Source organism: Gilliamella sp. wkB292 (assembly GCF_001690235.1).
GTDB lineage: Bacteria > Pseudomonadota > Gammaproteobacteria > Enterobacterales > Orbaceae > Gilliamella > Gilliamella apicola_F.
The window spans coordinates 1-42,134 of sequence record NZ_LZGO01000033.1; the positions used below are offsets into that span (position 1 = coordinate 1).

The 42,134-nt window shown below is 34.3% G+C and carries 35 protein-coding genes; 23 read left to right on the plus strand and 12 right to left on the minus strand.

Features of this window, described 5'->3' with window-relative positions:
* Positions 1 to 135: 135 nt before the first annotated feature.
* Positions 136 to 393: a hypothetical protein gene (locus A9G09_RS03655; protein ID WP_065633563.1), complete on the minus strand. Its 258-nt coding sequence runs from the start codon at positions 391 to 393 to the stop codon at positions 136 to 138.
* Between A9G09_RS03655 and A9G09_RS03660 the strand changes: the two genes are divergently transcribed.
* Positions 392 to 1,612: a hypothetical protein gene (locus tag A9G09_RS03660; protein WP_065633564.1), complete on the plus strand. Its 1,221-nt coding sequence runs from the start codon at positions 392 to 394 to the stop codon at positions 1,610 to 1,612. The two genes, A9G09_RS03655 and A9G09_RS03660, sit on opposite strands and share 2 nt — an antisense overlap.
* A gap of 546 nt (positions 1,613 to 2,158) precedes the next feature.
* Here the strand turns inward: A9G09_RS03660 and A9G09_RS03665 are convergent.
* Positions 2,159 to 3,040, minus strand: a complete 882-nt coding sequence (locus A9G09_RS03665; RefSeq protein ID WP_065633565.1) for a LysR family transcriptional regulator — start codon at positions 3,038 to 3,040, stop codon at positions 2,159 to 2,161.
* Between the two features lie 204 nt (positions 3,041 to 3,244).
* Between A9G09_RS03665 and A9G09_RS03670 the strand changes: the two genes are divergently transcribed.
* The 7 genes from A9G09_RS03670 (at position 3,245) to A9G09_RS03700 (ending at position 11,307) form a co-directional block, all read left to right on the plus strand.
* On the plus strand, positions 3,245 to 4,207 hold the full coding sequence (locus A9G09_RS03670; protein ID WP_065633566.1) for an aldo/keto reductase: 963 nt from the start codon (positions 3,245 to 3,247) through the stop codon (positions 4,205 to 4,207).
* An 86-nt stretch (positions 4,208 to 4,293) separates the two neighbouring features.
* Positions 4,294 to 4,998, plus strand: coding sequence for a hypothetical protein (locus A9G09_RS03675; RefSeq protein ID WP_065633567.1), 705 nt, complete (start codon positions 4,294 to 4,296; stop codon positions 4,996 to 4,998).
* A gap of 201 nt (positions 4,999 to 5,199) precedes the next feature.
* Positions 5,200 to 6,027, plus strand: a complete 828-nt coding sequence (locus A9G09_RS03680; RefSeq protein ID WP_081297467.1) for a MetQ/NlpA family ABC transporter substrate-binding protein — start codon at positions 5,200 to 5,202, stop codon at positions 6,025 to 6,027.
* Positions 6,028 to 6,251: 224 nt separating this feature from the next.
* Entirely contained in the window at positions 6,252 to 7,187 is a 936-nt protein-coding gene (locus A9G09_RS03685) for a hypothetical protein (RefSeq protein ID WP_065633568.1), read from the plus strand.
* A 910-nt stretch (positions 7,188 to 8,097) separates the two neighbouring features.
* Complete coding sequence (locus A9G09_RS03690) at positions 8,098 to 9,024, plus strand: hypothetical protein (RefSeq protein WP_065633569.1); 927 nt, start codon at positions 8,098 to 8,100, stop codon at positions 9,022 to 9,024.
* 280 nt (positions 9,025 to 9,304) lie between these two features.
* Positions 9,305 to 10,204 carry an endonuclease/exonuclease/phosphatase family protein gene (locus A9G09_RS03695; RefSeq protein WP_081297468.1) on the plus strand — a complete coding sequence of 300 codons (900 nt, stop codon included), beginning with the start codon at positions 9,305 to 9,307 and terminating at the stop codon, positions 10,202 to 10,204.
* Positions 10,205 to 10,401: 197 nt separating this feature from the next.
* On the plus strand, positions 10,402 to 11,307 hold the full coding sequence (locus A9G09_RS03700; protein WP_065633570.1) for an endonuclease/exonuclease/phosphatase family protein: 906 nt from the start codon (positions 10,402 to 10,404) through the stop codon (positions 11,305 to 11,307).
* A 22-nt stretch (positions 11,308 to 11,329) separates the two neighbouring features.
* On the opposite strand, the gene A9G09_RS03705 is transcribed toward A9G09_RS03700, so the two are convergent.
* On the minus strand, positions 11,330 to 12,292 hold the full coding sequence (locus tag A9G09_RS03705) for an arsenic resistance protein (RefSeq protein ID WP_065633571.1): 963 nt from the start codon (positions 12,290 to 12,292) through the stop codon (positions 11,330 to 11,332).
* Between the two features lie 510 nt (positions 12,293 to 12,802).
* On the opposite strand from A9G09_RS03705, the gene A9G09_RS03710 reads away from it, so the two are divergent.
* The 4 genes from A9G09_RS03710 (at position 12,803) to A9G09_RS03725 (ending at position 19,635) form a co-directional block, all read left to right on the plus strand.
* The gene (locus A9G09_RS03710; protein ID WP_065633572.1) at positions 12,803 to 14,716 is read left to right on the plus strand and encodes an enterotoxin; all 1,914 of its coding nucleotides are present in this window, start codon (positions 12,803 to 12,805) and stop codon (positions 14,714 to 14,716) included.
* A gap of 511 nt (positions 14,717 to 15,227) precedes the next feature.
* Positions 15,228 to 16,316 (plus strand): RNA ligase RtcB family protein, encoded by a 1,089-nt coding sequence (locus tag A9G09_RS03715; protein ID WP_065633573.1) that lies wholly within the window; start codon positions 15,228 to 15,230, stop codon positions 16,314 to 16,316.
* Positions 16,316 to 16,930: a peptide chain release factor H gene (prfH, locus tag A9G09_RS03720; RefSeq protein WP_065633574.1), complete on the plus strand. Its 615-nt coding sequence runs from the start codon at positions 16,316 to 16,318 to the stop codon at positions 16,928 to 16,930. Before A9G09_RS03715 ends, prfH begins: the two co-directional genes overlap by 1 nt.
* Before the next feature lie 356 nt (positions 16,931 to 17,286).
* Positions 17,287 to 19,635 carry a TonB-dependent hemoglobin/transferrin/lactoferrin family receptor gene (locus A9G09_RS03725; protein ID WP_065633575.1) on the plus strand — a complete coding sequence of 783 codons (2,349 nt, stop codon included), beginning with the start codon at positions 17,287 to 17,289 and terminating at the stop codon, positions 19,633 to 19,635.
* A gap of 66 nt (positions 19,636 to 19,701) precedes the next feature.
* Here A9G09_RS03725 and A9G09_RS03730 read toward each other — a convergent pair whose 3' ends face one another.
* Entirely contained in the window at positions 19,702 to 20,445 is a 744-nt protein-coding gene (locus A9G09_RS03730; protein ID WP_065633576.1) for an SDR family NAD(P)-dependent oxidoreductase, read from the minus strand.
* A 478-nt stretch (positions 20,446 to 20,923) separates the two neighbouring features.
* The gene (locus A9G09_RS03735; RefSeq protein WP_141671517.1) at positions 20,924 to 21,376 is read right to left on the minus strand and encodes a hypothetical protein; all 453 of its coding nucleotides are present in this window, start codon (positions 21,374 to 21,376) and stop codon (positions 20,924 to 20,926) included.
* Positions 21,377 to 21,610: 234 nt separating this feature from the next.
* Between A9G09_RS03735 and rhlE the strand changes: the two genes are divergently transcribed.
* Both rhlE and A9G09_RS03745 read left to right on the plus strand, forming a co-directional pair.
* On the plus strand, positions 21,611 to 22,915 hold the full coding sequence (gene rhlE, locus A9G09_RS03740; protein WP_081297469.1) for an ATP-dependent RNA helicase RhlE: 1,305 nt from the start codon (positions 21,611 to 21,613) through the stop codon (positions 22,913 to 22,915).
* Positions 22,916 to 22,941: 26 nt separating this feature from the next.
* Positions 22,942 to 23,283 carry a YggL family protein gene (locus A9G09_RS03745; RefSeq protein ID WP_065633578.1) on the plus strand — a complete coding sequence of 114 codons (342 nt, stop codon included), beginning with the start codon at positions 22,942 to 22,944 and terminating at the stop codon, positions 23,281 to 23,283.
* 67 nt (positions 23,284 to 23,350) lie between these two features.
* Here A9G09_RS03745 and A9G09_RS03750 read toward each other — a convergent pair whose 3' ends face one another.
* Positions 23,351 to 24,943 (minus strand): ABC-F family ATPase, encoded by a 1,593-nt coding sequence (locus A9G09_RS03750; RefSeq protein ID WP_065633593.1) that lies wholly within the window; start codon positions 24,941 to 24,943, stop codon positions 23,351 to 23,353.
* 248 nt (positions 24,944 to 25,191) lie between these two features.
* Here A9G09_RS03750 and A9G09_RS03755 point away from each other — a divergent pair, with 248 nt between their 5' ends.
* The gene (locus A9G09_RS03755; RefSeq protein ID WP_065633579.1) at positions 25,192 to 26,049 is read left to right on the plus strand and encodes a carboxylate/amino acid/amine transporter; all 858 of its coding nucleotides are present in this window, start codon (positions 25,192 to 25,194) and stop codon (positions 26,047 to 26,049) included.
* Between the two features lie 5 nt (positions 26,050 to 26,054).
* Here A9G09_RS03755 and A9G09_RS03760 read toward each other — a convergent pair whose 3' ends face one another.
* On the minus strand, positions 26,055 to 27,008 hold the full coding sequence (locus A9G09_RS03760; protein WP_065633580.1) for an AEC family transporter: 954 nt from the start codon (positions 27,006 to 27,008) through the stop codon (positions 26,055 to 26,057).
* Between the two features lie 19 nt (positions 27,009 to 27,027).
* Positions 27,028 to 27,798 carry a peroxide stress protein YaaA gene (gene yaaA, locus A9G09_RS03765; RefSeq protein ID WP_065633581.1) on the minus strand — a complete coding sequence of 257 codons (771 nt, stop codon included), beginning with the start codon at positions 27,796 to 27,798 and terminating at the stop codon, positions 27,028 to 27,030.
* A 75-nt stretch (positions 27,799 to 27,873) separates the two neighbouring features.
* On the opposite strand from yaaA, the gene A9G09_RS03770 reads away from it, so the two are divergent.
* The 3 genes from A9G09_RS03770 (at position 27,874) to rnz (ending at position 29,674) form a co-directional block, all read left to right on the plus strand.
* Complete coding sequence (locus tag A9G09_RS03770; RefSeq protein ID WP_065633582.1) at positions 27,874 to 28,101, plus strand: YccJ family protein; 228 nt, start codon at positions 27,874 to 27,876, stop codon at positions 28,099 to 28,101.
* 97 nt (positions 28,102 to 28,198) lie between these two features.
* On the plus strand, positions 28,199 to 28,561 hold the full coding sequence (locus tag A9G09_RS03775) for a hypothetical protein (protein ID WP_081297470.1): 363 nt from the start codon (positions 28,199 to 28,201) through the stop codon (positions 28,559 to 28,561).
* 195 nt (positions 28,562 to 28,756) lie between these two features.
* Positions 28,757 to 29,674, plus strand: coding sequence for a ribonuclease Z (rnz, locus tag A9G09_RS03780; RefSeq protein ID WP_065633583.1), 918 nt, complete (start codon positions 28,757 to 28,759; stop codon positions 29,672 to 29,674).
* A 252-nt stretch (positions 29,675 to 29,926) separates the two neighbouring features.
* On the opposite strand, the gene A9G09_RS03785 is transcribed toward rnz, so the two are convergent.
* A complete protein-coding gene (locus A9G09_RS03785) occupies positions 29,927 to 30,487 on the minus strand; it encodes an NAD(P)H-dependent oxidoreductase (protein ID WP_065633584.1) in 561 nt (186 codons plus the stop codon).
* Positions 30,488 to 30,594: 107 nt separating this feature from the next.
* On the opposite strand from A9G09_RS03785, the gene A9G09_RS03790 reads away from it, so the two are divergent.
* On the plus strand, positions 30,595 to 30,942 hold the full coding sequence (locus A9G09_RS03790; protein WP_065633585.1) for a helix-turn-helix domain-containing protein: 348 nt from the start codon (positions 30,595 to 30,597) through the stop codon (positions 30,940 to 30,942).
* A 45-nt stretch (positions 30,943 to 30,987) separates the two neighbouring features.
* Here the strand turns inward: A9G09_RS03790 and argE are convergent, their stop codons facing one another.
* Positions 30,988 to 32,151: an acetylornithine deacetylase gene (gene argE / locus A9G09_RS03795; RefSeq protein WP_255307652.1), complete on the minus strand. Its 1,164-nt coding sequence runs from the start codon at positions 32,149 to 32,151 to the stop codon at positions 30,988 to 30,990.
* Between the two features lie 534 nt (positions 32,152 to 32,685).
* On the opposite strand from argE, the gene A9G09_RS03800 reads away from it, so the two are divergent.
* The 4 genes from A9G09_RS03800 (at position 32,686) to A9G09_RS03815 (ending at position 39,581) form a co-directional block, all read left to right on the plus strand.
* Entirely contained in the window at positions 32,686 to 33,759 is a 1,074-nt protein-coding gene (locus A9G09_RS03800; protein WP_065633587.1) for an HlyD family secretion protein, read from the plus strand.
* A 13-nt stretch (positions 33,760 to 33,772) separates the two neighbouring features.
* Positions 33,773 to 36,571: a ribosome-associated ATPase/putative transporter RbbA gene (rbbA, locus tag A9G09_RS03805; RefSeq protein WP_141671518.1), complete on the plus strand. Its 2,799-nt coding sequence runs from the start codon at positions 33,773 to 33,775 to the stop codon at positions 36,569 to 36,571.
* Positions 36,572 to 36,576: 5 nt separating this feature from the next.
* Positions 36,577 to 37,707 (plus strand): ABC transporter permease, encoded by a 1,131-nt coding sequence (locus A9G09_RS03810; protein WP_065633588.1) that lies wholly within the window; start codon positions 36,577 to 36,579, stop codon positions 37,705 to 37,707.
* Positions 37,708 to 37,979: 272 nt separating this feature from the next.
* On the plus strand, positions 37,980 to 39,581 hold the full coding sequence (locus tag A9G09_RS03815) for a hypothetical protein (RefSeq protein ID WP_065633589.1): 1,602 nt from the start codon (positions 37,980 to 37,982) through the stop codon (positions 39,579 to 39,581).
* 548 nt (positions 39,582 to 40,129) lie between these two features.
* Here the strand turns inward: A9G09_RS03815 and A9G09_RS03820 are convergent.
* Both A9G09_RS03820 and A9G09_RS03825 read right to left on the minus strand, forming a co-directional pair.
* Positions 40,130 to 41,446, minus strand: a complete 1,317-nt coding sequence (locus tag A9G09_RS03820) for a Y-family DNA polymerase (RefSeq protein WP_218056818.1) — start codon at positions 41,444 to 41,446, stop codon at positions 40,130 to 40,132.
* The gene (locus tag A9G09_RS03825) at positions 41,392 to 41,841 is read right to left on the minus strand and encodes a LexA family transcriptional regulator (RefSeq protein WP_218056819.1); all 450 of its coding nucleotides are present in this window, start codon (positions 41,839 to 41,841) and stop codon (positions 41,392 to 41,394) included. Before A9G09_RS03825 ends, A9G09_RS03820 begins: the two co-directional genes overlap by 55 nt.
* Positions 41,842 to 42,134 lie beyond the last annotated feature (293 nt).

The window sequence follows — 42,134 nt, forward strand, 5'->3', positions numbered from 1 at the left end:
AAAGAATTATACTTTTCAACAAATGGATTTAGATATTTTTATAAATAATGGAAGGTAAAAAAACTTAAATAAAACAATAACAACTGACGGATGAAATGTTATGCAGTATTATTATGGCTACAGGCATTATCAGATCTATGTTTTAAGTTCCAAATTCTTTTCAGTATTATTTTTATCTTGTTTATTTTCTTTAATATCACGTTTGTTTTTTAAGCTTTTTTTTGTAATTGTATTGATATTATTGTTTTGCTCATTTAATGTAAAGGCACTTTCGGCTGTTACTATTAAAATCATTGAAGGTAGTGAACCGTATTTAACCTTTGATAAAGGTAAAACCAAAGTTACAGATGCTAATATTTTGTCTGTTATTACCTTTTCTGACGGTACTACCATGAGTTCAACAACCAATACTTCATCTTCTGAAAATCCTATAGCCTTACCCAAGGAAGGTGAAACCATTAAAGACATTACTATGATGATTCCCATCATCAATAGGCCTATAAACTTAAAAACTATAATTGGACCTCCTTATAGTTATTGGGGCGATGATGATGGTGATGGGCAAGGTACCGACGGTATTTCTGCTACAGGAAACATAAGTGTTAATGTTACTGATAAAAATGGTAGTATTGTCAATGCTGATACGGCGTTAGATATTTGTAAAGCACCTTACCTTATTGATTTTGATACAAGTGGTGTTTGGAGCTTATCTACCAAATATGGAATTCCTAGCATAGCCATGTTATACATGCGTCCTGTCAAATATTATATTAAGCCTAATTCTGCTCCGGCAGTTTGTATGTTAGTACCTAGTTTATTTGCGTCACCGGCTAATACCGAGGTATGGCGGTGGTCAAAAGGATTTTATGCTCAATCTCGAGATCCGGCAACTTATGAACGCAATTTCCCAACTACAGGGGGAAATAATTTGTTTTTCGATTTAGAAATTTCTGGTATTGATGAAAGTGAGTTAACTTGGCCTCCAGTGACACATGAAGGAATCACGGCCACTGTGACCCGATCTGAGCATAATGAACTTTGGCTAAATCCTACGCCCAAAGTTGTGACGCGAGTAACCTTAACGGGCCCGGCTGCAACGACTACACAACAAAGCTCTAATTCACCAGGAGCAATATACCGACCACAATTGCCACAGACATTCGAACTCGTTGGATATGATCGTAATAACAAACCGGTGATAAAATATGGTTTTATATTAAAACAGTGGTTTATTGCACGTGGTAAAAAACTATCGAATATGGCAAATAATCAAGCTTGGTGTAATAGCACTGGTTATCGCGTGCCTCTCGTTAAAGATTTGACCAATGCCATTCCAGACCCAAATAGTCCTGCAGAGAATCAAGGATTTGTAGGTGCCAAACCTGAATCACACGGAAACTATTTTGAACGTCAAATTGGTGCTGGGTTTATGTCCGAATGGGGGGTTCTTGATTTTTACAATGATGCAGTATTTTCAGGCGCGATGTTAATTACCAGTGAATTTAGTGATGCATCTGGAGTGTGGCCGTGGATAGTCAATATGGCAGGTGGAGGCGTTTACCCAAAAAGAAGCCAAGATCCTATCTTTACTGTTATTTGCGCTTACCCATAGTGAGGTGAACTAACCGTTAGCGATAATACTATATTTAAATCAATAAGCTATCAAAACATCATGTCTTTTATTAAAGACAGACAAATCAAATTATGGGCTTTTGCCGTTATGAACGACAAAAGCTTTTTTTATATGAGAATGACGACATCAAATAATTGTGAAAAATGTGTTTTTTTCAAAAAGCGTTATTGGAATAGAGATAGGTTAACTTATGTTAAAAAAGCATATTTTATGCGATGTTATCGTCAACTTACCAGCAAGTAAAATAGCAACTTTATGTTCTCAAGTTTTGAGTTTTTTTTTAAATCATGTTAGTTGTGTATAGGTAGCTTAGACAAGCTTTTTAACTGAATTTATCTGTTTAAATTTTTCATTTAAATTCCATAATGGTGTAGATAAATTGATTTAGTTGATCGTTAATCGATTGCAATAAAATTGAAGTTAAGCGCGATTATATTTAATAACACAGAAATTTTTATTTTGTGTGATAGCGGTTATACACAGTTTTAAGGCATGTATTAATTTATTGAGCACCTAAAAATTTCATTAAAATTTTAATGCATCTAACACTAATTTAAATACTTGAGAATGTCCTTTGCGACTAGGATAATAAATATAAAATGGTTCATAAGTGATAGCAAAATCCTCCAATAATTCTATTAAATTGCCTTTGGCTAGATCGTCTTCTACCGTTGGTCTTCCTATCCATGTGATGCCTAATCCATCTAAAACCACTTGTTTACGTAAATTACTATTGCTTGATAATTGAGAAGAAGGTTGGTATTTAATAATATTGCCATTGTCATTGAATTCCCAAGCTAATTCTGTCGCATGTTGAGCAGAAATTTTCTTACCGATTAATTGGTGCTCATCAAGATCTTTAATTTGCTTAGGTAGAGGCCTGCTTTTCAGATAATCAGGACTGGCAACGACAGCCATCGTTAATGGCGCAGAGATTTTCACTGCAATCATATCATTAGCAATATCATTACCCAAACGGCATCCCATATCAAAACCTTGTTTAACTATATCTATCCAATTATTGTCTGCTTCAATTTCGATCTTGATTTGAGGATAACGGGGTAAAAATTGACGCAGTTTAGGATAAATAATACTCTCAACAGCTAAATGTGGTGCATTAATTCTAATGGTTCCAGACGGCGTGCTTAGAAAATCTGATAATGCACTAACTTGCTGATTTAACGATTGAAATAGTGGGGCTATTTGCTTATATAACTGCTCGCCAGCTTCGGTTAATGACATACTTCGTGTGGTTCGATTAAACAAACGTAGATTTAGCTTGGTCTCTAAGTTGCTCATACTATGGCTTAAAGCTGAAGACGAAATACCTAATGCCTTTCCTGCTTTTACAAAACTAGAAGCTTGTGCGACGACAACAAAATAGTGCAGTTCGTTAAAATTATACATAAGCACAACTGTGATTAATGAATTTATTTCATCATACTATAAATGAATACCATATTTATCTCAATAAAACCTGTGCCTAAAATAAATCATCGACATTAACTTATTTGCGTTAATTTATATTCGAAAGTTATTTATCGTGGCGTGAATATTAATGTTATTAAACATCAATGTATTTAAAACTAATGTGGAGCAAGAGGGGCTTTTATGGATTATATAAAACTTGGCAATTCGGATATTAGCGTATCACGTTTTTGTTTAGGCTGTATGAGTTTTGGCGATCCTGCCAGTAAAATGCATGCATGGACACTTAATCCAACAGAGAGTGAGTCAATTATTAAGCATGCCTTAGATTTGGGGATTAACTTTATTGATACTGCAAATATTTATTCAGCGGGTACCAGTGAGGAGTACGTTGGGCGAGCAATTAAAAATAACATAGCTCGAGATAAAGTCATCCTCGCAACAAAAGTCTATTTTAATCCAGGTAACTTATCTAAAAATGCGATAGAAACAGAAATTAATGGATCATTAAAACGGCTTGGCACCGATTATGTTGATTTATATATCATACATCGCTTTGACTATAACACCCCTATAGAAGAAACAATGGAGGCATTACATAATTTAGTAAAAGCAGGTAAAGTTAGAGCATTAGGGGCTTCAGCTATGTATGGTTATCAGTTTTTCAATATGCAACTTGCCGCTGAGCAAAATGGCTGGACTAAATTTGTTTCAATGCAAAACCATTATAATTTACTTTATCGTGAAGATGAGCGGGAATTAATTCCAATTTGTAAACAATTTAATGTTTCATTAACGCCATATAGTCCTTTAGCGGCAGGCCGACTTGCTCGCTTACAATGGCATACTGATACCTTACGTAGCCAAACCGACAAAACTGCAGTTGATAAATATGATAGTACAGAAAAAACAGATATGGGCATTGTCGAGCGAGTATCTGAAATCGCTGAAAAATATCATGCCTCAATGACTCAAATAGCGTTGGCATGGCAATTTGCTAAGGGCATTACCGCTCCAATTATTGGTGCGACTCAAACAAAATATTTAGACGATGCGGTTGGCGCATTACAAGTATCATTAAGCCAAGACGACATTAATTATTTACAAGCGCTTTATATTCCTCATCGTATTGTTGGTGCACTTTAAAAGCAAACTAAGCAAAACAAGTTGTTATAGTTTAAAAATATCACTTATTATAGACTGATATATTTTCAAAACTTGTTTTGCTAACAATGTTAAACGATCAAAATCACAATTTAAGACAGACTCTACTCGCTATTGAATCTCATCGCAAATGGCAGTGTTATGCCGAATATTGTAAGTTACGTGAACAGGGATTGCGAAAGCAAGCTTTTTCTGCACTTGATATTTTTTTAGCCGATAGCCTGAAATGGTGTTTTGATGAGCAAAAGGAGTTTGTAGCCTTTGTATTCAATCTTTGTGAGGATGATCTTGAGCTTCAACTTATTTATCTCTCCTATCCGCTGATGAGCAAATTGATAAAACCGACGCTTGATAAGTGGTGTAAGCAAGAAAAAGTGAATAGCCAGCCTTTTCGTTGGTATGGAAAATTCTTTTGTGACAGTTCTTATATCTATCAAGCGCTTCAAATGGATCCACGTGATGACAAAGCAAGAAAATGGATTATCACTAACTTGCTAGAAAAAATTGACTTTTCAACGCATCATTTACCTGACTATTATATTGGTGATCCTTTATTGGCAATTGGGTGGGGAAAGGAAGTACAGCAACATATCAATTTATTAATTGACAAAAAAGCCCAACCTTTTTGGCAAAAAGAGTTAGAACAATCACTTATACTTGTTAATAATTATATTCAGTGGCAGGCAAGCCATCATCCTGATTTTGAACAATGGGGTAAAGAAAATAAATTACAAGTCGATTCAAACGATGAAACTTATTATTATCAACAATAGTTAAGCAATGCTCAGAAAGCAACGAGGATTAGTTGATTTTAGTTTATCATCATTAACCAAACTTAATATAACTAGTTTGAATATAGTTATAATTTTTTTGTATTATCGCTATTTAAAATAGCTGCCTATAATGTGATAAGTAAAATAATAAATATTGATTGCAATTAGTTAATTTAACTAGTTAAAAAAAGAGGAGTGATAATGAAAAAACTTTTTAATATATTAGCAATAATAGTGACGGGGTTTATTTTATTTGGTTGTGAACAAAAGTCTGAAACGAATGCTAATAATTTAGAAAAAAAAGAGATTGTCGTCGGTTTACCGCCAAGTATGCATAATATTTTAATGGAAAGGGTGGTCAAGCCTGAATTAGAAAAAAAAGGTTATACGGTCAAGTTAGTCAATTTTAGTTCATTACGAGATTCCAATACAGCTTTAGTTGAAGGTAGTATCGATATGAATGCTGCTCAGCATCAAGCTTATTTAGATGTTTATAATAAAGAAACGAATAACGACTTAGTCTCTTTAGTGCACATACCTTCTATTTCAGCAGCGCTATTTTCACAAACTCATCGATCTTTAGACGATATTGCTCAAGGACAAACTATCGCTATACCAAATGATCCTTCGAATACCGCTAGAGCATTGTTATTACTGCAATCTTTGGGTTGGATAAAATTAAAACCTCAAGCGCAATCGGGCACTGTCAGTGTTAATGATATTGCTGAAAATAAATATAACTTAAAATTTAAAACATTATTATCCGAAATTATTCCTCGAACGCTTAGCGAAGTTGATTATGCGATTATGCCCGGCGGTGTTGCTTGGTTAAGTAAAGTGCCTGCTGATAATGTGTTATTACAAGAAAAACTGTCACCTAATTTAGAGTTAATGGTGGTTGTTAAAAAAGAAAATTTAAATACTCAGTGGGCTAAAGATGTGAAACAACTTTATCAATCTGATGAACTTAAAACGTTTATTAATGAAGATCCTGATGCTAAAGGTCGATTTATTTGGCCACAACAATAGTAGACAATTGTCATTAGGTGACCCAATATCCTAATTAATTGATTAGGATATTTTTGTCGTTATTGTAAACTATGATTGGTTATCTTATGTAGATAAATAATCAATATAAAATGTTTTCTCATGAATATTAATTAAAAGATTTTAAATCTATTAATTTAATTGGAATTATTGACTTTATTTTGATAAAGTTACTGTTCATTCAATAGACATGAAATTTGCAAATAATGGAAAAAATTAAATATATTTTAGTATTTTTTTGTAGCATTGCTTTAGCGGGATGTTTTGAAAAAACTACCTTAGATCGTTTGATCGATAATCCAACAGCCAGCGACATTAAATTAATAATTGATGGTAAAGAATTAACTATTCCTGCTAAGTCAGAAGTTAATTATAGTTTCGAGTATGGTAAACATACGATGACTTATAATAATGATTCAATCAATTTTATTATAAAGCCCGCTAAATTCGGCGGAACTACAATTATTAATCCTACCCAAAGTAACTATATTTTACATACTAATGTTTACGTTACCTCGGCTATGAAAGAGAGCGAATCTGATAAAGTTATTGAAAAACAAATTAATAATATTCCCATCATTATTAATGGGGAAGTTACCGAAATACCGCTTACCGCAAAACTAATTAATGATGTATTTATTGATCAACAGGATTATGATTGGGATTATGGACTTGATCAGGATTTACCTGAAGAAATAACGCGAGAAATGTCAAAAAATTATGCTTACTCAGAGACACTTACAAAACTTTATCGTGAAAGTGAATATATCAAACTTTTAAAACAAGATGATATTGAAGAAGAAATCAGTTTTCCCTATCAACCTAAAAAATTTAGTGAAATTAGTTCTACTCATTTTTTCCCAACAGTTGATCTTGATGCAATAAAATGTGAGCCAGGTCGAGAATATATTAAAAGTCTCTACGATCAATGGCAGCATCTTTTTACCCTTAAAGGGGGGGATTTTGTAAGTAAATATAATAAGTTAATGGACGATAGTGATTTTGATAAGCAAAAACAATTAGAAAATATTTGTAACAACCAGATTGATCCTAATCGTACCTATAATATAGCTATTACGAATTATAATTATAATATCCTCAGAGATTCTAGAGATTTTAACTTTTTTCTTATTAAACAATAATATTATCTAATTGCTTAGTTTAAGATAAGCTTTATCTAAGCTATTTAATACATAAGCATAAAATTATTTTTAATAGTTTTATGCTTTAATTTTTGGGCTTTCTTCTATTTTCTTAACACATGGTTTTTATAAATTCTAATGTTATGACATAAAGTATAATTTTTTTACTTTATCACCATAACAACCATTTCAGTTAGGCTATAAATTAAAACATACACTGTGCAGGCAACAAGACACGTCAAATGCTGATTTACATACAGATAATGTCGCAAAGATATTTTCAATGCTAGGTATAAATATTTAACCTAAAACCTCACACATCCTCTAAAATAGTTGGTAATTTGCTGGTTGATTTTGCCGGCAATGTTACAAAAACAGCAAAAGAATTTTATAAAAGAACTCATCCATTTGTCTATTTGGGCAATCTTCCTTGTCAACTTCGAGATGAAAAAGAGCAATTACTTTAAAATGGTTCATATTCTTCTAGACATACCTCATATAGTTGGACGCTTGCGTCTGTTTTGGTGCAATTACCTTCGGATCAGGCGACAGTTATAATCAAACATGGTTATGAATTTGGATAAAGTGGGGGGATTTATGGGGCTCATTGGCAAAGTGATGTGACAGGAGAGCGGATAGCAGGTGCTGTTGAATATTTTTTTACAAACGCTTTCTAAATTTCAAGCGGATTTAAAATAAGCAACAGCAGTAGTCAATTATCAATATAGTTTATTAGGATAGCTTTAGATAATTTTGTTCATATTGTCAGCCAAACTTCAGCTAGCGATGTTAGGTAACTATATGTATAACATGGGTTAATTATTGTTTTATTGATAAAAATAGATATCGTTTTTTGCATAGGATATGATAAAGTATATGCTCGATTTAAATATTAATAGAAAAGAATGTGATGAAAAAAATACAATATACGTTATTACTTACTTGTAGTTTGGGATTGGTTGGTTGTTTTGACTCTAATCCTCTTGAATCAGGCTCAGTAGACCGTTGGATAGACAATCCAACTGCTAATGAAATAAAAGTGTCTATAGATGGTAAAGAGTTAATCATACCGGCTAAATCTGGTATAAATTATACATTTGACTATGGAAAACACAGTTTATCTTATAATAATCAGACACTTAACTTCATGGCTAAACCTGCAATAGTATCTAATTCAGGATTTATTAATCCAACACAGAGTAATTATATTTTGTTAACGACTTACTATACGAACAACCAACAAGTCTACGAAAAAATGATTGCTTCAAAACTTAAGAATGTTCCTATCATTATTAACGGTGAACAGACTGAGATTGAATTACCAATAAATGTGGTTAATGACGTATTTATTGAAAGAAATAAAACGCCTTGGGATTATTCTATTGATGAAGCATTACCTGACTCGGTTACTGTAAAAGGTGAAAACCAATATCAATCTCAACGACGTAAACTCTACCGCGAAGATGAGTTTTTGAAAACGTTAGATATCCCAGAAAATGAGAAGGTCAGTTTTCCTTATCAGCCTAAGAATTTTGCAGATTTACCAAAAGTTGTGATGCCAACCATTTCGTTAGATGCGATTACATGTAAAAAAGGGCGCGAGTTTGTTGACACACAAGTAAAAGATTGGAATAAGTTTTTCAATTCAACAGGGAAAGAGTTAGCCAACGTTTATAATCAATTAACTTCAAGTGAAACATTCCAAACTAAACATGCAATCCTAAGTGAATGTTCAACTAATGGTGAAGATAAAAATAGAACTTACGCAACAGAAATTGATAAGATAGATGAAACAGTCAAACCACAAGAACAAGTTAATCTATTTATCACACAATAATAATGTCTTTAGTCTAGTGTAAAAATTAGATAATACGTTACTTAATTCTGATTAATAAGACATAGAATCGATTCTATCAATTTTATGTCTTACATCTCCTCAATCAAACTCTTATCACTTCGTTAGTTAAATATAATAATTGATTTGCCATATGACAAAGTCAAGTAACATTATACTCGTTGAAATTATTGAGCTATATCACATAAATTACATAAAAATCTTGGCGGGCTCAAGATTCAGGATAATATCTATCCATGTATAAAAAAACAAGGAATCGGTTATGAATAAACCTAAATTAAAATTAGCTGCAATTATTGGCAGTATTATTTTAAGTACATCGACTGCTTTTGCCTCGCTTGAGGATGTGAAGAATTTAAAAATTATTAGCTACAATGTCTATAATGGGATGAAATTAGACGAAAGCGAAAGTAAACAAAAATTTATTGATTGGGCAAAAGCACAAGATGCTGACATTATTGCTTGGCAAGAGATGAATTTTTTTACGCGTGAAAAGCTTGAAAAATTTGCAGCAAGTTATGGGCATAAATATGCTGTACTTTTGAAAGAAAAACCAGATGATGCCGCTTTTTTCCCCGTTGCAATCACCTCAAAATATCCTATAGTTAATGTCAATAAAGTCGTTGATAATATGTGGCATGGGGCTTTATATGCCGATATTGGCAATTATCATTTTGTTATTACTCACATGAATCCATTTTGGACGGCAAAAAGAATCGATGAAATAAACTTAATTATTGATTCAATTAAGTATAGTCGTGATCCCAATGGCAAATGGATTATTGCTGGTGATTTGAACTCTTTTTCACCTGCTGATAAACAAACCTACGATAAAAGTAATCTGTTAAATGATATTAAAGAAAAGCAGAAACAAAGACCAATATTAGAAAATCTTGTTAATGGACAATTAAGTTATACCGTGCAACAAAACTTATTGGATGCAGGTTTTATTGATGCCTTGAAAATTAAAAATAAACAATTTATCGCAACAGCGCCAACGAAAGTATTTTATGATCAAGCTTCAACGCCACTACGTTATGATTATATCTATATTTCTCCTCCCCTCAAAAAGGATGTTATTGACGTTAAAGTGCTAAAAGATGATTTTACAGATAAATATTCTGATCATTACCCAGTGCAAATGATAATTAAAAATAAATAGTTTTAACCAAGAACGGTAAAGCCATGCATAAGCCGCATGGCTTATCGTGTTATTTTTATATGAACGTTTTTTTATTGATTAACACTAAAATTGTGATTGCGATCGCAATGTATCAATTTAAATTTAATTAATATCAGCTATAACGTCAAATAATCAATATGAATGAATATAACTAAAAAAAGCAGTAGGATAAAGATATGAAAAAAATTTTTTTTGTACTCAGTTTGCTGGGATTGTTTTCGCTGTCTTCAAGTGCACTTGCTACAGATGATTTAGTGGTTTCTCAATATCAAAGTTCACCGAATAAAGTGTATGCCGATAATGCTCAACCGCAGATTACTGTTGCTAATTTTAATATTGCAGGAGGACTTAGACATCACAAGGTCGATTTAGATTTGGTTGCTAAAGCAATTAAAGCGATGGATGCTGATATTGTCACACTTGAAGAGGTTGATCAAAATACTACCCGTAGTGGAGGTGTAGATCAAGCTAAAATCATCGCTGAAAAAACAGGAATGCACTATCTATTTGGTAAAGCTACCGATATGAAAGGTGGCAATTATGGTAATGCGATACTTTCGAAATATCCTATTGAAACAAGCAAAACCTTTTTGTTACCGTCTGGCTCTTTTGAACAAAGAGCATTGATGTTAAGTAAAATTAATGTTCCTGGCTTTGATTCGCCTATTTATGTATTTAATACCCATTTTGATTGGCATGAAGAAGATGAAGTAAGAATGGCACAAGCAAGGTTTATTAATAGCATTGTGTTTGATGATTTAGATTTAGATACTGAATTTCCTAATTTGGCTTCTGGTATTATGTTGTTACTCGGTGATTTTAATTCAGTCAAAAATGATAAAGTGATAAAAGAGCTTGAAAAATACTGGACGTTGGTTAAAAAAGATTATGTAGATACTCGCACTTGGCCAGCAGGAAATCCGGGATTAGATTTAGATCATATCTTTACCAGTCGCAATCAAATATGGAAAGTTGAACAATTAACGATTCCTAATGATGGTAACGAATGGAATGGTATTAAATGGCCATTAGTCAGTGACCATATTCCCGTTATTGCTAAATTAAAATTAATTGAACAATAACCTGTGGGCAATATGCCCACTTTTACTTCGATGATCTACCTAATTTAGCAATCAAATAAATATAGACTAGCTCACTGAATAATTCGACTAGTGTTTGGGTGACAATTACTGCCGGTAAAATTGGCATGATGTCTGCAATAGCCATTGCTATTGGCAATATTACTAACGCATTGCGTGTACCAGCACTAAAGGCGATAGCTCGACTTTCTGCGATGGAGACACGAAATAAACGACCAACAAACCACCCAATTAAAGGCGCAAAAATAGCAAATAGTAGATAAAATGGAATAACTGATGTGATTTGTGACAAATTCCCTTTAAGCTGAGGTAAAACCGCTATAATTACAATAAATAAGGCTAAAGCGGTGGTGGGGACCGGTAGTATATTCAATAGATTGACTGTTTTTGTCATAATTTGACTTCGACTAGCACATATCTGGATTATTACAGCAATGGTAAGTGGAAGTAAAATTAGCCATACAAAAGCATGAATAAATGGTGTAGGTTCAATGAGTCCTTTAACCTGTTCACCAATAAATATATTTAGATAAAAAGGTAACAAAAACAGCTGAAGCAATAACAGTAATGGTGTCGCCATTAACAGTGATCGGGCATCAGCATGACCAATATGTGCAAAAGTGACAACGTAATCAATGCAGGGGGCTAACAATACAAATAAGATACCAAGCTTAATCAAAGGCTCATTGGGTATAAAAATAGACAATATCCCTACAAATAGTGGTATAACAACAAAATTGGCAATGACTAAAGCAACAATAAATCGCTTATAAAGCAAAAATTTTGTTATATCGGCAATTGGAACTTGTAGAAAAGTCACAAATAGCATGACCCCTAAAGCAGGAGTAATGGCTGTCGCAAAAACTGAGGTTCCATTTATACAAAAAACAACAATCATTGCGATAAAAACCGCTAAAAAATAAATAGCTATTTGTTGTTGCTCTAATTTTTGTTTGAGGTTTTGCATATTAACCAAATACTTTTATCAATTCAAAATTACCCTTTAGCATACTGTTGATCTTTAATTAAATAAATGGGATTTTATTAGCAAATAAAATATTTATTATTTTTCGAAAAACCGATCTTAATTAGAAAATAATGATCATCCTACTTGAACAAGTTACGTTTGATAAAATCAGTTTATTGATCTGCTTAACAAAACTTAATTATTAGAAATGTGAGCTTTATCACATCGTATAATAAAAGAAATGCAAAGTTAATTGGTACAAAATACTTTCGTTAAAATTATCAATTTTGTTTTTAACCATAAGTTAAATCGAATTAAATTAGATAAAATCACTATTTATTAACGCCAATCTGTTATTTCGTTTTGAACCAAACAAAAGTCATTTATACCAAATTTTAATAACCAATAAACTGCAATAAAGATCACAATTTATGGTTATTTTACTGCCTATACTGATATTAATACTTCGGTTAATTTTTTTCCGAATTTTATATTCATCAGGAGGTAGTAATGAAAAAATATGTCAAAAATTGGATCACAGTCGGATTACTCACTGCATTTTGCCTGCCTATTGGTTCGGTATGGGCTAAAGAGTATCAATTAACGGGGAAAAATACACAAATCACGCTATCTGATAGTGATAATAATAAAAATGTCACATCTTTTAATATTACTAACCCTATAACCCATGATTCAATCAATGTTAATACACTATTTGAGATCACTTTGAATTCCGGACAAAAATTGACCGATAAAGATTTCCAATTAGATAATTTGCAACAAAAAGACAATCAAATTTATATAAATTTCAGTGGTCATGATATTGCGATTCAGACCCTATTGATTCTCAACGACGATAAACATTTTGCCAGTTATGAGTTGCAAATCACCCCTAAAAAACAAGCACTTTCAATGTCAGCCGTTTCTTTAATGCCATTCCATTCACAAGCACCATTTGTTTATGGTTCTGTTGTGAGTTCACCTATTATCAGTGATACCTTTTTTATCATTCCCGAAAATCCATTAACCAATACGGTTGCCTATGAAGGCGGTGTTTTGCAAAAAATTCCGCAAGCGATCCCGTTACAAGTTAATCATACCTTAAGTTATAAAACCTATATTGGTACTTATGAAAATGGGCAATTAAGACGTAATGTAAATGAATTTATTAATCACGTTCGAGAACGACCATATAGCCCATATTTGCATTATAACTCTTGGCTAGATATCGGTTTTTTTAATCCTTATACCGAAAAAGAAGCTTTACAACGCATTGATCAATATGGTGAGCAATTGGTTGAAAAACGTAAAGTCAAACTTGATGGTTATCTGTTTGATGATGGATGGGATAATTTACAAGGGAACTGGGGATTTAGTAATAATTTTCCTAATGAATTTAATAAATTAAAAACTGCATCTGAAAAATATGGTGCGGCACTTGGTATTTGGTTGTCACCTTGGGGAGGATACAATAAACCACGTGATACTCGTGTTGCCAATGCGTTAAAACTGGGTTATGAGACAATGGATGGTAAACTGGCTTTATCTGGTCCTAAATATTATGCTAATTTCCATAAACGGATTTTAGAATTAATAAAAAATCAAAATATTACGATGTTTAAACTTGATGGAACAGGCAATGCGGATAAAGTGATTGCTGGTAGCCAATTTACTAGTGATTTTGATGCGGCAATCCATCTAATTGAAGATATGCGTAAAGCGAGTGATCATTTATATATTAATTTAACAACCGGAACACAGGCTACGCCATCATGGTTATTTTATGCCGACTCCATCTGGCGAGGAGGCGATGATGTCAATTATTATGGGCCGGGCAGTAAAGTTCAACAGTGGTTAACGTATCGTGATGCAGAAACTTATCGATCAGTTGTACTTAAAGGTCCATTGTTCCCATTAAATTCTTTAATGCTGCATGGCATTGTGTATGCTAAACAAGCAAAAAATTTGCAACAAGAAACCGAAAATGACTTTGCCGATCAAGTTTGGAGTTATTTTGCAACAGGAACGCAATTACAAGAAATGTATATCACCCCTGAACTTATGACAACAAACAATTGGGATACGCTAGCGTCTGCAGCAAATTGGGCAAGAGACAATCAAAAAGTATTATTTGATACTCACTGGATCGGTAAAGATCCTACAAAATTAGGGGTATATGGTTGGGCTGGATGGACGCAAGATAAATCCATTATTACTTTACGTAATCCGTCAGATAAACAACAAGTGTATTATCTTGATTTACAGAATGATTTAGAGTTACCAGCAAAGGCAAACTCGAATTTTACCATTCACATTGATTACAATAGTCAATCACATGCACCAAAACCAGCTGTTATTGATAAAACTGCGATGATCACCCTTGAACCATTCGAAACCGTTGTGATGTCTTTAACGCCTCAATAGCAATAATATGCCTTGTATACGACTTACAAGGCATTGAAAAGTGTTTTAAAACAAACGTGTTAATTGATGATGTTTTAACTCTGATTTAGAGCCTATAGTTAAAAAATATTACGATTAGGCTATTTACAATAGTAAAAAAGCTCATTATGATACGCGCCATTATTAACTGCAAAGGAGAACTGATTATGATTTATTTAGATGACCTTTGCAGGCTTATCGCACAATAATTGGGTAATTAACTTTTCCATTCTTGCTTCAATTCATTCTGCTGATCTTAGCCTGCCAATTAAATTCATACCTATAATTTAAAACTAATCTTAGTTTATTGATGTAAATTAAAGAGTTTCACAACCTGAAAATGATTTGATAGTTAATTTATCGCTTTTATTGGCGACAAAACAATAATGTTTGGTCATGGTGGTTTTTTTATTCGTGTGGTTGTTATTCATCTGTTATATCGCATTTAAATTATAGGCACTAAACAATAAAAATATTTTTAATGGATTGATATATGGACAATTCTATACAGATACTATCTGAAAAAGTGTCATTAATTGCTTCAAATAAAACATGGATTGATGGTTTAGCTATTGAGCAACTAGAGGGAACTGCTGAATTACCCAATATGGTTAAAGTGGTGGGAATGCCAGACCTTCATCCCGGAAAAGGTTACCCGATTGGTGCGGCTTATTTAAGTCGTGAAATAATTTATCCTGCATTAATTGGCAGTGACATTGGTTGTGGTATGGGGTTTTGGCAAACCGATATTAGTATTGCTAAGTTAAGCATAGATAAATTAACACGCCAAATAGGCAATATTGATCAACCCGACACCCGACATAAATATAATCTTGGTACGATTGGCGGTGGGAATCATTTTGCCGAGTTACAAAAGGTTAGTAAAATTTTTAACGAGCAACTTTTTGAGCACTACCAACTTGATGCTAAAAAATTATTTTTGCTAGTGCATAGTGGTTCACGGGGATTAGGGCATGCAATTTTGCAAAACCAGATATCACGATTTGGTTATCAAGGTTTAGCTGATGAAAGTCCAGAAGCACATGAATATTTAGTAAAACATGATAACGCTGTCGCATTTGCTATGTTAAATCGTCAAGTGATAGCTGAACGGTTACTCAATAACCTCAACAGTCACGGGCGTGAACTACTCAATGTTTGTCATAATTTTTTGCAAAAAGTGACATTAGACCATAACGATTATTGGTTGCATCGTAAAGGTGCATCTTCAGCGTTGGATGAGCTTGTTATTGTACCAGGCTCTCGTGGGGATTATAGCTATTTAGTTAAACCGATACAGAATGAAGCGCTACTCTTGTCACTAGCTCATGGTGCAGGGCGAAAATGGCGCCGAGCAGACTGTAAAAGCAAGCTCGATACTCGTTACACAATTGCTGAATTAAAACGAACAAAATTAGGTAGCCGTGTCATTTGTGAGGATAGTCGTTTAATTTTTGAAGAGGCACCACAAGCGTACAAATCAATAGATAGTGTGATTGAATCGATGCAACAAGCCAATATTGTAACGGTCATTGCTCAACTTACACCAATATTGAATTATAAAACACAAGGAGGTCACTAATGGCATTACTGCTTTTTTCGTCTGCCAGAGGGCCTGATGAATGCTCATTGATGGTCGCAAAAGCCATAAAACAATTTTTTATCGAAGCGAGTAAATTATCGTTATCTATTGAAATGTTAGAAAGTATATTGGGCGACAGGCCCAATACATTTCGTTCAGTATTGATTTCTGTTGAAGGTTGTCTAAGTGAACAATTAATCTCACGTTGGCTTGGCACCGTACAGTGGGTGTGTCAAAGCCCTTACCGACCACATCATAAACGTAAAAATTGGTTTATTGGTATTACTTGTTTACCTAATCCTGTCCCAATACAAGATAGCGCTATTGCGTTTTCGACAATGAAATCTTCCGGAGCAGGCGGGCAGCATGTTAATAAAACGCAGTCAGCTGTACGGGCAACACATATTGCGACCGGTATTACCGTCAAAGTTCAATCAGAACGTAGCCAACATGCCAATAAACGTTTGGCAAAACTGCTATTGGCTCATAAATTGGCTGAACATAAAGAAGAACAATATCAACAACAAAAAGAGATTCGTCAGCGATTTCATGATGTTATTCCTCGAGGCAATAGTCGCTTAGTGTTTTATGGTGAAGCGTTTTGTGACAAATAAAAATGATTTTATCTAATTAATCATTGAGTTTTTGTTATTTTTTAAGCATTCTAAAAAAATTATTAATTTTATTATTATCAATAAAACAAAGGCGCTAAATCAGTCTCTTTTGACTAAAAAGCGAGCTTTAGTGCCTAGTCTTTCTGCTTTTTTAATGGTAAATCAAATTTTTTGTAACCTTTGTATTGAATAAAACTATTACAAAATAAATTCATGTTTTTCTTTGTATTCTTTCATAAAACACATATACTTTGCAGTCCACCTAATTGATAATGATTATCATTACTAATTGTGTGGTTAATGTTATTTTATCTATTTAATTAATTATTCAGTATTTTTTATGAAAGGAATTTAATATGATTTACAAAAAGGTAGGTTTGCTACTATTTCTAACCAGTTTTACTGTTCAAGCTGATCAGTCAATCAATGAGAATAATGAAACAAGTAAAAATGAAGAACAAGAAAAGCAATATAAAAAAACTAAAGCTGACAATCAAAGTAGTAGCGAAGATATAAATGATGTTATTACTGTGATTGCCAGTGCAAATAAACAAAATGAACTGAAAAAAATAAATAGTGTTATTGCTGGTCGTTCAACGCTTTCTTCGGGTTTAATAGAACAGAAACAAGCTGACAATGTTGCGGAATTATTAAATACATTGCCAGGCGTAAGCTCGGCCGGTTCAGTAAGGCCTGGTGGGCAAACGTTAAATATCTGGGGATTTGGTAAAGTTGAGGATGTTAAAATTATTGTTGATGGCTCACAAAAAGGGTTCCAAAAATATCAACAAGGTTCAGTTTTTATTGAGCCTGAACTACTTAAACAGATAGAAGTTAATAAAGGTCCCCATGATGTGAAGTTTGGTAATGGGGGATTTGGTGGGGTTATTAGAATGGAAACCAAAGATGCAATTGATTTGCTTGATCCCAATAAATTAGCTGGTGCATTAGTTAAATATAGTTTTCATTCTAATAACCATCAAAATATGGTTACCTCTGCTGTGTATGGCAGAACCGAAAATGATATGTTTGATGGACTCGTTTACTATACTAACCGTGATAGCGGTAATTTTAAACGTCCAGATGGGTCAAGATTTGAGTTTTCGAAAGATGACATGGACTCTTATATGGCAAAACTTAACTTTAGGCCCAATGAAGAAAACACATTCACTGTGTCAGGCATTCGTTCTAAAGTTGATTCATGGCAACCATGGGCGGCAAAGTATGTTGAAAAAATGACGCCTCCGACAGCTGCACAAATTGAAAAATATGGTTATCGAGCAGCTTGGTTAAGAAAATTAGTTAAACGTGATCAAACCGATGAGTCGGCGCAATTTAAATGGAATTACCAACCAACGTATAATCCTTTGATTAATTTTACTTTACACACAACCTATTCCAAAACAAAGCAAAATGATAATCGACCAGAAAAATACAATCCAGTAGCTGCACTAGGAACAATGGGAAATAGAAGTTGGACAAGTTATACCGATAAAACCGTAGAACTTGAAAACATTAGTATTTTTACTACTGGTGCTATTGATAATGCATTAAAAATTGGTGCTCAAGTGCATTTACATGATCGTGATACGTTGATGTATTATAAGAATTACGCCACTAAGCCTAATTATCATAATGGTTATTTCCAACCAGCATATATGCCTTCCGGTAAACAACAAAATTATAGTTTTTATATCCAAGATGAACTTTCTATCGATAACTTTGTCTTAACACCAAGTCTCCGCTACGATTATGTACGTAATTATGGACAAAAAAATTATGCATCAGCTTATAATGATCCAGATCCTCGCTTTGGACATGATTATTCTCCGGTTAGTTATTCTGGTTGGACACCAAGATTTGGGGCTTATTGGCAAACAACTGAAAATGTTGGGTTCTTTGGCGATATTAGTTATGCTTGGCAAGCACCAACAATTGATGAAACTTATGAGGTTCAATTTACACCTAAAAATGGTGGATCAGGTAAGATTACAGCTACCAGCCGAAATCTTAATAAGGAGCGTAACTTATCAATTAGAGTAGGGAATATTCTCGACTTTAACAACTTATTATTAGAAAACGATAAATTACAAGTTCGTAGTACCTTGTTTAGACAGCGTGTCAAGGATGAAATTTTTATTACTCGAGGATTTAATAACTCAATTTGTGGTCCGGGTAGGGCGTGCCCGTTAGGACAACCTAATTATCGTAATTTACCGGGTAAATTAGTGGTAAACGGGTTTGAATTAGAAACTTTCTATGACAGTAAATATTGGTTTGCAAGTGCCACCTACTCAATTCAAAAAGGAGAAAGAGATACGGCGCCTCAAGCACCATGGATGCATCATAAAACCTATGTCGCAACAATTGCACCACGCACGGCAACATTAACAACGGGTTTTAAAATACCAGAGTGGAATCTTCGAGCAGGTTGGAATGCGCAATTTGTTAGAAAGCAAGATCGCACAGGGCATGAAGATAGAAATCATGATGGTTTTGCTGATCTTGGTGCTTATTCTTTATCACCTTCGTCGGGTTATTCACTACATAACTTATTTGCCACTTGGCAACCAACCTTTTTACCAAAAGCAGAAGTAAGATTTTCTGTTGATAACCTATTTAACAAGGATTATCGGCTTTATTTAGGTGAAAACACCTATGGACTTGCACGTAATTTTAAAGCGAGTGTTTCATACCGATTTTAAACTTTGTTAACATCCAAATACTGCCAGTTTTTACTGGCAGTTTAACCCGATCGTCGTTGAATTTGTTTACCACTTACCAGCAGTTGAGCCACCATCAACAACCATAACTGTGCCAGTCACAAAATTGGAATCGGTCAAGTACATCACTGCGTTAATAATGTCTTGTACATGTCCAATCCGATTGACAGGCGCCATGGATTTTAAAACCGTTTGAACTTGAGGGTCAGTTGGGTGCATTGGGGTTTCGATAATGCCTGGCGCAATGCCGTTAACCATAACCTGACTTGATGCTAATTCTAGCGCTAAGCCTTTTATAGCACTATTAATGCCACCTTTGATCATAATTGGTAATAAAGCCGGAACAGTTAAATTGGGTTGCATAGCAATGGCAGCAGTGATATTAATGATATGCCCAGATTGATTTGCCATCATATGTTTAGCGGCAGTTTGTGCAGGGTAGAAAAAACCTTTAAGGTTTGTATCGATAATGGTGTTTAAATCATCTTGCGTATAATCAATAGCGGGTTTAGAAATAAATATGCCTGCATTATTGACTAAAATATCGACTTTACCAAACCTTGCAATAGCGTTTGAAAAAAGTATCTCTGCTGTTTGCGGTTTAGCAATATCCCCAGCAACAAGTAATAGATTATCGGGCTCACCTAAGCTTATAGCCGCCTGTTCTAAACGGGTTTTATCTCGACCATTCGCAACGACATTGAAACCTCGCTCAAGGTAGGCTTTAGCAATCGCAAAACCAATTCCACTTGAAGCACCTGTTACAATAACGGTTTTGTTTCCTGTATTCATTTAATTTAATGCCTGTTTTGTCTCAAAAATGCGGGTAATTATATAAGAGATGGATTGAAATGGGAATTCGATTGCAGAATGTAAAGTGAGTAACGGTATTTCCCTGTAGGCAACCAATAAAATCCATTTGCTGCTTATTTGATTAAATTACTGTATAAGATATTGTTTCGATCGATTAATCCAAATTACCAAAAATAAAGTGCGCCCGAAACTGAACAAAATATAGGAAAACTACAAACCATTATTTCCTCAAATTGGCATAAAAATAGATTGAGCAATCAACCAAAGTAAAAAGGGTACGAATCATGGAATCTCGAATAGTAGAGGTATAACTAATTCCCGAAAAAATGCCATAATAGATCAATCCACCCGCGAAGACTATCGGAAAGATAACTAACCAATAATGATATTGTAGATAAAGATTAATGATGTCGTTTTGATTGGTGAGTAACTTGATTATAGTGGTATCAAAAGCAAATTAAATGGCAATTAATAACACCGGACAAATTACACAAGCTTGCAGCGAGCAACGCAAGATTTGATTATATAACACCATATTTTTGGTACCTTTAGCTTTACCATTAAACACACTTGACTCATTAGCAAATCCATCAAATAAGTATGCCATTAAATAATGAATTTGAAACAATACCGCATTGGCTGCTAACACGTTAGTACTAAAACTTGAACCAATTGAAATAAAATGATTGGTAACCACCAACAGGCAAATAGTTCGAATCATTAAATTGGTATTAACCAAAATTACCCCTTTTAATGATTGCCATGATAAAATTGATTTCAAATCAGTCTTTTGTTGTGATTGGGGTAAATAGCGACCAATAAACCAGACCCCTAATAACATACAAATCACTTGCGCACCTAACGTAGCAAAAGCCACGCCTTGAATATCGAAATGAAAACACCATACCAAAATGACCGCTATAAGAATATTGTATTGAATAGAAGAGGATTCGTTCTAACTGGTTTTGATTTATCTATCTAATTTCAATTGAGAAAAAACAGAATTGTTCACTATATAAGCTGTGATAACTAAAGGGTGTTAGGTTTTGCTTAATGCCTTGTTAAATAATCAAACATTTAATATTGAATTGCTTTATAATGCAGGTGAATAATTCATTTTTTACGTTTATTTAGGAATCCTTTCATGTCATTTGACTCTCTTGGCTTAGATGCCAAGATTTTAAAAGCTATCGAAGAACAGAACTATACCGATCCGACGCCCATCCAACAACAAGCTATTCCGGTAATATTGTCAGGTAAAGATTTAATGGCCAGTGCTCAAACTGGTACGGGTAAGACGGCAGGTTTTGGCTTACCGATTTTGCAAAAATTAGTCGAACAGCAAGCAAAATCAAATAATCGCTCTGAACCTAAAAGGGGCAAACGTCCTTTATTTGCATTGATTTTAGCACCAACTCGTGAACTTGCTGCGCAAATTGGGGAAAATATTCGTGACTATAGTCGCTATTTAGCTGTTCGGTCATTAGTGGTGTTTGGTGGGGTAAGTATCAATCCACAAATGATGAAACTTCGAGGTGGGGTGGATATCTTAATTGCAACACCTGGTCGGTTATTAGATTTAGTTCAGCAAAATGCAGTTGACCTTGCAACCGTTAAAATATTAGTCCTTGACGAAGCTGACCGTATGCTTGATATGGGCTTTATTCATGATATCCGTCGAGTGATCGCAAAGTTACCTAAAAAGCGCCAAAACTTACTTTTTTCAGCGACATTTTCGGATGAAATTAAATCATTAGCTAATACAATTTTAAATTCACCCGAATCGATCGCTGTAGCCAAAACAAATAGTGCATCTGAGCAAATTACTCAATATATTCATCGAGTTGATAAACGCCGTAAACGTGAACTCCTTTCTTATTTGATTGGAAAAAACCAATGGCAACAGGTATTAATTTTTACGCGAACAAAATATGGCGCTAATCATCTTGCCGAACAGCTAACTAAAGATGGCATTAAAGCTTCAGCAATTCATGGTAACAAAAGTCAAGGAGCAAGAACCAAAGCCTTAGCGGACTTTAAGTCGGGACAAATACGAGCACTCGTTGCTACCGATATCGCGGCCAGAGGTTTAGATATTGAATTATTGCCTTATGTAGTCAATTATGAATTACCACAAGTGGCAGAAGATTATGTGCATCGTATTGGTAGAACGGGACGTGCCCAAAATCAGGGGCAGGCGATATCATTAGTTTGTATTGATGAGCTTGCTCAATTAAAATCAATTGAGAAATTGATTAAAAAAACAATTCCAGAAATTTTTACTCAAGGATTCGAAGTCGATCCTCGAATTAAAGCCGAACCCGTAAAAAAAGTGACAGCAAAACAGGCTCCGGCAAAAAGAAGACGCGTTAATCAAACGCGAACTTCAAAAAATAATCAGAATAGTATGACGCAATCTAGCCATCATACATATTCTAAAACTCACTAAATTTTCTAAAGTAGAAGGATATTATTATGGCTAAAGTTAATCGCAGTCGTCGTTTAAGAAAAAAATTACATATTGAAGAGTTTAAAGAGTTAGGTTTTACCGTTAGTTGGTCTTTTGATGAAGGGACGAGTGAAGAAACCATCGATAATGTTGTCGATCAATTTATCATTGAAGCGATACAAGCAAATGGTTTAGCCTACGAAGGGAGTGGATATTTAAGTTGGCAAGGTATCATTTGTACGCAAAAATTGGGTAATTGTACCGAAGAAAATCGTGACGTTGTCACTAAATGGCTTGAAAACCATGGTTTAAAAAATGTCAAAACTAGTGAATTGATTGATATTTGGTGGGATGAACTAGAATTTTAATTACTTCATTCGATAAATTATAAAATAGCCACTATTGTGGCTATTTTTATGGATGGTTATTTTAACGTTACTCAATCCCTTGGCTGCGCAAGTAATCTTCATAATTACCGGTATAATCAATCACTTTTTCTGGTGTGATTTCAACAATACGAGTTGCTAAAGAACTAACAAATTCACGGTCATGCGACACAAAAAATAGCGTTCCTTGATAAAGCTCTAATGCCATATTTAACGATTCAATCGATTCCATATCAAGATGATTGGTTGGTTCGTCCATGACAATGATATTTGGGCGTTGCATCATTAATTTACCAAACAGCATTCGGCCTTTTTCACCACCAGATAATACTTTAACTTGCTTCTTTATATCATCTTGTGAAAATAGTAAACGCCCTAAAATACTTCGAACAGCTTGTTCATCATCGGTTGGTTGTTTCCATTGACTCATCCAGTCAAATACAGTTAGATCTTCATCAAATTCGTATTCATGATCTTGAGCATAATAACCAATATTGGCATTTTCTGACCACTTAATATCACCTGATTCGGGTGTCAGTTCGCCCATTAACGTTTTAAGTAAGGTTGATTTACCAATACCATTAGTCCCCAAAATAGCCACTTTCTCACCGACCTCAACCATTAAATTAAGATTTTTAAATAATGGTCCGTTATCAAATCCTTTGGTGAGATTTTCAACAACAAGCGCATTACGGAATAATTTTTTATCTTGCTCAAAACGGATAAATGGATTTTGCCGACTAGAAGCTTTAACTTCTTCTAATTTAATTTTTTCAATTTGCTTTGCGCGTGATGTCGCTTGTTTTGATTTTGATGCGTTAGCACTAAAGCGACTAACAAACGATTGTAATTCATTAATTTGTGCTTTCTTTTTGGCATTATCGGCTAATAAACGCTCTCGGGCTTGTGTTGATGCCGTCATATAATCATCGTAATTACCCGGATAGATGCGCAATTCACCATAATCCATATCGGCCATATGGGTACAAACCATATTGAGAAAATGACGATCATGCGAAATAATAATCATGGTACTTTCACGTTCATTAAGGGTATCTTCTAACCAACGGATAGTGTCAATATCAAGGTTATTGGTCGGTTCATCTAGTAACAAAATATCCGGATTAGAAAACAGTGCTTGCGCTAAAAGGACTCTTAACTTCCAACCTGGCGCTATCTCACTCATTAATCCATAATGTTGTTCAATAGGAATACCAACACCCAATAATAATTCACCTGCGCGAGCTTCAGCACTGTAACCATCCATTTCGGCATACTGGGTTTCTAAATCGGCAACTTTAAAACCATCTTCTTCACTCATTTCGGGTAAAGCGTAGATGCGATCACGCTCTTGTTTAATTTGCCACAGTTCAGTATGTCCCATAATGACAGTATCAAGAACCGTGAAAGTTTCAAACGCGAACTGATCTTGACGCAATTTACCTAGTCTTTCATGTGGATCTAAAGCAACATTGCCTGATGTTGGGACTAAATCACCACCAATAATCTTCATAAAAGTCGATTTACCACTACCATTGGCACCAATAAGGCCATAGCGATTACCATTACCAAACTTAACAGAAATGTTTTCAAATAAAGGTTTACTGCCAAATTGCATTGTGATGTTATTTGTACTTAACACTGATTTATACTCTCGAATTGTTAAGGCTATTTTGCTCAAAGTCATGTTGTAAAATAGCCAAAATATAATTTGGTGCACATTATGCCATAATTAATCGTTATTGAGGATTATTGTTTAGTGTTTTATATCTACCTATTATTGGTTGTTCATGTGATTAATAATGGTAAACGTTAGGGTTTAAATTTTGTTTACATTCAAAGCGCGGATTGATACCATGCCTGCCTCATCATTATAACTTTAGATTAATTATGCTATATCTTATTATTGTGACGATTGTCTGGTCATTTTCTTTCAGTTTTATTGGTATTTATTTAAGTGGACAAGTGGACACTTGGTTTGCTGTGGTAATGCGTGTACTTTTAGCATTTGTTACTTTTATCCCTTTTTTTCGTATCAAAAATATTTTGCCGAAACAGATGGTATCGTTAATGGGGGTTGGCGCATGTCAATTAGGAATTATGTATTTTTTTTATTATAATTCTTTCCAATATATTTCAGTCCCAGAAGTATTACTCTTTACTATTACTACCCCTATTTATGTCACAATTATTTATGATTTATTGCAGCGCCATCGGTTAAGACTGTCGTATTTATTAACGGCTGTTATTGCTGTTATTGGCGCAGCAATAATTCGTTATGATCACATTAGTAGCCAATTTATTATTGGATTTTTATTAATTCAAGGCGCGAATATCGTGTTTGCATTAGGGCAGGTTGGTTATAAACGAATCATGGAACTCTATCCACTGCCTCAACATCACGCTTTTGCATGGGTCTATTTAGGCGCGATTATAGTTGCGAGTATTGGCTGGTTAATATTTGGTGATTCATCTAAATTGCCGACGAGTAGCATACAATGGTGGATTATTGTATGGCTTGGGGTTGTGGCATCGGGATTATGTTATTTTTTATGGAATTATGGTGCGACAAAAGTCGATTCTGGCACCCTAGCCATTATGAATAATGTGGTTATACCAACAGGTATTTTAGTAAATGTTGTTATTTGGCATCAATCGATTGATTGGGGCCGATTTTTGCTAGGTAGTGCTGTTATTGTTTTTGCCTTGATCTTGCATCATAAATTCAAAAAACTAGAGGCAAATTAATTTTTCTAAGTAAGCTGTAACATTATTGATAGAATTAGCGGTGTTGTCACGGATGATAATGCCGTTGATATCAATAAACTTGAAGCTATTGGACCTTGTAATACAGCAAATTGCCTTGCCATCATATAACAATTGATGGCAAGCGACACAGAACTTAATAGCACAACGACTTGTAATTCTAAAGTTGGCAGCCCAATGAGTTTACCTAAAATAAAGGTAACAATGGGTAACACCACTAATTTTAATGCACAAATTGCTGTTGTAACCAAAAGATTATCGCGGAGCTTATATTCTGCAAGCCCCATTCCTAATACGATTAGCGAAAGTGGTGCAGTCATATCGCTAACCATTTGGCTTGATTGGTTAATAAATTTTGGCAAAGGAATTCCAGAGTAATTTACAATAAGACCAAAAAAAATGCCGATAATGATAGGGTTTTTTGATACTTTTTTAAACGCTTGCAGTATGCTCTTACACGATAGTTTACCTATTTGGACAAATTCAATAGATACACTAGCCAATGTCCATAAAATTAATGCATTAAATATAACAATGATGGCAACAATTGGGATAGCACTATCGCCTAACAACATTTTAATAATGGGGATGCCGACAAAAACCGTATTTGTGTAAATGCCGCCCATTGCAAACATCGTACTTTCACTGCCATTTAATTTAAATAATTTAGATGCAATAACGCAACCAATAGCAAACACTATAAATGTACCACCAAAAAAGACTAATAATAGCTTAATATCAATATGCGAGTGCTCAGAAAAATGACTCATAATCTGAAATAGCATAATTGGAAACGCTATATAAAATGTAAATTTGGTTAAGCTATCAGTCACTGTTTTTTGCCATTTACCTATTTTAATGGCCAAGTAACCCAATAAAATTAAAACAAATAAAGGCAATGTTGCTAAAAATTGTAACCATAAGGTAAAAAGGAATTCCATTTGATAATTCTACATTAAGTTAATGCTTTCGCGTGAAGTACCATTCTAATTCAGTTGAACGTTTGGCATCAAACTGATAGCCTTCCAAATTAAAATTTTTAATATCCTCGCTGTTATCAATGCTATTTTTTATAATAAAGCGACTCATTAATCCACGTGCTTTTTTAGCATAAAAGCTGATCACTTTATATTCATCTTTGCTTTTATCTAGAAAAACGGGTTGAATAATTGTCGCCTTTAATTGTTTTGGTTTGATAGCTTTAAAATATTCATTTGATGCTAAGTTGAGTAACGTTGGTTTTGGTGTTTTAGCTAATTCTTTATTTAGGCTATCAGTTAATTGTTCACCCCAAAATTGATAAAGATTGGTATTTTCACCATTTTTTAAGCGAATTCCCATTTCGAGGCGGTAAGGTTGAATTAAATCAAGCGGCCTTAAGATGCCGTACAGTCCCGACAAAATTCTTAGATGAGACTGAGCAAATTGTAAGTCTTTATCATTAAAATCCTGAACATGAAGCCCTTCGTAAACATCGCCTTTGAATGCCAAAATAGCTTGCCTTGCATTTTCAAGATTAAAATCACTATGCCAATTTTGAAAACGTTCATAATTAACTTCAGCTAAGTTAGAACTTATAGCCATCAATTTAGACAAATCTTCAACGTTCAATTTTTTACAATTCTCAATGAGCTTTTCTGATTGATGTAAAAATTGCGGTAAAGTATTTTGTTTGGTAATAAGTGGACTTTGATAATCAAGTGTTTTTGCAGGGGATATAACTGTAAGCATATATTCATCACCTATTGAATTTTGTCTGATTTAGGTTTATTTTACACATAATCTTATCAAAGAAGGAGCAATAAGATGAATTTAATTAAAAAAGATATACATGAAATTCGTGCGTGGGCTAGTGTTCGTGAAACTTCAATTGAAATTGCAGAAGCTATTTTTGAATTAGCCAATCACGATGAAAAGTTAGCTGAACAAATTTGGTCAGAAGGGAGTGATGAGGTGTTAAAACTTGCTTTTTCTAAAACTAAAGCAGACAAGCTATTTTGGGGTGAACAGACTATTGAGCGAAAAAATATTTAGTATCTCATCATCTACATCGTTATTCATCAATAAGATTGCATAAATCAATTGATGTTATACCTTCATTATCAGATATTAACAATATGTTAGGTATGTGATGATAAATAATCAAAAAATGAGAATAGATACGTTAATTGTATTGTTAACATTGAATTTATCATCCTTTGGTATCTTTGCCTCTACAACTACTGACTTGGCCGATAAAATGATAGCCCAGCTTGACGAGTGTGAGGCTTTTTCACAATCAGATAGATTAGTGTGTTTACAAAAACAGGCTAAACAAAGCCAACTTGCCTTACAGCAAGTTGAACAAAACGCTTTTAATTTACTTTCAAAATGGGATGACGATGAGCAGTTTTCGCTTTTAGCTAAACGCAAATTGACTCTATCTAACGAAGCGTTTGCTCATTATCGTGACGTACATTGCCAATATTTCAAATCTTTAGCGGTGGTGCAATAACTAATGCACTTGAAATGCGGCGTTTAACTTGTGTAAGCAAACTTAATTATCGCCAAGCTGATCAACTTGGTCATGAACTTTCTGATTTGAATTTAAAAAATAAATAAACCAAGGTTACTATAATAAATAGTTCAATAGCCAACAGTTGAGCTATTCTTATATTGAGTGCAAAAACAAAAATAATAGATAGATTTTATGAATATAACCTTTTTAGGCACCAGTGCCGGCTCACCAACGGCTGAACGTAATGTTAGTAGTATTATGCTAGATGTTAGGCAAGAACGAGGGCGACTTTGGCTTTTTGATTGTGGTGAAGCCACACAAATGCAGATGCAAAAAGCTAAATTTAGCTTGGCTAAATTGGAGGTGATTTTTTTAACCCACCTGCATGGTGATCATCTGTTTGGCTTACCGGGTGTGTTAACCAGTCGTTCTTTGATGCAAAATCAATCACCTTTAACTTTAATTGCCCCAAAAGGGATTAAACGATTTATTGAGACAGTGATTGAAGTCAGTCAATCTTGGTTAACTTATCCACTTAATATTATCGAATTAGAAGCGGATGGCACTGTTTTTGACGATAATCAGTTTTGTGTTGAAGCTAAATTATTACAACATCGTGTACCGTGTTTTGGTTATCGAATAATCCAAAAAGATCTACTTGCAACGTTAGATATAGATAAATTACAGCAAGATGGGATTCATATTGGTTCGCTTTACTCAGCCTTGAAAGAAGGAAAAACCATCACACTTAAAGATGGACGTGTAATTAATGGGCGTGATTATCAAGGACATATTAGAAAAGGTAAAAAACTGGCAATTTTAGGCGATACAATACCTTGTGATGCGTCAGTTGAATTGGCTAACGATGTTGATCTACTTGTGCATGAAGCTACACAAGAAGATGCTTTAAGTGAGAAAGCCCTTGAGCGCGGGCATTCAACTACAGTTCATGCCGCCACAATTGCAAAACAAGCTAATGCTAAACGCCTAATCATAACGCATATTAGTCCACGTTATAACGCAAAAGATAATCAAAAATTAGTGGATGAAGCGAAAACAGTATTTGCGAATAGTGAGATCGCGACTGATTTTGCCACTTTCCAAGTTTAATCAGGTTTAACGGTATTGTTGTGTTGTTTGCTACTGAATCAAATTGGTAATAAAGGGTAATTAGATCTAAAAACCATAGATATTTTTAAATAATATTTAGGTGTCTATGGCGTTTCATTTTTCTGTTAAAAATAAAACCATATGTACCATTTTCAATGAGAAATTCGCTCCATTGCTGGTAATTTAAGTTATACTTCTAACCGTTAATAGCTTTATTTAATGATAGGCATTAATGTACTTTAATTAAATAATTTAAATTAGCATTCCTAATTTTTTCATCCAAATTACATAATTATCGGCACTTTTTTCGATATCGTTTTGTGTAATTTTATCTGGGTAGTCTGGCTCATTATTTGCGCCATAAATCGCAAAAAGGGGCTGATAATCAGCTTGAACATAATTCATTGTTAACTCAAATGGTTTTAGAATCTGCTCGAGTGTATATTTATACTGTCCCGATTCGCAGTAGTCAGCTTCTTTTATACCCGCCGAAACCGCTAATCCTACTTTTTTATTTTTTAATTTATTTCCCGAAGAGCCAAAGGCCCAACCATAAGTCATAACCTCATCGAGCCACTGTTTTAATAATGGTGGACAATTAAACCAATATATTGGAAATTGAATAACTAAGTTTTGATGATTTTCAATTAAGTTTTGTTCAAAACTCGGATCTATTTTACGTGAGGGATAGTGTGAGTAAAGATCATGTAGGGTTATTTGATCATAATATTGATTTAATTTATTAAACCAGCATCGGTTAACATTTGAAGAGGCTAAATCTGGATGCGCAATAATCACTAAAGTCTGTTTCATTGTAAATATCTCTTATCTATTTATAATTGAGCCATAATAGTCTTGATACCATTATTTTTAAAGTACGGTAATTACAGTTATGTACTATCGTTAGGGAGAGTGTAAACATGGAAAATCATCATTGTGCCGAAGATCATTTTGAGAATAGTGGATTTAATTACACACTCTCAATGATTCGAGGTAAGTACAAGATTGTTATTCTTTATTGGTTAAATGAAAATCAACCATCAATGCGATTTAATGAACTTAAACGGAGTATCAATAACATTTCGTTTAAAACACTAAGTAACACTTTGAAAGAGATGGAAAAAGATAAATTGATTTTTAGAAAAGAGTATCCACAAATTCCCCCTAAAGTGGAATATGGGCTATTAGATCGAGGTAAGTCTTTGGTGCCGATTTTAGATATGCTTTGTCAATGGGGAAATAACCATAAAAATGACAAATTAGCATAATTCAAGGTAACTTTATTCGCCGACGGTGTCGGCGTATTTATCTAATTAAAGGCAAAAATCTTTAATCAAATTTTCAATCGTTACTTTTGTTGGTTTTATAAAGTCCATTGAAATAAATTCGTCAGGTTGGTGAGCTTGTTCAATAGAGCCAGGTCCTAAAACAATGGTTGGTGCAATTTGATTTAAATAAGGCGCTTCAGTGCTGTAATTAACCGTTTGAGCGGTGTGACCAACTAGCTGTTCAATATGTTGTAATGCAGGATGATCTTTTTTACATTCATACCCCGGAATTGGCGCAACTTCGTATTCAATTGAAAGCCTATTGGGATATTTATCCATTACGGGTTGTAATGCTTCACATAGCGCATTATATAATGTGTCAACATCATTATCTGGTAATACCCGAATATCAATAATTAATTCACAACAACCACAAATGCGATTAGCCGCATCACCGCCATGAATCACACCTAAATTCAAGGTAGGATAGGGCACACTAAAGCCATCATTATGATATTGTTCTTTGAATTTTTGTTTAAGGATTAATAGACGTTCAATAGCTAGATGCATCACTTCAATTGCATTAATGCCTTTGTCTGGATCGCTTGAGTGTCCAGACTTACCAATAACTTTAATTGAATTGGATAAAAAGCCTTTGTGTGCTCGGATAGGAATCAATGATGTGGGTTCGCCAATAATTGTGCAATCGGGTTGTAATTGTGTTTGTTTGGCAAAAAATGAGGCGCCAGCCATTGACGTTTCTTCATCGGCAGTAGCAAGAACATAGATTGGTTTAGTGAGTTTTTTTAGATCGATATCTCGCAAAGCATCGAGAATAAAAGCAAAAAAACCTTTCATATCAGCAGTACCAAGTCCATATAACTTATTATTTTCTTCAGTTAATTTGAACGGATCTTTTGTCCATTGACCATCATCAAATGGCACTGTATCACTATGCCCACTTAATAATAAGCCACCTTGAGTTTTATTGTTACTATTCGAATACGTTGCGAGCATATTAAACTTATGACGCGTATTTGGGACAGCTTGAATTTCGATAGTAAACCCAAGCTCTTCAAACCAATTAGCTAATTTATCTATGAGTGGTTTATTGGAGTAATCTAATTTAGCATTGGTTACATTACTAATGGTTGGAGTCGAAATAAGTTCGTTATAAAGTGTTAAAAAAGAGGGAAGAGCCATAAAAATCACCTTGTGAAAAAAATCTTAATATCGAATAATCGTTCTAGCAAGCATACCACTTACATTATCATTTTCCTATATATAACTAAATGGTTTCATTAATTATTTTATAAGATGAATTTCAATTTATAATGTTTTAGTCAGATAATATTAGATGTTATGGCAAGATAACGTGCTTTTAATACAAAAATAGTTAATTTGTAGATACCGCATTGATACCTTATTTGAATTAAATCAGATAAATCTATAGCGAAGACAATTAAAACTTTTTTATCCAAGATAGTAAATCTACCAATAATTGATTAATGAGCTTTCTGGATTGAAATACACTTTACCTTATGATTAATCATGTTTTTTTAAACTCCTTAATGTTTTAAATTAAATTTTTTTAGCTTTTACTGCCTTTGTTTTTATAGTTGATTTTATTTATAAAAAACATCTGATATTATTTAATCAATGTCGATGCATTATGCATATAAATACACAATAAAGTTATGAAATTTATAATATAAATAATCAGTTTAAAATGGGATGTAGGTCATGAAACAAATAAGTAAGAAATGGGGTCTTATTGTTGTCGTTGTTGTTATTGGTGGTGGTATCTTGTGGCAACAATTAAAAACTGATGGATTTGGTCCGGATTTTGTAAGTGGCAATGGTCGTATAGAGGCGACAGAAATTAATATTTCAACAAAGCTTGCTGGCAGAATCGAGAAAATTAACGTTAATGAAGGTGATTTTGTTAAAGCAGGTCAACCATTAGTTATCATGCAAACCAATACCTTGCAAGCTCAATTGAACGAGGCACAAGCTCAATATCGACAGGCAATAAGTAATGAAGCGAGCTCCAAAGCCCAAGTCTCTCTAAAAATGAGTGATAAAGTCGCTGCTCAAGCTGACGTAAATCAACGGGAAAGTGATCTCGACATTGCTCAAAAACATTTACAACGAACCACAGCCCTTTACCAAAAAGGGGCATTATCTATCCAACAATTTGATGACGATACTGCAAAAGTGAATAGCGCAAAAGCGGCGTTAGATTCTGCAAAATCGCAAGTGACAGCTGCTGATGCAGCCATTGAAGTTGCTCAAGCTGGTGTGGATAGTTCTCATTCAGCAATTAATGTTGCTAGTGCTAATATTACAAAAATTCAAGCAGATATAGATGATAGTACATTAACCGCCCCTGTTGATGGTAGAATTCAATATCGTATAGCACAAGTTAGTGAAGTATTGTCTGCTGGTGGAAAGGTTTTGAATTTGGTTAATTTATCCGATGTTTACTTAACCTTCTTTTTACCCGAAACCATAGCTGGAAAAGTTGCCATTGGTGATGAAGTTAGATTAGTCTTAGATGCGCTTCCAGATGTTGCTATTTCGGCTAAAGTTTCATTTGTCTCTAGTGTGGCGCAATTTACCCCTAAAACTGTTGAAACCAAAGATGAACGTCAAAAATTAATGTTCAGGGTTAAAGCTCAACTAAGCCCAGAATTATTACAATGTTATCTAACTCAAGTTAAAACAGGTGTGCCTGGCGTTGCTTGGGTACGGATTGATCCTAAAACTCCGTGGCCAGCTAAGTTATCTGATGTTGCTAAATGTCCAACTAAATAATTGGAGATAGCTCATGTCAGAATCAGACAATAAAGATTTATCTATCGCTCATAATGTTAAATCGATAGACGACGCAGTGGTAACCGTGTCAAATGTGACGTTGCATTATAAAAAAACCTGTGCTTTGAATAATGTTAGTTTACAAATTCCACCAAGGTGCATGGTAGGATTGATTGGACCTGATGGGGTAGGTAAATCAAGTTTATTGTCACTCATTGCTGGCGCACATGTTATTCAAGAAGGGTTGGTGTATGTTTTAGATGGTGATATGCACGATAAATCACATCGTAATAAAGTTTGTACTCGTATTGCTTACATGCCTCAAGGCTTAGGGAAAAATTTATATCCAACGTTATCAGTAGAAGAAAATTTACAATTTTTTGCTCGGCTTTTTGGTAATGATGCAGCCGAACGGCGACGTCGCATTGATGAATTAACGCATAGCACAGGGCTTTATCCATTTTTATCCAGACCTGCTGGTCGTCTATCCGGAGGGATGAAACAAAAAGTCAGTTTATGTTCTGCTTTAATTCATGATCCTGATTTATTAATTCTTGATGAGCCTACCACAGGGGTTGATCCGCTTTCTCGTGCTCAATTTTGGCAACTGATTAACAAAATTCGTTCGCAAAGACCACAAATGAGTGTCATTGTTGCGACTGCCTACATGGATGAAGCACAAAATTTTGATTGGTTAGTTGCTATGTATGGCGGTAAAATCCTTGAAACTGGAACGCCTCAATCGCTATTGAACCAAACAGGGAAAGATAATTTAGATGACGCTTTCATCCAGTTAATGCCTGATGATGCAAAACAAGGTTATCAACCCGTCGAAATTCCACCATTAGATCTTTCAAAAGATTTACAAATAGCGATAGAAGCGAAAGATTTAACTAAACAATTTGGTGATTTTATAGCTGTTGATCATGTTAATTTTTCGATTAAACAAGGTGAAATTTTTGGCTTTTTAGGATCCAATGGTTGTGGTAAATCAACAACCATGAAAATGCTTACTGGTTTATTACCGATTTCGTCAGGGCAGGCTTGGTTGTTTGGTAAGCCTGTTGATGCCAGTGATATTAATGTCAGGCGGCACTTAGGTTATATGTCACAAGCTTTTTCATTGTATAGTGAATTGACGGTTGAACAGAATCTTGTGTTGCACGCTCGCCTATTTGGTATCGCAGAAAGCAAAATACCAGAACGCGTTGAACAATTAGTTAAACGTTTTGGACTTGAACAACATAGACAAAGCTTACCTGATAGTTTACCTTTAGGCGTTAAACAGCGATTATCGCTCTCTGTTGCTGTTGTGCATAATCCTGAAATTCTTATTCTTGATGAACCTACTTCAGGTGTCGATCCTATAGCGCGTGATGACTTTTGGCGTTTGATTATTGAATTATCAAGACAAGATAAAGTTACTGTCTTTATTACTACCCATTTTATGAACGAAGCGGCAAGGTGCGATAGAATATCGTTAATGCATGCAGGTAAAGTATTAGCAAGTGACACGCCAGATAATATTATTGCGTCCAAAAAAGCTAAAACTTTAGAAGAAGCCTTTATTGATTATTTAGTTGAAGCAGGTGCTGATGATAGTCATGCCGATGAAAATTCTGTAACGAATGCTAAAACGATTACCAATGATCAAGATCGTGCTAAAAAAGAGCATCACCTTCGAGGCTTTAGCTTTACTCGAATGATTGGTTGCTTGTGGCGTGAAACTTTGGAATTATCACGCGATCCACTTCGCGCATTATTAGCCTTATTAGGTTCAGCAATCCTAATGCTGGTAATGGGGTATGGGATAACGATGGATGTTGAGGATTTACGTTTTGCTGTATTAGATCGTGATCAGAGTGAGCTAAGTCAAAATTACACGCTTAATTTGTCAGGATCTAAACGCTATTTTATAGAACAGCCTCCTTTAACTGACTATAATGATATGGATGCAAGATTGCGTAGTAATAAGATAGCACTTGCTATTGAAATCCCGCCAAATTTTGGTCGAGATGTTCAACGTGGTGATCCGGTTGATATTGCTATATGGATTGATGGTGCTATGCCAATGCGAGCTGATACCATTAAAGGCTATGTTCAAGGTATGCATCTTGCTTGGTTAAGTGAAAAAAACAAAGAAAGCTCTAGTTCACAATCATCTAGCTTGGCCAATATTGAAACCCGGTATCGCTATAATCCAGATATTAAAAGCTTACCATCGATGGTACCAGCCGTCATTCCAATTTTATTGCTAATGATTCCTTCTATGTTGGCGGCATTATCTGTCGTTCGTGAAAAAGAGATGGGCTCAATTATTAATTTATATGTTACGCCGGTAACACGGGCTGAGTTCTTATTAGGTAAACAAGTTCCTTATATTATTATTTCTATGTTTAGCTTTCTATTACTATTAATTATGGCAATTACAATATTTGGGGTGCCAATTAAAGGTAGTTTGTTTACTCTATGCTTAGCTGCTTTTGCTTATTGTATTATTTCTACAGGATTCGGTTTGTTAGCATCAACCATAACACGCAGTCAAATTGCCGTTATCTTCTTAACTTGTGTAGGAACCATGCTACCGGCTATACAGTTTTCTGGATTGTTAAATCCCGTCGCCTCGTTAGAAGGTAGTGGTCGTTATATTGGTGAAGTTTACCCTACAACGCATATGTTAATTATTGCACGTGGGATATTCAATAAAGCGTTAAATTTTGTTGATTTGCATAACTCTATTTTGGCTTTATTAATTACCATTCCAATAGTGCTTGGTGCAAGTATTTTTCTGCTTAAAAAGCAGGAGGGGTAGATATTATGCAAACATTAATTAATATTTATCGTTTAGGTATAAAAGAGTTATGGGGATTATTACGCGATCCTATTATGCTCTTATTAATAGCCTACTGTTTTACCTTTGATATTTATATTGCTGCAACTGCAACTTCAGATTCGTTACATCATGCGTCAATTGCAATTGTTGACGAAGATGATTCGCCTTTGTCCAGACAAATTACTGCGGCGTTTTATCCACCTATGTTTAATCAACCTGTTAAATTATATTCCATGCAGGATGTGGATCGAGGTATGGATACGGATAATTATACCTTTGCATTAAATATTCCGCCTAATTTTCAACGAGATGTACTCAATAACCAAAATCCAGAAATTCAACTCAATATTGATGCAACACGAATGGGACAAGCTTTTGTTGGTAACGGTTATATAACTCAAATTATTACAGGTGAAATAACTGAATATGTGAATCGTTATAGTAAGGCGACAAATCTACCCGTTAACATTCAAGTGCATACCGCTTTTAACCCAAACTTAACCCGATCATGGTTTGGCTCAGTTATGGAAATTATTAATATAGTCACAACGTTATCTATTATTCTAACGGGTGCAGCTTTAATGCGCGAAAGGGAACATGGCACAATTGATCATCTTCTTTCCATGCCCGTCACACCATTTGAAATTATGCTTTCTAAAATTTGGTCAATGGGATTAGTTGTGCTGGTTTCAACTTGGGTCGCTTTATTATTGGTTGTACATAGTTGGTTAAGTGTACCTATAGCAGGTTCAATCAGCTTATTTCTTATTGGTGCTGCTTTACATTTATTTGTGACAACGTCACTTGGTATCTTCATGGCAACAGTAGCAAAATCAACAGCTCAATTTGCGATGTTGCTTATTTTAATTTTGTTACCATTACAAATGTTATCAGGTGGAAGCACTCCTCGAGAAAGCATGCCAGAGATTGTTCAAAATATTATGATGATTGCGCCAACTACTCATTTTGTTGAGTTAGGACAAGCTATATTATATCGTGGGGCTGGTCTAAGTGTGGTGTGGACTTCTTTTGCGTGGTTATTAGCTATTGGTAGTGTGTTTTTTATCATCTCCCTCAAGCGTTTTCGAAAATCAATTGTCAATATGGGATCGTAATTACATATTTTATACCCCAGTTTCTGGGGTTAATAACATAAACTAATTGATTACTTTAGCATTTCAAATTGTGCTTATTCAATAATTTACTATTATTGAAATACACAAATGCAATTAAACTTTCTTTACCAAATTGTGTTTCATCTTTTTATTACTGTTATGCTATTTTAAAAAAATAGCTAGTCCAGTTTGTATTTATCCATCAATATATTAATTTTTTCAAATAAATTAATATATTATCCATGCATTTAACTTGTGTAAGGGTATTTTTTATGGTGTTATATTGTGGTAAAGCAGGCAGCAGTTTACATATGTTATATAACAAACAGTCTGTAATTGAAAAAGGCTATTGTTGTAAATTATTTTATTCTTTTCTTAAAAATCTTGATCAAAAATTAATACACTTACTTTATCGTCTCATTGTCCATCACTTTTGTCACAAAATTAAATTATGTTTTAAGGTATTTTTACTGTTAGTCATGACATTAATGTTTAGTCAGTTAAGTTATGCGCTAACTTCAAAAACGGTACAAATAATTCAAGGCAATAAACCCTATCTAGATTTAGATGATTTGTTTAGTTTCAAAGCTCCGATAACTAAACAAGGCGTTATTAATATCACGCCCTCAAAATCAAATGAAATACTTTGGGTATCGGCCAATACTAAATTTAATCAGGTCGAAACGAAAGTCATTGCTGACGGGGTGGCAAAAAATATTTCTACCATAGAAGGATTACATTATGGTGATATCGATGGTGATGAATTTACATCAATAAAAGATGTTAATGAAAAACCACCCGTCTTGGGAAAGCTGACAGCTATTTGGAGTTATAAAGATTATGATGGTACGACTAAAACAGTGACCGCAGATCAATTAAATAGCATTATGGATTCATGTCTAAGCCCTTATACTTTAACCATTAGTTCTAATAATATTAGCGTTCAAACAAAATATGGCATTCCCTATATTAATGACTATGGTACTTTCAGCAAAATCTATACAATAAAAGTTGATGAACAACAAATCTGCCATATTAAACCAGGTAGTTTGAGATTTTTTGACTCTTCACGACGAGATAAATATAACACATGTAATTCAACCAATTGTAAATTTGCCAATGGTTATAATCCAGCGGTTTTTCAACCTTATCGCGGTTACTCTCCTACAGCATCAAAAAAATTTCCAACAACAGGATTCAACTACGCAAATTTCACACTCAAAATGAGTAATGCACAGACTGATTATAGTTTTTCTTCAAGTAATCCATCTTTAGCGCCAATTACGAGTGAGGGGGTTGTTACACTTAGATCTGATAATCATCCTACTATTCCATTTACCATAACATTAACCGCTAGAACAAAAGCTGGATCACCACTTGAACAAAAAACATTTAGCTATACGTTTACAGTGAGTAAATGGGCTCGCCCACTTCCGAGTACACTGTATAAAATGTCAGATACCATGAGTTCGGGTGATAATATATTTCCTGCTGCTAATGCTTGTTCAGGAAAGCCAAATGGATTAGGTGTTATTAGTGCCTCTGTTGCAGCGAGTTATTTATTTTCGATCACTGATTTAACCAATGCACCTAGTGCTAAATACGCGGTTACGGGACATGGAACAGGTTCCTTACCTGCATGGATTGAAAATAAAGAGGAACGTTTATCTAGAGATATTGATGGTACGTTTGCTGGAGAGTGGGGCGAGTTATATAAAGCTTATCCTAATAGTAACTTTGATACCTCAACAGGATGTACCTGGAGTAACCAAGCTTATACCGATAAACTTATGTTTAGTACTGATATTGAAACAGGATACGTAGGTTATAACTTATTGCAGTTAGCACAGGGATGTACACCGATTTGTCGATAAAAATATTGCGAAATTGTATACTTAGTTCCTATTTTATAGGAACTAAGTTGTAATGGTTAGTCAGGTGTATTTTTAGATGCCTCATTAGTTGCAAGTTAGTTACTATATAGGTTTAAAGCAAGAGACTTACACCTATATAGTCTTTTTATTGGAATGACTATTTTGTGTACAAACTTAAAAATCGCTACATAGCTGTATGGATTATTAATATTAGATGCGATTTTAATTAGATTTGAAATATTGACTTTCAAAATATGAATAACACAATTGAATGATTGTTCTATTAACACCATCTGCATCTTAATATTTACAATCAAATAAATTTACCATCAAATCATGGTGATAATTTGCAGTGATTTGATTTTTCGACGCTAAAGCCTTTAAAAAGGTCGGTTCTGATTGATTAAGCAATTAACTATCTAGTCTGTGTTTTATATCTCTTAGCAACAAAATTTAAGCAAACGTAAACCATTTATTTATTATTTTATTGAGAATTTTAGTTAATATGTTACTCAAGTTATAAATTGATTATGATGTAAACTTTATGTTTATTTAACTAGTGGTAATTCATCCCAGCGCGTAGTGTAACGTTTACTGAGCAGTTCCCTTTTAATTTGCCAAGGTGCCGTTTTTCTATTACCCCCTAATTGAATGGTATTTTTGCCCATTTTTTGATTAATGTTATCGATTGTTTTCATTAATTGATCACTTTTTTGTTGTAAGTTAGGCGTAAGCTCAGAACTAAATAAATCAGTTTGACAGAAGCTATCTTTTACCTTTAAATCAAGTAACATTACGCCCGCTTTCATAAACAAAAAACCTTTTCTATAAATAGCCTGTAACCCTTTTTGTGCAGTGTGAATAATTAGTCTTGTATCATCAGTTGGTGTTAATAAAGGGACTACAATTGAAGGATTATATTGCATTAAATCTTGACGAAAGCGGTTGGTTTTCAAAAAGACTAGCACCGCATTAGCAATAGCGTTTTGCTGTCTTAGTTTTTCAGCTCCTCGACTGGCATGAATGCGAATGGCTTCTTGTATATCAAATAATTCCCCAGTTAGTTGTCCAAAACTTCGCGATGTCATGATGTTTTGTTTAGGCGTGTTGAGATCATCTAATTCAATGCAGTTGACACCTTGTAGCTCGAGTACTGTACGTTCAAGTATGACTGAAAATTGTTGTCTAATCTGTTTTAAATTTGCTTGACGTAGATCCCATGCGCTATGAATATTTAATGCTTGTAATTTTTGGGCAATACGTCTACCCACACCCCAAATCTCTTCTACTGGAAATGTTTTTAAAATTTTATCCAATAAAACAGGCTTGTCAGGAAGGTGGTAGACGCCCTGATATCTAGCCTGTTTTTTCGCTATATGATTTGCTAACTTTGCTAAAGTGTGGGTTGTTGCAATACCAATGCTGACAGGAATACCTGTATCTCGTTTTACAATTGTTCTTAAATTTTGGCAATGTGCTATCACATCGCTAAACCCATTTAATTGAATAAAGGCTTCATCAATGGAGTAGGGTTGAATATCGGCAGTATAATGACCGACTGTATTAAAAACCCGTTGGCTCATGTCGCCATAAAGTTCATAGTTCGAGCTTAATAAAGTAATGTGTTTACGGATTTTGGGTTCAATTCGATATGCGGGCATACCCATTGGTACTAATGGCTTAAGTTCATTTGAGCGAGCGATAACACAACCATCATTATTGGACAAAATACCAATTGGTCTTTTTTCTAGTTTTGGGTTAAAAACTCGCTCACACGAAGCATAAAAGTTATTACAATCAATCAAACCAATCATGTGTTGCCACGCTTTCGCAAGGAGTGAATCGTATGTATTACTACGCCCCAAATATGTACCTCTTTACCCGCTAGCGAAATGGGCGGATAAAATTCATTGCCCGACAATAAATGGTGTTGCCCATTAATAAGCCCTAAACATTTACAGGTTAATTCACCATCAACAGCAGCGACCACAATATCTTCTATCTGCGGCATTAAAGAGCGATCTACAACTAGCAGATCACCACTATAAATGCCGTAATTAATCATTGAATCGCCTTGTGCTTTGATATAATAGGTTGCGCTTGGATGTTTAACTAAGTGATCGGTAAGATCAAGTTTAGTTTCCAAATAATCATCCGCCGGAGAAGGAAAACCCGCCCTGACGGGCGTATCAACCAAAGGTAAATGTTTTTTTACTGAACCATCCACCATGCCAAGCACAATAATAGAAACTTTACGCAAGCATACTCTCCTAACATAATTTATCGATACTAACGGAATTACATCTATTTAATTCGTGATAAAAAACGAATTTCACTGTATAAATATACAGTTTATTTTTGAGGATTCAATAAAAACTAATGTAAATAGATCGAAATGGACTAAATAATAGCCAAAAATTAACATGTTTACTGCTAGGTTAGCCGATATAATAAATTAAAAAATGGTGGTTAAATGATCTTAATTTAAATTGACTTAAACAACCAATAATCGATAATTTCCCTATCAAATTTGTGCCTTATCTTTGCGTACCA

What these genes read in the sequence shown, in the direction of transcription:
- yaaA (WP_065633581.1), bottom strand. Translation starts at nt 27,798, where the DNA reads ATGCTTACAGTTATATCCCCTGCAAAAACACTTGATTATCAAAGTCCA.
- A9G09_RS03665 (WP_065633565.1), bottom strand. Translation starts at nt 3,040, where the DNA reads ATGTATAATTTTAACGAACTGCACTATTTTGTTGTCGTCGCACAAGCT.
- A9G09_RS03655 (WP_065633563.1), bottom strand. Translation starts at nt 393, where the DNA reads ATGGTAGTACCGTCAGAAAAGGTAATAACAGACAAAATATTAGCATCT.
- A9G09_RS03690 (WP_065633569.1), top strand. Translation starts at nt 8,098, where the DNA reads ATGAAAAAAATACAATATACGTTATTACTTACTTGTAGTTTGGGATTG.
- A9G09_RS03785 (WP_065633584.1), bottom strand. Translation starts at nt 30,487, where the DNA reads ATGAAACAGACTTTAGTGATTATTGCGCATCCAGATTTAGCCTCTTCA.
- A9G09_RS03700 (WP_065633570.1), top strand. Translation starts at nt 10,402, where the DNA reads ATGAAAAAAATTTTTTTTGTACTCAGTTTGCTGGGATTGTTTTCGCTG.
- A9G09_RS03790 (WP_065633585.1), top strand. Translation starts at nt 30,595, where the DNA reads ATGGAAAATCATCATTGTGCCGAAGATCATTTTGAGAATAGTGGATTT.
- A9G09_RS03705 (WP_065633571.1), bottom strand. Translation starts at nt 12,292, where the DNA reads ATGCAAAACCTCAAACAAAAATTAGAGCAACAACAAATAGCTATTTAT.
- A9G09_RS03680 (WP_081297467.1), top strand. Translation starts at nt 5,200, where the DNA reads ATGAAAAAACTTTTTAATATATTAGCAATAATAGTGACGGGGTTTATT.
- A9G09_RS03710 (WP_065633572.1), top strand. Translation starts at nt 12,803, where the DNA reads ATGAAAAAATATGTCAAAAATTGGATCACAGTCGGATTACTCACTGCA.
- A9G09_RS03685 (WP_065633568.1), top strand. Translation starts at nt 6,252, where the DNA reads ATGGAAAAAATTAAATATATTTTAGTATTTTTTTGTAGCATTGCTTTA.
- A9G09_RS03670 (WP_065633566.1), top strand. Translation starts at nt 3,245, where the DNA reads ATGGATTATATAAAACTTGGCAATTCGGATATTAGCGTATCACGTTTT.
- A9G09_RS03810 (WP_065633588.1), top strand. Translation starts at nt 36,577, where the DNA reads ATGCAAACATTAATTAATATTTATCGTTTAGGTATAAAAGAGTTATGG.
- rbbA (WP_141671518.1), top strand. Translation starts at nt 33,773, where the DNA reads ATGTCAGAATCAGACAATAAAGATTTATCTATCGCTCATAATGTTAAA.
- A9G09_RS03755 (WP_065633579.1), top strand. Translation starts at nt 25,192, where the DNA reads ATGCTATATCTTATTATTGTGACGATTGTCTGGTCATTTTCTTTCAGT.
- A9G09_RS03775 (WP_081297470.1), top strand. Translation starts at nt 28,199, where the DNA reads ATGATAAATAATCAAAAAATGAGAATAGATACGTTAATTGTATTGTTA.
- A9G09_RS03675 (WP_065633567.1), top strand. Translation starts at nt 4,294, where the DNA reads ATGTTAAACGATCAAAATCACAATTTAAGACAGACTCTACTCGCTATT.
- A9G09_RS03715 (WP_065633573.1), top strand. Translation starts at nt 15,228, where the DNA reads ATGGACAATTCTATACAGATACTATCTGAAAAAGTGTCATTAATTGCT.
- rnz (WP_065633583.1), top strand. Translation starts at nt 28,757, where the DNA reads ATGAATATAACCTTTTTAGGCACCAGTGCCGGCTCACCAACGGCTGAA.
- A9G09_RS03800 (WP_065633587.1), top strand. Translation starts at nt 32,686, where the DNA reads ATGAAACAAATAAGTAAGAAATGGGGTCTTATTGTTGTCGTTGTTGTT.
- A9G09_RS03760 (WP_065633580.1), bottom strand. Translation starts at nt 27,008, where the DNA reads ATGGAATTCCTTTTTACCTTATGGTTACAATTTTTAGCAACATTGCCT.
- A9G09_RS03815 (WP_065633589.1), top strand. Translation starts at nt 37,980, where the DNA reads ATGGTGTTATATTGTGGTAAAGCAGGCAGCAGTTTACATATGTTATAT.
- A9G09_RS03730 (WP_065633576.1), bottom strand. Translation starts at nt 20,445, where the DNA reads ATGAATACAGGAAACAAAACCGTTATTGTAACAGGTGCTTCAAGTGGA.
- rhlE (WP_081297469.1), top strand. Translation starts at nt 21,611, where the DNA reads ATGTCATTTGACTCTCTTGGCTTAGATGCCAAGATTTTAAAAGCTATC.
- prfH (WP_065633574.1), top strand. Translation starts at nt 16,316, where the DNA reads ATGGCATTACTGCTTTTTTCGTCTGCCAGAGGGCCTGATGAATGCTCA.
- A9G09_RS03745 (WP_065633578.1), top strand. Translation starts at nt 22,942, where the DNA reads ATGGCTAAAGTTAATCGCAGTCGTCGTTTAAGAAAAAAATTACATATT.
- A9G09_RS03660 (WP_065633564.1), top strand. Translation starts at nt 392, where the DNA reads ATGAGTTCAACAACCAATACTTCATCTTCTGAAAATCCTATAGCCTTA.
- A9G09_RS03725 (WP_065633575.1), top strand. Translation starts at nt 17,287, where the DNA reads ATGATTTACAAAAAGGTAGGTTTGCTACTATTTCTAACCAGTTTTACT.
- A9G09_RS03770 (WP_065633582.1), top strand. Translation starts at nt 27,874, where the DNA reads ATGAATTTAATTAAAAAAGATATACATGAAATTCGTGCGTGGGCTAGT.
- A9G09_RS03695 (WP_081297468.1), top strand. Translation starts at nt 9,305, where the DNA reads ATGAATAAACCTAAATTAAAATTAGCTGCAATTATTGGCAGTATTATT.